The sequence below is a fragment of the Candidatus Zixiibacteriota bacterium genome (assembly GCA_040753875.1).
Taxonomy (GTDB): Bacteria; Zixibacteria; MSB-5A5; order GN15; family FEB-12; genus DATKJY01.
In genome coordinates, this window is the sequence record JBFMDV010000016.1 from 1 (window position 1) to 50375 (window position 50375).

Annotated in this window: 38 protein-coding genes; 11 read left to right on the plus strand and 27 right to left on the minus strand. The window is 56.8% G+C overall.

The features are described 5' to 3' along the window. Positions 1 to 782, minus strand: a 782-nt coding sequence (locus AB1644_05955; protein MEW6050590.1) for a hypothetical protein, incomplete at its 3' end; no start/stop codon positions are given. A gap of 47 nt (positions 783 to 829) precedes the next feature. After that, positions 830 to 3532 (minus strand): DUF6531 domain-containing protein, encoded by a 2703-nt coding sequence (locus AB1644_05960; protein ID MEW6050591.1) that lies wholly within the window; start codon positions 3530 to 3532, stop codon positions 830 to 832. A gap of 554 nt (positions 3533 to 4086) precedes the next feature. Here AB1644_05960 and AB1644_05965 point away from each other — a divergent pair. The 5 genes from AB1644_05965 to arsB all read left to right on the plus strand — a co-directional run bounded on the left by AB1644_05965 (position 4087) and on the right by arsB (position 7749). Then, a complete protein-coding gene (locus AB1644_05965) occupies positions 4087 to 4467 on the plus strand; it encodes a hypothetical protein (protein ID MEW6050592.1) in 381 nt (126 codons plus the stop codon). A gap of 575 nt (positions 4468 to 5042) precedes the next feature. After that, positions 5043 to 5399, plus strand: a complete 357-nt coding sequence (locus AB1644_05970; GenBank protein ID MEW6050593.1) for a metalloregulator ArsR/SmtB family transcription factor — start codon at positions 5043 to 5045, stop codon at positions 5397 to 5399. 2 nt (positions 5400 to 5401) lie between these two features. Continuing rightward, a complete protein-coding gene (locus AB1644_05975; GenBank protein ID MEW6050594.1) occupies positions 5402 to 6217 on the plus strand; it encodes an arsenite methyltransferase in 816 nt (271 codons plus the stop codon). Positions 6218 to 6223: 6 nt separating this feature from the next. Further along, a complete protein-coding gene (locus tag AB1644_05980) occupies positions 6224 to 6670 on the plus strand; it encodes an arsenate reductase ArsC (protein MEW6050595.1) in 447 nt (148 codons plus the stop codon). Continuing rightward, a complete protein-coding gene (arsB, locus tag AB1644_05985; GenBank protein MEW6050596.1) occupies positions 6667 to 7749 on the plus strand; it encodes an ACR3 family arsenite efflux transporter in 1083 nt (360 codons plus the stop codon). Before AB1644_05980 ends, arsB begins: the two co-directional genes overlap by 4 nt. A 118-nt stretch (positions 7750 to 7867) precedes the next feature. On the opposite strand, the gene AB1644_05990 is transcribed toward arsB, so the two are convergent. The 13 genes from AB1644_05990 to AB1644_06050 form a co-directional block, all read right to left on the minus strand. Further along, the gene (locus tag AB1644_05990; GenBank protein MEW6050597.1) at positions 7868 to 8329 is read right to left on the minus strand and encodes a hypothetical protein; all 462 of its coding nucleotides are present in this window, start codon (positions 8327 to 8329) and stop codon (positions 7868 to 7870) included. Positions 8330 to 8517: 188 nt separating this feature from the next. Then, complete coding sequence (locus tag AB1644_05995; protein MEW6050598.1) at positions 8518 to 8913, minus strand: hypothetical protein; 396 nt, start codon at positions 8911 to 8913, stop codon at positions 8518 to 8520. Between the two features lie 81 nt (positions 8914 to 8994). Further along, entirely contained in the window at positions 8995 to 10719 is a 1725-nt protein-coding gene (locus AB1644_06000) for a GSU2204 family CXXCH-containing (seleno)protein (protein MEW6050599.1), read from the minus strand. Positions 10720 to 10729: 10 nt separating this feature from the next. Beyond that, positions 10730 to 11674, minus strand: a complete 945-nt coding sequence (locus AB1644_06005; protein MEW6050600.1) for a GSU2203 family decaheme c-type cytochrome — start codon at positions 11672 to 11674, stop codon at positions 10730 to 10732. Positions 11675 to 11729: 55 nt separating this feature from the next. Beyond that, complete coding sequence (locus AB1644_06010; protein MEW6050601.1) at positions 11730 to 12284, minus strand: TetR/AcrR family transcriptional regulator; 555 nt, start codon at positions 12282 to 12284, stop codon at positions 11730 to 11732. Positions 12285 to 12576: 292 nt separating this feature from the next. Beyond that, positions 12577 to 15705, minus strand: coding sequence for an efflux RND transporter permease subunit (locus AB1644_06015; GenBank protein ID MEW6050602.1), 3129 nt, complete (start codon positions 15703 to 15705; stop codon positions 12577 to 12579). Next, positions 15702 to 16790 carry an efflux RND transporter periplasmic adaptor subunit gene (locus AB1644_06020; protein MEW6050603.1) on the minus strand — a complete coding sequence of 363 codons (1089 nt, stop codon included), beginning with the start codon at positions 16788 to 16790 and terminating at the stop codon, positions 15702 to 15704. The genes AB1644_06015 and AB1644_06020 overlap by 4 nt, the downstream gene beginning before the upstream one ends. Before the next feature lie 171 nt (positions 16791 to 16961). Next, positions 16962 to 17747 (minus strand): enoyl-CoA hydratase, encoded by a 786-nt coding sequence (locus AB1644_06025; GenBank protein ID MEW6050604.1) that lies wholly within the window; start codon positions 17745 to 17747, stop codon positions 16962 to 16964. Between the two features lie 199 nt (positions 17748 to 17946). After that, positions 17947 to 20214, minus strand: coding sequence for a nitric-oxide reductase large subunit (locus AB1644_06030; GenBank protein MEW6050605.1), 2268 nt, complete (start codon positions 20212 to 20214; stop codon positions 17947 to 17949). Between the two features lie 152 nt (positions 20215 to 20366). Beyond that, positions 20367 to 21029 carry a DUF6448 family protein gene (locus tag AB1644_06035; GenBank protein MEW6050606.1) on the minus strand — a complete coding sequence of 221 codons (663 nt, stop codon included), beginning with the start codon at positions 21027 to 21029 and terminating at the stop codon, positions 20367 to 20369. Positions 21030 to 21103: 74 nt separating this feature from the next. Next, on the minus strand, positions 21104 to 21535 hold the full coding sequence (locus AB1644_06040; GenBank protein ID MEW6050607.1) for a hemerythrin domain-containing protein: 432 nt from the start codon (positions 21533 to 21535) through the stop codon (positions 21104 to 21106). Between the two features lie 9 nt (positions 21536 to 21544). Then, positions 21545 to 21718: a hypothetical protein gene (locus AB1644_06045; protein MEW6050608.1), complete on the minus strand. Its 174-nt coding sequence runs from the start codon at positions 21716 to 21718 to the stop codon at positions 21545 to 21547. A 76-nt stretch (positions 21719 to 21794) separates the two neighbouring features. Continuing rightward, positions 21795 to 22211, minus strand: a complete 417-nt coding sequence (locus AB1644_06050) for an Rrf2 family transcriptional regulator (GenBank protein MEW6050609.1) — start codon at positions 22209 to 22211, stop codon at positions 21795 to 21797. A gap of 338 nt (positions 22212 to 22549) precedes the next feature. Here AB1644_06050 and AB1644_06055 point away from each other — a divergent pair, with 338 nt between their 5' ends. Both AB1644_06055 and AB1644_06060 read left to right on the plus strand, forming a co-directional pair. After that, a complete protein-coding gene (locus AB1644_06055) occupies positions 22550 to 24070 on the plus strand; it encodes a T9SS type A sorting domain-containing protein (GenBank protein ID MEW6050610.1) in 1521 nt (506 codons plus the stop codon). Between the two features lie 141 nt (positions 24071 to 24211). Continuing rightward, positions 24212 to 26674, plus strand: a complete 2463-nt coding sequence (locus AB1644_06060; protein MEW6050611.1) for a T9SS type A sorting domain-containing protein — start codon at positions 24212 to 24214, stop codon at positions 26672 to 26674. A 43-nt stretch (positions 26675 to 26717) separates the two neighbouring features. Here AB1644_06060 and AB1644_06065 read toward each other — a convergent pair whose 3' ends face one another. From AB1644_06065 to AB1644_06075, 3 genes are read right to left on the minus strand one after another with little or no spacing between them, the layout of a single operon-like run. Continuing rightward, positions 26718 to 27188, minus strand: coding sequence for an N-acetyltransferase (locus AB1644_06065; protein MEW6050612.1), 471 nt, complete (start codon positions 27186 to 27188; stop codon positions 26718 to 26720). After that, positions 27185 to 28069, minus strand: a complete 885-nt coding sequence (locus tag AB1644_06070; protein ID MEW6050613.1) for a RimK family alpha-L-glutamate ligase — start codon at positions 28067 to 28069, stop codon at positions 27185 to 27187. Before AB1644_06070 ends, AB1644_06065 begins: the two co-directional genes overlap by 4 nt. Next, on the minus strand, positions 28057 to 28719 hold the full coding sequence (locus AB1644_06075; GenBank protein MEW6050614.1) for a RimK-like ATPgrasp N-terminal domain-containing protein: 663 nt from the start codon (positions 28717 to 28719) through the stop codon (positions 28057 to 28059). Before AB1644_06075 ends, AB1644_06070 begins: the two co-directional genes overlap by 13 nt. 160 nt (positions 28720 to 28879) lie before the next feature. Between AB1644_06075 and AB1644_06080 the strand changes: the two genes are divergently transcribed. After that, positions 28880 to 29191, plus strand: a complete 312-nt coding sequence (locus tag AB1644_06080; protein ID MEW6050615.1) for a hypothetical protein — start codon at positions 28880 to 28882, stop codon at positions 29189 to 29191. 132 nt (positions 29192 to 29323) lie between these two features. Here the strand turns inward: AB1644_06080 and AB1644_06085 are convergent, their stop codons facing one another. From AB1644_06085 to AB1644_06120, 8 genes are all read right to left on the minus strand, one after another. Beyond that, positions 29324 to 31081 carry an ABC transporter ATP-binding protein gene (locus tag AB1644_06085; GenBank protein ID MEW6050616.1) on the minus strand — a complete coding sequence of 586 codons (1758 nt, stop codon included), beginning with the start codon at positions 31079 to 31081 and terminating at the stop codon, positions 29324 to 29326. Further along, entirely contained in the window at positions 31035 to 32498 is a 1464-nt protein-coding gene (locus AB1644_06090; protein ID MEW6050617.1) for a radical SAM protein, read from the minus strand. The genes AB1644_06085 and AB1644_06090 overlap by 47 nt, the downstream gene beginning before the upstream one ends. A gap of 52 nt (positions 32499 to 32550) precedes the next feature. After that, positions 32551 to 33663, minus strand: coding sequence for a radical SAM protein (locus AB1644_06095; GenBank protein ID MEW6050618.1), 1113 nt, complete (start codon positions 33661 to 33663; stop codon positions 32551 to 32553). Next, positions 33660 to 35024 (minus strand): radical SAM protein, encoded by a 1365-nt coding sequence (locus AB1644_06100; protein MEW6050619.1) that lies wholly within the window; start codon positions 35022 to 35024, stop codon positions 33660 to 33662. Before AB1644_06100 ends, AB1644_06095 begins: the two co-directional genes overlap by 4 nt. A gap of 796 nt (positions 35025 to 35820) precedes the next feature. Further along, positions 35821 to 40770, minus strand: coding sequence for a PAS domain S-box protein (locus AB1644_06105; protein ID MEW6050620.1), 4950 nt, complete (start codon positions 40768 to 40770; stop codon positions 35821 to 35823). 172 nt (positions 40771 to 40942) lie between these two features. Then, positions 40943 to 41653 (minus strand): nucleotidyltransferase family protein, encoded by a 711-nt coding sequence (locus tag AB1644_06110; protein ID MEW6050621.1) that lies wholly within the window; start codon positions 41651 to 41653, stop codon positions 40943 to 40945. Position 41654: 1 nt separating this feature from the next. Further along, positions 41655 to 42659: an NAD-dependent epimerase/dehydratase family protein gene (locus AB1644_06115; GenBank protein MEW6050622.1), complete on the minus strand. Its 1005-nt coding sequence runs from the start codon at positions 42657 to 42659 to the stop codon at positions 41655 to 41657. A 17-nt stretch (positions 42660 to 42676) separates the two neighbouring features. Beyond that, on the minus strand, positions 42677 to 44860 hold the full coding sequence (locus AB1644_06120; protein ID MEW6050623.1) for a tetratricopeptide repeat protein: 2184 nt from the start codon (positions 44858 to 44860) through the stop codon (positions 42677 to 42679). Positions 44861 to 45039: 179 nt separating this feature from the next. Here AB1644_06120 and lptB point away from each other — a divergent pair, with 179 nt between their 5' ends. The 3 genes from lptB (at position 45040) to raiA (ending at position 47951) form a co-directional block, all read left to right on the plus strand. Further along, positions 45040 to 45765 carry an LPS export ABC transporter ATP-binding protein gene (gene lptB / locus AB1644_06125; protein MEW6050624.1) on the plus strand — a complete coding sequence of 242 codons (726 nt, stop codon included), beginning with the start codon at positions 45040 to 45042 and terminating at the stop codon, positions 45763 to 45765. A gap of 157 nt (positions 45766 to 45922) precedes the next feature. Then, positions 45923 to 47335 (plus strand): RNA polymerase factor sigma-54, encoded by a 1413-nt coding sequence (gene rpoN, locus AB1644_06130; protein ID MEW6050625.1) that lies wholly within the window; start codon positions 45923 to 45925, stop codon positions 47333 to 47335. A gap of 256 nt (positions 47336 to 47591) precedes the next feature. Then, positions 47592 to 47951, plus strand: coding sequence for a ribosome-associated translation inhibitor RaiA (gene raiA / locus AB1644_06135; GenBank protein ID MEW6050626.1), 360 nt, complete (start codon positions 47592 to 47594; stop codon positions 47949 to 47951). A gap of 74 nt (positions 47952 to 48025) precedes the next feature. On the opposite strand, the gene AB1644_06140 is transcribed toward raiA, so the two are convergent. Next, complete coding sequence (locus AB1644_06140) at positions 48026 to 49900, minus strand: hypothetical protein (protein MEW6050627.1); 1875 nt, start codon at positions 49898 to 49900, stop codon at positions 48026 to 48028. Positions 49901 to 50375 lie beyond the last annotated feature (475 nt).

The window sequence follows — 50375 nt, forward strand, 5'->3', positions numbered from 1 at the left end:
CCACCTGGACCAACCGCGTCGATCCCAATCGTATCCGGGTCCGGATCAATCCCCGGCGCCAGACCTTTGACCAATTTGGCCAGCAATCTGCCGTTCCAGTACACGTAGTCGCACTGCCACTGGCCGGTCAGGCTGAACTCGCTCATTACCTGCCCGAAGCTATTTGAAAAATACCTCGTGCCGGTCGTCCCGTATGCCTTCTTGATTCGTCTGCGGTCACCATCGTACTGGAAGCTCGTCACCAAGTCACCGTCGTCAACACTCATAAGCTGCCCTGCATCGTCGTATGTGAAAGTGTAGGAACTAGGCCCACCCGACTCGGCCACAGCATTGCCGATGGAGTCATAGGCATAGTAGGTGCTGTCGGGACCGAGGACGGAGACGAGACGGTTCCGGTCATAGCTGAATCGCGTTGTGTCGCTCCCAAGTGAATCGACGGCAGTGATGCTGTCAACATTGCCGTTCCGCCCATAGAAGAACCCCAGCGCTGTGTCCGGGTAGTCGCGGCACCTGGCTGTGAGCAGTTGATCTATTTCAGAGTAGGTGAACCGACGCGTGCTGTTGGTGTCCAGGCAGTTGGTAATTTGCGAGACGTTGCCGGCCAGATCGTTGGAGTAGCGCCACTTCATCACATTGGTCGGCGACGTGCCGATGGAATCAACGAGGTAGCGGTTGTCATAGCGGTTCGTGACAGTAATGCCATTTCCGAGCGTCCATGATTCCGGGCCTCCGAAGGGGGCATAGGTGACGTTGTCGACCAGAGTCGTCCACTGGTCGTACATGAAACAGCGTACCTGGATCACATTGCCAGCGGAGTTGCGGTCATAGGTTACCTGAACCCCGGACGGATATGTAATCCTGTTGACCTCACTGTCCTTGTCATAAGCGTAGGTGGTAGTGTACTTAGTCGTGTCCGAAGCGAACCACCGCAACTCTGATAGAGTCGACCGCGCGCGTCATACCGGTACTTGGTGCTGCAGGCTGGTGCCACCTCCTTGTACAGCCGTCCCTTGCCGAAGCTGAACTCAGTCCCATCATACGTGTAGTGAATGTCTTGCGAATCCGGGTAGAGCACTGCCGTGAGCCGATTGAGTGCGTCATAGGTATATGTGATGGAGTCCCCAGAGGCATTCGTTTTCCAGGTCAGATTGTTAGCGGCGTCGTAGCCGTAGCGAGTGACACCGGCAACAGCCGAACTGTCGAACACGAGTCGGGACTTGTCATCGTACCGGAACACATACTGATACCCATCAGGATCGATCGTCTTTACGATGTTGTCCCTGGCGTCATATAAGTACTGGGTCTTTATGCTATCGTTCGACCGAGGCTGCACCACGGTAACTACCCGTTGCAACGAGTCGTAGCGGTACTTGGTTTGGTGACCGAGCTGATTGGTCATAGTGTCGAGTGTCCCTCCCGCAGAATATGCAAATTTCGTTGTGTCACCGCTTGGCCCTGCAGCCCAAATAAGTTCGTGCTTGTCGTCGAAGAGGAAAGACTGAGACTTGCGCAGGACATCACCGCTAGTATAGACCCGCTCGCTCGAGGGATTGCCCGCAAGGTCGTAGGCGTATTGTATGTATGCCCCCAATTCATCGGAGACCTCGTCAATTTGGCCGCTGTTGTCCCGATGAAGCGTCAACGCGATTCCGACTGGCGTGGTGACCGAGATGAGCTGGCCGTCCACGTTGTAGCTGTACACAAAGATCGCACTATCTGCCGTTCCTGCCAGCGACGTCAGCTTCACGAGTCTCCCGCGCTTGTCAAAGGAGAAACGCGTCGTGTCTCCTGACGACGATTTCACCCAGGTTCGGCGGCCGAGCTGATCGCGTTGGCCGTATTCCATCGTATCACCATTCGCGAGAACCTCGTAGCGGAGGTCTCCGTTGTTGTAGTAAACAAACCCGATAGTATCTGTAACGTCGTGCCTCGGTCCATCAACTCTCACGAGTTGCCCACTGGAATTGTAGGCAAAGGCCGTGGTGTCGCGATACCTCGCAGTACCAGTAAGGAAGCCACTCTCGATGGTGCTCAGCAGGTTGCCAACTGTATCGTAGACGTAGAAGGTAGTGTCATCAACTGATGGGGAGATAAGGCTACGAACGTACTTCCTTATCGGCAGGTTGAAGACTTCATCGTACACCCACCGAGTCTGCTGGGCCAGTGAGGTATTGGAGCCACGAATGTAGGTGGTCAGATTACCGCGCACGTCATAGGCGAAAGAGTCCGCCACCCCGTCGGGATACACGACTTTGACCTTCTCCCCGGCGGGGCCGAACAGGTACTCCTTCCCGCATTCCGTGCAGTTCGGGTTGATCACGCGCTTCAGATAGCGACGGCTCAGGTCAACCGCCCACTGGGCAGTGAACGCGGTTGTGTCAGTGTCGGCGTTTGCGACCGTTCGGGCCTGAAAAGAGTCTGGGCATGTCCTGCAGTAAGATTGGTAGAAGAGTACTGTCGAATCACGCCCCCCCTTGCGGAAAAACTCTGCGGCACGACCGAGTGAATCATAAGCGAAGTAGCCATTTATACTGTCTGAGGTAGCAAATTCTACGATATTCAGCGAATCGTAGCCTTGTGTACCGTATGTGAATGACCGTTGTGCGCCCGCCTCGTATGTCACCGTTTGAAGGTCACCTCTGCCATTAAAGCTGTACTTCGTGAGGGTGTCGCCAAGTGTGTCGCGAATGCTGCTCAGTCTGCCTCCATTGTAGTCGAGAAGCAACCTGTGGCCACTAGCGTCCTGTACTGTCGTCAGGTGCTGGCCTGTATACGCCAACGAAGTAGCATTCGTGTTTCGATCATCCACTGAGATGAGTTTGTGCGTTGAGTCGAATACGTACCGAGTATCGTCACGAGTGACCAGCGCATAACTACCGTCTGCTTGGTCGTATTCAAGCCGATTGTGCATTCCCCAAGGCGCGTGGTACTCGATGCCGAACGGTGTATTCACCTTTCGATAAGTGCTTAGCCTGCCGTTGGCTTCAGTGACCGAGACATTGCCGGACGCAGTGTCGACTGTGAGCGTGTACTGAAAGCTGTGCCGCCACTTTCGACCCAGCCAACCAGTTGTTGTATCAAATGAGTTGTAGTAGCGTGTAAATCGAATCGATTGGCCTCTGTCAGAAGAGAGCTGAACATCTGTCTGCGCTTCGAACATATTGCCTGTGAGCGCATCGATGGGATCACCAATTTGCGACTCGCAGGGAATGCGACCCAACTCCTCTGGTTTGGGTGTGAACTCCACTGCCTCGGGTACAGCGACACCTACTGTGATAGCTTGTGTAGTACAAGCACAAATAACCTCACCTAATCCGTTTCTCTCGTATGAGACGGCCCAGAAATCCACTGACCCACCTTCAACCGAAATCGTGGTAGTGAATCGGTTCTCACAAGCAAGGCAGATTGGGGCCAACCCGTGGGCGGTACATCCACCGCGAGGTGATGGGTATCCCTCAGCGTAGACAGATGTGTAGATGTTCATGCTGTTATCCATTCCCTTGGCTTTGACACCTACGCAAAAGGTGACCATGTTGCCGTTGACGGCAATCGGAGTTACGTCGAGGGATACGCACTCTGGTAAGCAGCCTTGTGAACAACCACCTCCGCCACAGGTCAGGTCCGTTGCTCCGACGAACTGGCCAATAAACAGCAGAAGGATGAAGGCAGATAAGACTCACGAAATGAACCGGCTGCCTGAACATGTCTTGCTGTCCCGAAAGCTGTGATTGACTCCCCTACTCTTGACACTCCGCGTTTGAGAGAATGACATCTCTCCCTCCTTAAGAAAGTTAAACCCACAACTAAACGCTTTGCGGATGTCTGCCAGACTGATGATTTTCCCACCAATCCCGTGAGTGGCTCCCACTCCACCCGCACCCCAAACTGAACAAGAGCTCCGATGCTGTCAAACACTTTTTTATGAAAAGACGACTTTTCACGCCACGAACACGCGAAACTGAGAAATTCTGTCCGAAATAGGGGCGGCGGAGGGGGCGCATTTCTATATTGCATCGGGGGCGGGGGAATCGTATACTTAGATGTCAATCGGCGTTTCTACCTGGGATTTCAACCGACGAGCACAATGTGAAGAGCTACTACGAAATCGATAGCGCACACAACCTGATTCTCAAGGGGCATCGGGGAAAGCTGGCAGTCGACGATGAGATTGAGGTGGTCAACGCCATCCTGGCGGATCCCAAATACAAAAAGGGGATGGGTGCGTTCTGCGACCTGACTGAAGCCTCGGTTAACTGGAGTCTTGAAGAACTGGATCGGTTTCGGGTGTTCGTGGCGCGGATCAAGAGTGTGTGCGGCAAGAGCAGGTGGGGGATCCATATTTCGCCCGGCAAGGACAATACCACCGCCCGCATGTTCGCGGCGCTTCATGACGCGTTCGAGGATACGATTACAGTCAAGTTGTTCGAGGATCGGGAGGAGGCGCTGAAGTGGGTGAAGGGGAAATAGGGGGGTGTCGGTTCTCGACTTCGCTCGAACCGACGCTGTGGGGCGACGGCTGGATTCCGGTTCTCGGCTCCGCTCGAACCGACGGGAGGAAAGCATTACGCCAGTTCGCTTCTCAGAATGACGGAATAATAGAATGGCGGAACCGGAAGCGGTTCCGCCCTACTTGCTGCGCTCGAACCGACGCTCGGGGCGGTGGCTGGATTTCGGTTCTCGACTTCGCTCGAACCGACGCCTGGGGGGCGACATTCTGGATTCCGGCTCTCGACGGCCGGAATGACAAAAGTGGATATCGGGCTACACCGTCTGTTTGGCGACTGACGGCATGAACTGAGGGTGAAGGAGAACGGAAACGGCACACGGGGACGTGTGCCGTTTACTATGTGGGCGGGATGTCGGGTTTCTCGCTGTTTTCTTCCCTGTTGGTCGAGTGTTGTACCTATGTTCCCGGTGGCGTGCATGACGATTTGAGCGTTTTCGCCCGCTCGAAACACCGACCTACCACTGATGACTTAATAAAAAATCTGTTGACGGGGGGAACTTTTATCGTATATTTACGATATACGATAGTAAGAACCATGGCGTACAGCAAAAAAGACAATTTTCAGAAGAAACAGGCGCGGCTGGCGGAACTGGCCAAGGCGCTGGGGCATCCGGCCAGAATCGCCATCCTGAAGACGCTGGCGGAGCGGAACGCCTGCGTCTGCGGCGAGATCGTGAAGGGACTGCCGCTGGCGCAGTCGACGGTCTCACAGCATCTGAAAGCGCTCAAGGAGGCGGGGCTGATCAAAGGGGAAATTGAGGGGCCGACATCCTGCTATTGCATCGACGGCAAGACGGCACGAGAGCTTGAGGCTCTTTTGGAAGAGTTGCTGCACGCGTTACGAAATGTCAACGGCGATCCCACCTGTCGCCCGGCGAGAAAGAGAGAATAGACATGGCTGATTCGGACAACATCAAGAAACTCGTGAAAGAAAAATACGGACAGATAGCATCGCAGAGCCGGGAGCAGAATGTATCCTCGTGCTGCGGTACTGGCGGGTGTTGCTCCGACTTGACCTACACCGTTATCGGCGAGGATTACAGCAAGCTCGAAGGGTACGCCTCGGAAGCGGACCTGGGACTTGGGTGCGGGATACCGACCGAGTACGCGGGAATCAAGGCGGGAGACACGGTGCTCGACCTGGGTTCCGGGGCGGGGAACGATGTGTTTGTGGCTCGTCGGCTAGTGGGTGAGGCGGGGCGGGTGATCGGCCTGGACATGACCGAGGAGATGATAGCGAAGGCGCGGGCGAACAACGAGAAGCTGGGATACAAGAATGTCGAGTTTGTGCTGGGGGATATCGAGAAGATGCCGGTGCCGTCGGGCAGTGTCGATGTGGTCATCAGCAACTGCGTGTTGAACTTGGTGCCGGATAAGGGAGCAGCGTTTGCGGAAATATTCCGGGTGCTCAAGCCGGGCGGACATTTCAGTATTTCGGATGTCGTCACACGCGGCGAGCTGCCGCTCAAGATCAAAGCAGCGGCGGAGATGTATGTGGGGTGTGTCGCGGGTGCGCCCGACCGGAATGTCTATTTGGATATCATTCGGGGATGCGGGTTTGACGATGCCCGGGTTGTCAAGGAACGGAATATCGATATTGCCGATGAGATCCTGAAGCAATATCTCAACAACGAAGAGTTGCAGGCGTTCAAACGCAGCAGCACGGCAGTGTTGAGCGTGACGGTGATCGGCACCAAGCCGGGCAAGTGACGGGTAATGACGAAGATTCTGTTTCTGTGTACCGGCAATTCGTGCCGCAGCCAGATGGCCGAGGGGTGGGCACGCTTCCTTAAGAGCGATAGAATTGAAGCATACTCCGCCGGAACCGAGCCGCACGGTTTGGATCCGCGGGCGGTGAAGGTGATGGCTGAGGCGGGAGTGGATATATCGAAACAGCTTTCAAAACATGTCGATGAATTGGCGCATGTGCGATTAGATTGGGTCGTAACGGTGTGTGATCGGGCGCGGGACCGCTGTCCTCTGTTTCGGGGTTCGGCGAAAGTTGTGCATTTTGGATTCGATGATCCACCGGCGCTGGCGAAGGGCGCGCATTCGGAACAGGAAGCGCTCACGCATTATCGCCGAGTGCGGGATGAGATCCGAGCCTTTGTCGAGTCGCTTCCTGAAACACTCGAACTGACAAGTAAGGAACACCACACATGACAACAACGCAGGTTGCCACGGATCAACGTGTCAAGTCCGGTGACCGCAAACACCTCGGATTTCTGGATCGTTACCTCACACTGTGGATATTCAGCGCCATGGGACTCGGGGTCGCTGTCGGCTACCTGTCCCCCGGGGTTTCGAGTTTCTGGAATCAATTCAATGTTGGTACGACCAATGTCCCTATCGCCATCGGCCTGATCCTCATGATGTATCCACCGCTGGCGAAAGTGCGGTACGAGGAACTCGGCGATGTTTTCAGAGATTGGAAGGTGCTGGGGATATCACTCGTGCAAAACTGGGTGATTGGTCCGGTGTTGATGTTTGGGTTGGCCATCCTGTTTCTCAGCGGCTATCCGGAGTATATGGTCGGATTGATCATGATCGGTCTGGCGCGCTGCATCGCCATGGTGATCGTCTGGAATGATTTGGCCGGCGGCGACAAAGAGTACGCCGCCGGTCTCGTGGCGTTCAACAGTATATTTCAGGTCTTCTTCTACAGCCTGTATGCGTACGTGTTTATCACCCTGTTGCCGCCCCTTCTTGGGTTGCAGGGGAGCGTGGTGGATGTTCACATGTCGCAAATCGCCGAAAGCGTGTTCATTTATCTGGGCATACCGTTTCTTGCCGGGATGATCAGCCGGTGGGGACTCCTAAGAATTAAAGGGGTGGATTGGTACGACAACGTTTTTCTAAAGCGAATTGGTCCGGTCACGCTGGTATCGCTTTTGTTCACGATCATCGTGATGTTCAGTCTTAAGGGGGATACGATCGTCAGGATACCGTTTGATGTTTTTCGCATAGCGCTGCCGCTCTTGATTTATTTCGTGGTGATGTTTGTAGTCAGTTTTTGGATGGGCAGGCGCGTGCGGGCCGGTTATGCTCGTTCGGCGACTCTGTCCTTTACGGCAGCATCGAACAATTTCGAACTGGCTATTGCGGTGGCAGTGGCGGTGTTCGGAATAAATTCCGGTGCTGCCTTCGCGGCCGTGATAGGTCCGCTCGTGGAGGTGCCGGTACTGATCAGCCTGGTGAATCTGGCGTGCTGGTTCGAGCGGCAATGGTTCGTTACAGTATAACGACGTGCGGACAACTGGTCTTTGCCAAGCAGGAATCTGTGATGCAAAAAAAACGCATCGGGGTCCTGGCTCTCTACTCAGAACCCCTGATGCGAGTCACTCCGTTGTGAGGAGTGGGTTACCTGAAATAGAATCTCATCCCTATGCCAGCCTCGAAATCCATTTCCGTCTCTGGTACCACATCCAACACCGGAGCAACTTCGATGAAGGCGTCAAGAGGCGCCCTCACGAAGAGATAGTTTAGCCCCACTGGAACCCGCAGTCCTACACGTGCATCGGACGCATCCTTCACCCGTCCGCCGACGCCGTAGTACAGCGGTAATTTCCCTCTTGTCACGTTGAAGACGCCGTAGTCGTGAAACAGGTAGTCAACGTGAGTGTTGAAATCGCGGTCGTTGTCCTGCGACCAGGCGAGTGCGAAATCTACAGCGGTGCTGTAGCCGGTCCAGACTTTTCCATTGATGGCGGTCGGTTCCCCCATCACCGCTCCCATACCGAACCCCTTGTCGCGCGGCTGCGCGAAACTGAGCACCGGAATCGCCAGCAATGCGACGCCAACCAAGATGATTAATCTGCTCATACGCGTTTCCTCCTTTACGGTAGTTGATACGGAAACATCAGCAGACACTGCTTGTGGTATTTTTTGATACCGACACGGCTTGGCAAAGGTTCCAGATCTTTCATGCGACCTTCACGTATTGCGGAACAATGCGACAGAGCCACGGCCGTAATGGTCGTGGCTCTGAGGAACCAAGAGAATAGAGGAAATCAGAAGTCGAACCGGATTCCGGTTCGCACAAAGAAATACGAGCCGGACTCGTTGCCGTAGACATACCCGGTGTCGTCGTTCAGGTCGGCGTAGTCGCCATCGGCGGTCACAGTTACGCTCGGCGCCACTCGAAGCTGCGCACCCAAGGACAACTTGACCAGCTGATAATCGAGATCGGAATACGTGTGCATCTCGGGAAACGTGAAGTCCTGGTGGGTCAGGTCCGGCTGACCGCTTTCGTTCAGGAGTCGGCTGGAAACGTCGGGCATAAGGACCTGGTCGAGTGCGCCAGTTGCCGTGCTGATCGAGAGGCTTCCGGTGAAGCGAACTCGCTCGCTGGGAATAAACGTTCCTGTCAAATACGCGGTGTGCGTCTGTGATTCATAGTCAGACATGGCATACTCGGAGCCGTAGTGTTTTTGACGGATCGTCAGATTCGGAGCGACACCCACGGTGTCGCTAAACAGATGTGCCCCTCAGCCGTCGAACAGCGCCACCGTCACCGGCTCCTTGGCTCGATCATACAGATAATTGTACCCGCCCGCAAAGGCCCATTCTGAATTCGGCGACAGTGTCACATTCAAGTTCGGTTGGAACGACACGTGGTTTACATCGAGCGAGTCCAGTTCGCTGTTCTTATCGTAGATTCCCTTGAGCATCAATGCCACCGTCGAATTGGCCGATGGTATCCACGACACGGTCAGGTTTGCCTCGTGATAATCGGTGGGCAGAGTGGAGACATTCTGGTACTTGAGGTCCTCGCGTTGGAAGTAGAACACGAAACCGAAACCCGGGACCAGCGGGCGCAGGACATCGCGTCCTCTCTCCTCGAACAGGCCGTTGAGATTTGCGAACGGGTCGGAGGTCTTTTCAAAACGATATGTGAGGGCCATATTCACCCGGTCGGCAGAACGATACCGGAATTTCGTTTGTCCGGTGAACCTGCCGGTAGTATAGGACATTCCCGCACCCGGGTAATTGGACCGCACTCTTCGATCGTATCCGCCCAGGAGAGACATGGTGAGACGGGGATTCAGCTTACGAATCACTTCGAGGGACCCCTTCAGGTCTGAACGGTCCAGCGATGACCACCTGGTGTAATCGAAACTGACCTGGGGGCCGGGTCGACCAGCGCGAAAAGTGGGCAGGTCAATGAACGGATCATCACTCCTCTGGCGCACGGCTGAAGCCCGCGCGATCATGCGAGTGTGTGCCGCCAGGGGGACCGAATAGGTTGCCGAGCCGGTAAGGGCATCGGTTGACAAATCTACTCTCTTGTTAGTAACATGCGTGAAACCGGCTGTTCCCGCGAGGTGTCCCTTGCCGATCTCTCTTTTCACCCGAACTTTGTGCGACAGTTTTTCCGTCTGTGGAGCTGCTCCATAGGCTGCGACCGTATCCGCAAACACAAGCCGCGAATCGAATTCCGGACCCGAGGTTCCGTTGACGGGGTTGATAGCAGGGTCATAACTGGCGTACGGGTTCGGCACTCTGGAATTGAAATGTCGGTACCCGAACTGGTAGCCAATTGTGTACTTGCCAAAGTCGCCCTGTACGCCGGTTTCGAATTGATGGGTCCGGCGGTCAACATCGACGCCTTGTGATGTAATGTGGCAGCTGAAGCAATGGCTGCTTGATGTCGACTGTTCCGTCCCGCGCTCGAGAATAGATCGGTGAGTGGCCATCAATCGTAGATTTTTCGATCGTGAGAGCAGCATGCTGATACGTCCCAGCAGTTCCTGTCGGTTGGTGTTGTAATCAGCATTGGGATCAAGTATCTCGTGTGTGACAATCTTGCCTCCCGGGCGAGTGGAGAGCCATTCGCGAACTTCCATATTCGACAGGTTATCCTGGCCCATCTGCTTGGTCAATGATCGATACTGAAATAAGCCGGTAAAGCGATCCGAAGTGGAAGTTTCCAGTCGACCAAAGATGTTCTGGTCATCGAAGTAATTGGCGTCCAGTCGAAAGATCGTTCCCTCCCGAACCGAGTATTGACTGAACCCGAACTCCGGTAGTAACTCGGAATTGCCGAGGTTGTATTCACCGACCTTTTTGGCGTAATCGCTGAAATCGGTGTAATGCGAGCCGAGCCAGAGCGAGTATTGATCGCGGCTGGATACGTCGTTGGCCGCCTGAAGCGCCGGGACCGCCATCGACCCCGTCAGGATGATCAGCAGAACAATGAATTTTCGTCGCATTGCGTCACTCCTATCGAGTCAAGGCGTTGCCGCCGGTTGAGATTGCTTGTGAAGGAAGGTCCGAACCATGTATCATCGGGTGACACTGCGTGCACTTTGTCAGCATCACTCGTTTGAAGCCATCAGTTGTCGAAATCCCGTCCCGGTCTCGAGCCATCGGATCCGTGAACGGACCATCAACTCCTTCTGCAGTGGCGTGGAAGTGCATCGAGTGACAGCCGAGGCACAGCGCAGGCTCAGTCTGCTTGAGCAGGTTGTCGGCTACCGCCCCGTGCGGCGTGTGGCAAATCTGACAATCTTCGTTGACCGGCGCGTGCTCGTACACGAACGGACCTTCCTTGTCGGCATGACAGGTCAGGCAGAGTTCGCGACCGGTCGACTCCTGAGTCAGAGTGCCGTCGCCACCATGAATGCCGTGGCAGTCTTCGCAGGCCAGTTTTCCTTCGGCGATTGGATGATGTGAAGGCATGGTAGCCGCTGCGCGGACGCCGCTGTGGCAGTCGTAACAGAGTTCCGGTGTCTCCTTTCGGAGCGACCGCTTGGTCGCCTGATGGACGATGTGGCAACTGGCACACGAGACATCAGCCGTGCTATGGTGTGAGACTGACCAATCATCAAACTGCGGGCCGTTGTGGCAACTCAGACAAAGCTCGCGCGAACCGAATTGGTCGATCCGCGCGGGATTGATGATCTGATTCGGGTCGCCCGAGGTGATATGTGCCGAACCTTGGCCGTGACAAGCCTCACAAGGGTTTTCTTTCCAGGCGGCGGACTCCGCCAGGAATAGTCCATGCGGCATGTTGTGAAAAGATTCACTAACTTCGGCGTGACATTCGGCGCAGACGCCAGCCGCGCTCGGTGCGGATGTCATCACCGGAAACACCAGAGCCAGGATCGCAAGCGCTCCGATCAGAGACGAATGCGGTTTCCGAACTCGTGTTATCGCAAATTCCATGGTACCTCCAGAGTATATGGGCATCTTTTGCATATGTTTTCGGGGGATGGCCGAGTCACGGTTTCAGGCCCTGGGCGTAGATTGGGACATTATTGGCGACTACGTCGGACGGGGTATACACCTTCCCCTGCATCCCCTTCCAGAGCGTGTTCGCCATGGCGCAGTCGAACACCATACCGACGAAGCACCGAGCGGTAATCTCGTTGTTTTTCTTCACGATGAGGTCACGACTGTACAAACGGTCGAGTTGCTCTCGGAGAAATCGCGCGTACGCTCCCCTGATTGCATCGTACACTTGCCGTGCATGCGGATGTCCCGCGAGCGCCGAGAAGAGCAGCAGGCGGTAAATATCCTGATTCTCCGTGAAAAAGTTTACGATGTGAAGGGCCAACTGTCTGAGGAGATTTTCGACATTGTCCTCGGACTCGAGTCGTTCGAACAATTCATTATAGGCCAGGCGTTCGCCTACGGCATCCAGCACGGCTTCACAAAGGGCCACTTTGGATTCGAAATGACGATAGATTGCAGGCTCCGTGATCTTGCATCGTCGAGCGACCTGCTTGATAGTGACCTTGTCGAAGCCGTCACGACTGAACAACATCGTGGCCACCTTCAAAATCCTATTTCGAGTCTGCCAACCTGTACGCATCATCTCCTGCCTTATTGGTTAGTAATAACTAACTATATCGGTAGTTGTCAATACTTAATTGAGACAAATTCGCCTATGTATGGTCCCAGCCGCAAAAGGACACGGTGGTCCTGATTCGTGGTAACTCGTTGTCTATAAACAGATTGTGATAGGCTTTCGGCCATCTAAGACATCCTTAGCAATGGAACTGCCACAAAAAAGGCCCGCTGGTGCGGGCCCGAAATGGTGTTTGCGAATAGATGCGGCGGGGGTGTCACACACCGTGAGCGCCGGCAATTTCCGGGTCGGAAGCGGGCGCCTTCACGGTTTCGGTTCGGACCGGCTCGCGTTCGACCACGACTTCCTCTTTGGTGAATCGCGCCAGCAACGTGTAGACGACCGGCACCAGCACCAGTGTCAGGAAGGTCGAAAAGAGCATGCCGCCGACCACGGCGATTCCGAGCGGGCGGCGAGCCTCAGCGCCGGCGCCGAGCCCGATCGCGATCGGCAGCACACCGAAGATAGTCGCAAACGATGTCATGAGAATCGGGCGAAGGCGGATAGCGGCGGCGCTGACGACAGCATCGTACAGTTCTTTGCCACTCCGGCGAAGCTGATTGGCGTACTCGACAATCAGGATCGAGTTCTTGGTGACCAGCCCGATCAGCATGATGAGGCCGATCTGCGAATAAATGTTGATGCTCTGTCTGAACACGAACAGCGACACCAGTGCGCCGACTACGGCCAGAGGAACGGACAACAAAATGCTGAGCGGGTGGATGAAGCTCTCGAACTGGCCAGCCAGCACCAGGAATATGAACACGATCGCAAACAAGAAGAGAAAGTAGAGCGCCGAACTGGAGTCCCGAAATTCACGCGATTGTCCGGACAGCGCAGTCTTGATACCGGGGGGTAAATCGGCGGCAGCGATTTTGTCCAGGTCATCGAGCGACTGTCCCAGACTGAAGCCTGGGGCAATGTTAGCAGATATGATGGCGGAACGGACACGGTTGAAGTGGTTCAGTTCTTTCGGTGCGACCGTCTCGCGCATGTTAACTACAGTGGCAAGCTGCACCAGGCCAGCCTTGCCGCGTACATAGAGTTCATCAATAGTGTTCGGAGTGGCACGGTCAGTCGATTTCATTTGCGTCATAACATCGTACTGCTTCGCGCCCCGTTTGAAATTCCCGACCACGCGCCCGCCCAGGTATGTCTCCAAGGCGGTCCCGATATCGGTGACCGAAACGCCCAGACCGGCGGCCCGAGGGCGATCGATGGTGAGGTCCAATTGTGGTTTGTTGAGGCGAAGGTCGGAGTCGAGATTGACCAGATACCCAAGCTGAGAAGCCTTGGCCATCATGGCGCCGACTGCGCCCTGCAACTCTTCATAGGTATCCGCCTGCAGCACGTACTGGACGGGGGATTCAAAGCCCTGACCGAGCGACGGCGGATTGATGAGGAACGCGAGCACGCCGGGGATCCCCAGGAGACGCGGGAACATCTCCTGGACGATTTCCTGCTGTGAGCGGTTTCGTTCGCCTCGAGGCTTAAGGAGCAGGAAGACAAATCCGTTGGTCACTCGTCCCGGTCCGCCGAAGCCAAGGCCGGTAGCAGTGAACAGCCCCTCCCGCTCGGGGAGAGGCAGGAGTATCGATTCCACCTGTCGCATATAGCGATCAGTGTACTCAAGTGTGGCGCCCTCCGGAGCGAGGACGATGCCAAAGGCGGTGCCGCGGTCTTCAGTCGGCACCAACTCGCTAGGGATCAGGCGAAGCATGACCATGCTTAGTGCGACCAAAACGACCACACCGGACAATGACAGGGCGCGATGATGCAGCACGAAATCGAGTGTCCGCCGGTAGACGCGGTCCAGCCACACGAAGAACGCATCGAATGAGCGCGAGGCCCAGTTAGTACTTTCGCCGTGAAGCGGTTTCAGCAGTCGCGAGCAGAGCATGGGGGTCAGCGTGAGCGCCACGAAGCCGGAGATAAGCACGGCGACCGCCACAGTGAGACCAAACTCATTGAACAGGCGCCCGACATTCCCCTGCAGAAACGCCAGCGGAACGAACACGGCCACCAACGAAATGGTGGTGGCCAGTACGGCGAAGCCGATCTCTTTGGAGCCATCGAGCGCCGCCTGGCGTCGGGATTTCCCCATCTCCATGTGGCGATAGACATTTTCGAGCACGACAATGGCATCGTCAACGACCAGACCAATCGCCAGCACCAGCGCCAGAAGCGTGAGAATGTTGATGGTGAATCCGAAGAAGTAAGCGAACGCAAAGGCGCCGATAATGGAAGTCGGAATGGCGAACGTGGGAATGGTAGTAGCGCGGAAACTCTTGAGGAAAAGCAGAATTACGAGCACGACCAGAATGATGGCCAGCGCCAGTGTTTCGGCGACCTCGTTAATCGATTCCTTGATGAAGCTGGCCGAGTTGTAGGCGACATCGAGACGCATGCCGTCGGGCAGAAGTTTGGAGAGGTTGGGCAGATCCGCGATGACGACATCGGCGACATCCAGCGTGCTCGCCTTGGACTGTTTAATGATGCCCAGTCCTATTGCGGGCTCACCGTTGTAGCGTACCGCGGTGCGCTCATCGGCAGCGCCGAGCGTTACATCCGCGACGTCGCCAAGCTTCACATAGTCATCGCCGGTCTGCTTGACAAAGACCGCCGCGAACTCCTCGGGCGTGCTCAGATCACCACGGGTGCGAACGGAGAATTCGCGTCCCTCGCCCTCGACCCGACCCGCCGGAATCTCGGCGTTGGCGCGGAGGATGGCTGACTCGACATCAGTTGTCGTCAGACCGTGCGCCGCCATACGCATGGCATCGAGCCAGACTCGCATCGCATATCGGCGTTCGCCGCCGAGAAACACCGAGCCGACGCCCGGCAGACGCTGAATACGGTCTTTGAGCACGCGGTCGGCAACATCGGTAAGCTCAAGATTCGAATGGCGCGGGCTGGAGAGCGCCAGCCAGACGATCGGCTGCGCGTTGACATCCACTTTCTCGATGATCGGATCATCAGCTTCGCGTGGAAGGGAACCGCGCACGCGCGACACCCGGTCGCGGACATCGTTGGCCGCTTCGTTGACATCGCGGCCGAGTTCAAATTCAATTGTGATGCTCGAACCCTGCTCCTGGCTCGAGGACGTGAGCGTCTTCACACCCTCAATAGTTGAGAGTTGTTCTTCGAGCACATCGGTGATCTCCGTCTCGACCACGTTGGGGCTGGCCCCCCGGTAGAATGTGGTGATGGAGACGATGGGCGGATCGATATCCGGGTATTCCCTCACAGGCAGCCGCGAATACGCCACCAGCCCGAGCAGGACGATGACCAGGGTGAGAACGAGCGCCAGTACGGGACGATTGATAGACAGTTCACTTAACTTCATCGACTGCCCCCTGCCAGATCGCTCATTGGCGCTGAGGTTACGGCCGGCATGGGCATGACCTTGGCGCCCTCGAATAGTTTCTGATGTCCGGCCCGCACGACCGTCATGCCCGGCTCCAGACCGCTCAGGACCTCGACCGTCTCCGGCTGGCGGCTGCCCAGCGTTATCGCGGTGCGCGTGACGGTGCTGTCAGGCTTAATGACGAAAACGAGATTCTGATTCCCTTCGGCAAAAACCGCCTCATCCGGGATTAGAACGGCGTTGTCCCGCTTACTTAGCACCGCAGCGACATTGGCCGACATGCCGGGTCTGAATTTGAGCTCAGGATTCCGAACATGCGCAATAATGCGGGCGCTTCGCGTAGCCTCATCGACGACCGGTTCGATTACCTCGATAGTGCCGTTCAGTTCGAAATCGGGATAAGCGGTTGTGGAGACCGTTACCGAAGCGCCGCGCTTCAGTTCCGGATAATACCGCTCGGGCGCGGTGAAGGTCACTTTCAGTTCATCGAGTCGCGCCAGGTCCGTGATGGCCGTACCGGCCCGGACAAACGCACCGGGGCTCACTCGACGCGCACCGATAACGCCGTTGAACGGCGCCGTGATGCGGGTCTTCTGCAATCGAGCTTGGATCATGGCCAGTTCGGCTTCGGCGACTTTGAAGGCGGCGGCAGCATTGTCAAACTCCTGCGCCGCGACCGCGCCGCTATCTGCAAGCGACTTGATCCGGTCATACGTCACTTTCTTCTGGTCACGAACAGCTTCGGCCCGGCTCAATTCCGCCTGCAGTTGGGAGTCATCCAGTTGTGCGATCAGTTCCCCCTTCTGGATGGGAGCCCCTTCACGGAACGGCAGATCGCGCACCAGGGCATCGATTTCCGAAACGACCGTGATGGCGTCGTGGGCTTCGATCGTGCCCACCGCTTCAAAGCGGTCAGTAACGGTACCGGCTTCAACTTTGACGGCCTCGACCGGCATCGGGGGAGGCGTAAAACCGCCGGCCGCCTGATTGTTGGAACAACCGTCGACAATGAATCCGGCTCCGAGCGACAACAACAGCCCTGACAGTGCAAATCTCTTTGTCACGATATACCTCTTATTTTGCAAGCCACAATCGGTGCCGGACGATCTGTCCTTACGGCATTAACCCTGCCCGGGCCGCTGCACCGCTCCAGTATAAACGTACGAATTCGGAGATGGGTTCACAGAAAGTGGAGCGCTACGCTCTCTAATGTGATGGAAAGTGACGGCCGCTGGTCACTGAAAGGCCGAAAAATCCGGCTTACGGCGTTCCAGAAAGGCGCTGAACGCCTCTTTGGCTTCGGGCGAGACGAGGCGTTTCAAAAGATCGGAAATCTCGTGAGCCATAACACGCTGCAAGAGTTCGTGATTGACAGCTTTGAGCTGAGCTTTTGCCAGTCGAACCGAGGCCTGTGGCTGCCGGGTCAGGCGGTGCGCCTTCTCTAAGGCAAGTTCCAGGACCTGCGAATCCTCGCATACATCATTGATCAGCCCAATCTCACGGGCTTTCTCCGCTGTAAACATCTCGCCCAACAGAAGCAATTCCGCAGCCTGCTGGTGCCCGGCCAACAGCGGCAGGAGCATGCTTGAGCCGGCTTCCGGACAAAGCCCCAGATTGACGAACGGCATCAAGAATTTCGCATGTGCGCCGGCGTACACAAGATCGCAATGGAAAAGCATCGTCGTGCCAATGCCGACAGCCAGCCCTTCTACTGCCGCTACTACCGGCATTTTGGCGTCGCGGATAGCGCGCATGAATCGGAAGACCGGGCTGGTGCTATCGCGTGGCGGGGTTTCGAGAAAATCTTTCAGATCATTGCCGCTGGTGAAGGAGTCGCCGGCGCCGTGAATGAGCAGGACGCGGACATTTCGGTCCTGTTCAGCTTGCTCGATAGCATCGGCCAAAGCCGAGTACATGGCGATGGTGAGGGCGTTTTTCTTTTCGGGCCGATTCATCACGATGCGCAGGATGCCGTCCTGCTGTTCGGTGACGATGTGCTTTGACAAGCCGGGCGAGTTCATAGGTAACGGCTCCTCTCTTTCAGGTAGTCTGCGGCCATACGTTTCTCGGCAGAACTGTTTCGGCAATCTACATAACGGCGGCAAATCGGAACAGAGATTAACGATTAGAAAGACGGCAATCGCTACTCTCACCAAAAGAAAATCCCGGGTGCTGCCCGGGATTCTCGATTTACTGGCATCATGATTTGATCCCAAAGCGTCACGAAACGCGCTGGAATTTGTCGGTCTCAGGCTCAGTCCGTTTCGGCCCGCCTTTCACAAGTGAGTGGCCGGTTGCCAGACCGAACACAAACAGGCTCAGGGTGACCGCGCCGACGGCGAAGATCGTGTCACCGATAATGCGAAGCCACTTAAACGTCTGAAGGGTCGGCGAATACAGGAACTCGGCGCTTCGCGCGTACCAATACCCATGTTCGACCGAGGCCCAGGTCTGCATGAACCCGACCGGCAGCAAGCTGATGACTACCATGGCGAACAATCCGATATTGATAGCCCAGAAAGAGAACTTGATAATGTCGTCCTTCCAATCCTGGCGTACCCAAAGGACGCGAAGACAGAACAACATCAGGCCGAGCCCCAGCATGCCGTACACGCCGAAGAGTGCCGAATGGCCGTGCACGGGGGTCGTGTTCAGGCCCTGCATATAATAGAGGGCGATGGGCGGATTGATCATAAATCCGAACAGCCCGGCACCCACCATGTTCCAAAACGCCACCGCCACGAAGAAGTAGATAGGCCATTTGTATTTCTGCACCCAGGGGGTGGAACGAGCGATACGGATATTGTCCCAGGCCTCGAAACCGATGATGGTCAGCGGAACAACTTCGAGAGCGCTGAAAACTGCGCCCAACGCCAGCACTCCGGTCGGCGTGCCTGCGAAATAAAGGTGGTGGAGCGTGCCAATGATTCCGCCCGCCAAAAAGATGGCCGTCGAGAACAGGACCGAGCTGTTGGCGGTCGAAATGCGAATGAGCTGAAGGCGTGCGAACAGAAACGCTATCACCACCGTGGCGAACACCTCGAAGAATCCCTCGACCCAAAGATGCACCACCCACCAACGCCAGTATTCGGCAATTGTGAGATGGGTGCTCTTGCCCCACATTAGACCGGCGGCATAGAAAGCGCCGATAGCGACCGCCGAAATCAGGAACATCGTGAGGAGCGTTTTCTGCTCTCCCCCCTGTTTGATAGCGGCGACAACGCAACGACCTACCAGAAAGAGCCAAAGGCCGAGTCCGATGAGCAGTCCAATCTGCCAAACCCGTCCGAGGTCTACGTATTCATACCCCTGGTGACCGAAATAGAACCAACTGCTGCCGCCAAGCATGTGATTGACACTCATCCATTCCCCCACCATCGAACCGAGCACGACTACGAGTAATGCTCCGAACAGCACGTTCACGCCCAAGCGCTGCCCTTTGGGTTCGACGCCACTGACTGCCGGCCCGATATACAAGCCGGCGGCCAGCCAAGCTGTGGCTATCCAGAAAATTCCGAGTTGCGTGTGCCAGGTACGGCTGATGACATACGGTATCATTTGGGCAAGCGGTACGCCGAAGAAACCGTCTCCCTCGACACCGTAGTGTGCAGATATGACGCCCATGACAATCTGCACGATGAACAGGCCGGAGACGACCCAGAAATATTTCACGACCGCTTTCTGCGATGGTGTCGGCTGGAAATTGAGGAGTGGATCAGCCGCGGGCAGTTTTTCTGCGACCGGTTCGTGTGGTCGCGAAGCGTGATACCACACGAGCAGTCCGATACCGGCCAGAAGCATGATGATGCTGAAACCGGTCCAGATGATGGCGTCGCTGGTGGGACGATTCCCCACCAGTTCTTCGTGAGGCCAGTTGCTGGTGTACGATATTTCCTGATTGGGTCGATTGGTCGAGGCAGCCCAGGAGGTCCAGAAGAAGAATGAGGCGAGCGCCCGGAGCTTATCGGGCTCCGTTAGCGTCCCGGCCGGTATCGCATACTGAGCGCGCCCTTTGGAAAACAGTTCGCTGTAGTAGGCGACGTTATCTTCGAAAGCAGCACGCCGAACCGGCTCGACCGTGATGCTGTTGGTAGCCGCGTCATAGGTGTTGGTTCGCATCAATTCAGTGAGCCGGGTTTGCAGAACCGCTTTCTGTTCAAGCGTGAGTTCATCGTACGAACCATCAAACTCGGCGTTCGACCAGGAATTGAGGATAAACATGGCCTCGCGATGGAGCCAGTCTGCGGTCCAGTCCGGCGCGACATAGCTGCCATGTCCCCAAATGGAACCGAGTTCCATGCCACCCATCGCCTGCCAGACATTCTGTCCGGCCGTGATCTGGCCCGATGGAATCACGATGATACCATCGGTTGATTTAACCAGTTCCGGAATCGGCGGCTTTTCCTGATAGATGCGAATGCCCATATAGCCGAGGACGGCGAATGAAATAATCACCACCGCCCAGAAGCCCAACCATAACCGTCTCATAAGTCCGTCTCCTCAACAGTGATGGCATTGCTGCCACCGTGTACTAACTTCTGATACTACGCGATTTCCAGAGAGAATCGTGAACACATTCACAATACGGGTCGGCCTGAGGGGGCCTTTCGCTGACCCTCGGGCCTAAACTCTCCTGTTGCTCAATGCTGATGTGGTTCTGGTTCCTCATGCCCTTCAGAATCATGCCCAGCCGCATCTTGAGGCGCATGGTCCGAACCGACACCAGTCGCCGCAAGATGCAGACCCTCCACATAGTGCAGGAATTCGACATAGGCGTGGACGAATTCCCGACCGGCAGTCACGTCGTGCTCATGATGAGGACGCAGCTGGGCCAGACGGGCAAACTTCTCTCCAAGCCCATGCCGGACATCTTCAAGCAACAATCGAGAGCCTGGTTCAAGCTCACCTGATTCTGCCGCCATATCGGCCGCCGGAATTGCCGAACCCAGGTCGCGCCCGGCCGGTTTGAGACCGGTGTACGGTGCTCCCTCGCCCGCGCGATGTACCCGCACAAGTGTTTCGAAAAGATACAGGTCAGCCAGATCGCGAGCTTCCGGGCCCAACTCTCGTACAGCGAGGGTTTTCGCGAACGCCTCGCGGATCATGGTCTCGTCTTCCGGTTGCACCCACACGAGGATGCTGTCCACGTTTTTGCTTTCCAGTGCCGTACGTGCCGCTGCAACAACAGGACCGTCAAGTCCGTCGCAGTGTGCGCTTACCTGACGGGCTGACCCCAGTGTGAAAGCAACCACTGCCAGAGACAGCGAGAACACTCCCTGAAGAACCCAATTGCATAGATTCATAATACTAACTCCCGGACATTATTGAGACCTCGAGCCCGCCACACCCATTGCGACAGGCTTCCGGTTTTCAGTTGTCAATGTTTGTGATGGCAGCAGCCGGAGTCAGACGGTAGGTGCGGGAGCAATTGCGCCTTTGACACATCATATCGTTCAGCCAGCTTTTCGGCAATCTTCAAGAATCGTTCATGTGTGCCGGTCCCCATCTCTTCCTTTTCGACCTGGTCGAACTGACGCAGGACCTCCCGGGTGTCATCTTCATTCATGACCCGGTCGTCCATCGGGAACAGAATCCGATCCTCCTTTAGAATGTGCTGGCGAAGCAACTGGACGTACCCCTCGGCGTGTGAGGCGAATGCCTCAAGCGCCATCCTGTTGCCATCGGCGGCCGCCTCGACATGGCTGCTCATTCCGCGGACGTGCATGCGTCCCATCTCGTGCTCATGCAGCATCACCGCGATTGGCCCGCCCTCCTGCGGAATCCCCTTGTTCACCAGTGCTGGAAACAGTCTTGCCTCTTACTTGCCGTGATGGCATCCATCGGCGAACCCCTTGATGAACGCAATCGCATCTTCGGCCGGCTTCTTTTCCAGCCGTCCAACAGTCTTGGCCTCTTCTACCATTTTATCGAGGCAGTCGAGGACGATCTCGATAACCGGGTGCTCGCTTGAGAGAATCTCAGTCGGTTTCATATAGGTCTCCTTTTGAGTTTGTACATCTATTATCTCGAATCGCATGTGTGTATCCGTTTAATCGTCAAAAAAAATCTCACGACGGCAGCGTTACTTTCTTGTCCGCCAAGTCTTCGATGGTAGTCTCGTTGAGAAACTCCAGATAACTGCGGCGAATGACAGCCCATCGATGATGCACCGCGCAGGGGGAGTCATCGCGGCATCGTTTCCTCCCCAGAAAGCAGTCGCCCCATCGGCTGACCCGGTCGATCGGCTCCACGACATCGTAAAGAGAGATCTTTTTGGGAGAGCGGGCGAGCCGAAAACCGCCGCCGAAACCTTTCTGCGATTCCACGAGCCCCTGCCCGGCCAGCATTTTGAGCAGCTTGCCCAGGTAGTTTTGGGGAGCGCCGATTTCTCGCGCGATATGGGCAGCGCCTGCGTACTCACCAGGTGCGAGACGGGCCATCAGGGCGAGTGCTAGAGCAGCGTTTATACCGGTCTTTGAAATCATGGCTTTATCCTAATCACATGTCAATATGCTATTATATGTCGGTCTGTCAAGGTCAAACTTGAGTTTTTTTTGGCTACAAGCATTGTGTCGACTTGTGAGGGATTGTATCGAAGACCTTCAATCTCCGCTATTGATTCACGAAAAACTAACGTATGCGGCGCAACCTCTTGGGTGACATCGTGTTGACTGGGGAGACGCTCCTCGACGTGCCATTCCTTTTCCCTCACAGCCTTCAATTTCTTCTTGGATAATCGGGGTCGGGTCAGTATACTTGGACTGGAATATTTGTTAACTACCTACCATCCCGCTTCGCCATGAGGAGGCAGAAATTGCGCTCAGTGAAGGAATCCCTGGTTGTAGTTGCGGCGGTCTGCGCGATAGCAGCACCGCTAAGTGTGCGTGGAGCGCAGCTGCGGTTGGAATCCAGATCGGCGGTCATGCCGGCGGTGATGGATTCCGTGTCTATCTATGTGGACAGCCTTGAAGCCCAGATCGGCGGGTACAGACTTCTCGTATCGCTCACCGAGTCCGCATATTCAATAGTCAATGTCAGGCCGGGAGAACTGCCCATCCAGTGCGGCTGGGAGTACTTCACCTGGCATACATTGCCACATCACCCGCTCGAAATGTCGTCACATACCGGACTCCTTGAGATCACGGCGCAGGCATCGGCAACAAGCGGCTATATCCCGGCCTGCTATTCGGGGCCATCCCCGATGGAGCTGGCTCGCATCACGCTCTTGATGGGGAGTGACGGGCCGTACCACCGGATGTTTTGTCAGACCGAGCCGCTCAGGTTCTTCTGGCGGGATTGTGATGATAACGTCCTTTTGAGTGTAGATGGGGACACGGCCCTGGTCGCGTTCGAACTTAAGGAACAAAGCGCCCAATTTCCTTCAAATGACACTGTCTCCTACCCCTTCCCCGGCTACGGCGTGCCAGGCAGCGGCTGTGCTTCGTACCCGGGTCGTGCGTATGTGCCTTCTCTGACGGCAGTGAATGGCACGTTCGATTTTGTCTGCCCCGAAACCTGGTCGCTTGGTGACATAAACTTGAACGGCTTTTCGCACGAGTCGGCCGATGCCGTCGTGTTCACCAATTATTTCATGCACGGCCTTGCTGCGTTCCAGATCAACATAGCCGGACAGATTGCGCAGAGTGACGTCAACCAGGACGGTCTGACGCTGACACTTGCCGACCTTCAGTATCTTTTCCGGGTGATCATTGGCGATGCGCCACCGGTGCCGGGCCCAAGCTTGAAACCGGCACCACCAAGCGAATACTCGGCCACACTTGAGGTGGCCGAAGTTTCCGGCCTTACCAACCTTACAATACGAAGCGATGCCGTGATCGGCGCGTTGTATGTCAAGTTGCTTGGGATTGACGGCGTATCGCCCACCCAACCGAATGCCGAGGCGGGCTGGATCGGCGACACTGTGACATTCCTCTTGATCAACTCTGATGGCTCTTCGGTTCTAATACCGGGGACACATCTTCTGGGCGAATTAGGTGGCACGGCTACACGGATCGTTAGCGCCGATGCCGTTGATGCCGCCGGACGTGTGATGATAGTGCATACTGATAATGAACATCTCCCCCGTTTATTCAGCCTGGCACAGAATTACCCGAACCCGTTCAACCCGACCACTACGATCAGTTTTGATTTGCCGGTCACATCTGCATGGAGGCTGACAATCTACAACGTGACTGGGCAGGAAGTGGCGGTGTATTCGGGAGAATCCGTGGCCGGGCGCCAGGAAGTAGTGGTTGATGGGGTCCGCTTGGCATCGGGGGTGTACATGTACCGGCTTGAAGCTAACGGTAGGTCCGAAACGCGAAAAATGATACTCTTGAAATAATGACAGGTGAAGTTGAAATGCGTGCGAAATTTTTAGCAGTATTCGCGGTCGTGGCCGCTTTCTGCGTGATGACCGCGGGTCAAGTCCTCGGGCAGCTCGATAACGATCGATGATGTAGTCGGCAAGTACGGGGGTGGTGTAGTGGACACGGTTCGGACGGGCACTCCGATCACATTCAAACTGCGCTACACCAACGGGGCTGGGGCGAATCTCAATATCTCAAATGGATACGAGATCTACTCTCCCGATGGCGCTACGTGGTCTGGACCAGTAGTGGGTGACACACTGACGGGTGCAATTCCGCGCTCCAATTGGGACCTCGGGTTCGCCATGAACGTGTTTCCCGGAACTGGTGGCTATGACACGGTTGGCATTATCGGTGCCAAGCTTTCAGCAATTGGACTTCCTACAGGGTTTAATGGCGTGCCGTATGGCCTCAGAATCGGCAGCTTCGACGACGCCGAGAGTGGTCTGCATGTTTGTGTCGACTCCGCCTGGTTCCGTCCGGGCGGGACTTGGAAATGGGTAGGCACGGGGGGGCTGAATGTGTACCCGACGTGGGGTGGGCCATACTGTTACACGGTTTACACAGCACCGCCGATTCCTGTTCAGATCACGAATTGCGTGACGTCCTTATTAGGCAGTCACTGTTCGACATTTACATATGATTTCGACGCTATAGACGCCGAAGGGGACCCGATTACGTTTCAACTGGTTTCAGGTCCGGGGACAATAAACGCCAACACCGGCGTTTGGACGTGGACAAATGCGACCTTGGCAGATGTCGGTGCGTCGAGAACGATCGTCGTTGAAGCGTGTGACCCGTTCGGCTGTGGCCAGCCCTGCACGATCAACATCAATGTGACGAACGAGGCGCCCGTGCTGCTATCGCCGGTATGTGGCACGAGTACGTTGATTTCGCTTGGTCAAACGGAGACTATTGATGTAAATGCGACCGATGCCTGTAATGACCCGTTGACGTACTCAATTGCGAGTGTAACACCTTCGTTTAGCGGCACAATTTCGATAAATCCTACTTCAGGTATTATAACGGCCACTCCGCAGATTCTGGATGCAGTGTACACCGTAGCGGTTGCCGTTACCGACGGCAATCTGTCCGACACTTGTCAATTGGAGATCGAAGCGGTCAGCGGCTGCCCGTTTGGGCTTCAGATTTCCAAGGAGCACAATGTGCCGCAGGGAGGGTACTGGTCAGTCCCAGTCACTCTAACGAAAGGTGATGCGACTGAAGGTCTCGGCGGCTTTGATATCTTGATCGCCTATGATAACTCTGTCCTGTCATTCCAGAATGCCAGTCTCGGTGCCGCGTTTGGTCCGAGCGGCTGCAGGTGGGAGTATTTCACGTACCGATTCGGCGCCGACGGCAACTGCGGCGGTGGCTGTCCGAGCGGTTTGGTTCATGTGTTTGGCATAGCCGAGAGCAACAACGGCGCCAATCACCCGCTCTGCACGCTTCCGGCCACTCTGCCGGCTACGTTATTCAATCTCAATTTCCTGGTGAGCAATGATCGGACACTGGAATGTCAATCGGTGCCGATCCGGTTCTATTGGCTCACCTGCACCGACAACGTGCTGTCGAATGCGGCAGGCGATGAAGCGTACATGAGCTGCACCGTGGCTGAGGCCGAGAGCCCCCTCATAAATATTGCGAATTCAAGCGTCGGGTTTCCCACCTACCTTGGCGCGCAGGATGCCTGTTTCACTGGCGGTGGTCCCGGCAAGCCGACCCCGATCACCGCAATCGACTTCATCAATGGTGGAATCGATATCGTCTGCGCCGACTCGATCGATATCCGCGGTGATATCAACCTGAACGGCCTGGCGTACGAGATCGCCGACGCGGTCAATCTCACCAATTACTTCGTCAAGGGTTTGGGCGCGTTCACGATCAACGTGAATGGTCAGATCGCCGCCTCCGATGTCAACGCCGACGGCATCAGCTTGTCGGTGGCAGATCTGGTGTACCTGGTCCGCGTGATTGTCGGCGATGCCAACCCATACCCGAAGATCAATCCGGTGGCGGTGAACTATGCGGTCAACAACGGGGTGATCTCGGTCGATGGCGAGATGGGCGGGGCGTTTGTGGTGCTCGAGGGGAATGTCGCCATCTCGGACAATGACCTGCTGTCGCACGGCATGACTATGAAGTCCGAATTTGACGGTGTCAACACGCGCGTGATCATCTACCCGCCGTTCGAGGGTGTGAGCAGAACGGCCGGTTTCACTGGGGATTTTCTCAATGTCCGTGATGCCAACATTGTTTCACTTGAACTGGCGACAATCGACGGCGCCCCGGTGACACTGAAGAGTGCGGAATTGCCGACCCGATTTGAACTGCATCAGAACTACCCGAACCCCTTCAACCCGAGCACGACTATCAGTTTCAGTCTGCCGGTGGCCTCGGCGTGGACACTGAAAATCTACAATGTCGCCGGGCAGGAAGTCACGAGTTTCACAGGTGACGACGCAGCCGGAGAAAAGACCGTGACAGTCGAAGCCAGTGGTTGGGCTTCGGGAGTTTATTTCTTTACGTTGGATGTTGGGAGCTTTTCCGAAACCCGGAAGATGCTGCTGATAAAATAGAAGTGAGAATTCAGGGCAGGAGTGTAGTGCTCCTGCCTTTCGTTTATTTGAAGGGCGCGAGACTTTTCCTCATCGCCAGCCCGTTAGCGCCATCGGCGTAATAGCCCGGCAAATCCCCAGTGATTTGGTAACCGAACCGCTTGTACAATCCGATCGCCGCCTTGTTGTCGGCACGGACTTCGAGCGAAATGGTCCTGCAGCCACGCTTGATGGCAGCTTGCTCGCAGGCGGTCAGCAAGAATGCCCCAAGCCCCTTGCCACGAATACGCCCATCAATGGCGATTGAAAAGAGCCTTCCGACTCTGGACCCCTTTCGCCAGAGCATGAATGCAGAACCCACCAGTCTCCCCTCAAGATCAAGCGCGAGCGGTGTGCAGTTCGCTTTGGTCAGAAGATAACGGAGTTGCGCGCGGGTGAAGCGGTCCTCACCGAAACAGTCGGCCTCAAGTTGTTCGATTCGGGGAAGGTCAGCCAGTGTGGCCGGTCGGATAGTTGGCTCGGAACCGGGGGTCATCCCCACTCGCCGACCAGATAGCGGATAAGCCGGTCGTACACCTGCGGCGTGCCGTGGTCTTCCTCGCCGGCATTGATGGTCGGGTTGTCGTTCACCTCGATCACCACAAAGTCGTCCTCGACCTGCTTGATATCGACACCATAGAGCCCGTTGCCAATCGCCGCGGCGGCCTGCACCGCTACTTCCATCAAGCGCGGGTTCACTTTGGCGGTATCGAATGTCCTCACTCGTCCCCAGATGACTCGTCCGCCTTCGGTGTAAGTGAGCACTTTCCAGCGCCGTTTGGGAATCAGGTACTGGCAGACATAGAGCACTTCGCCGCCGAGCACGCCGACCCGCCAGTCGAATTCGGAACTGACAAACCGCTGTACCACGATGCGGTCGGCCCGTCTGAGGAAGCGTTTCCCCACGCGGACAAAATCCTCCGGCGTGGCGACCCGGTCCACATACATAGAGAAGCTTGAGTTGGGCGCTTTGAGCACCAGCGGCGTGCCGAGGGTATCGAGCAGGCGCGAGCCGTTCTGGAGAGTCAGGTCGCTTTCGGCCAGGAACAATGTCTCCGGCATCGGCACGCGCGCCGCTTGCAGGTGGCGATACATGTTGATCTTGTCGCAGCATACCACGATTGAGTTGGGATCATCAATCACTCTCAGCCCATTGCTTTCGGCGAGCCGCGCCGCCACATAGGATGAGTTCAGCGGGTCGGTCAACGCCCGAATAAACAGGGCATCGTACGAGGGAATCTTGTACATGTCCGCCCGAAAGAGGACGTCCAGTCGATGTCCCATCTTCTGGGCCGCCTGGCCGAGCCGCAGCACCGCGCCCATCTCTTCGGAGCGGGTCATGGTGTACCGCTCGATGAATACGCCTATGTTCGCCATGTGACTGCTTTTCTGATGTAGGCAAGCTCGCGCTCGGACAAACGGGAGAACGGCAGTGGCTGAATGCCGCTGAGCAAGATCTCGCTCTCGTGCGTGATAATAACGCGCACACGCGACACCGGGATACGATAAAGATTCCAGACTGCCGAGGCGAGTGCCCGAAATCGCGGCACCGGGCTGAACCCCAGGATCGCGCGGAAATAACTGAGTTTGGCGCGGTGAGGAAATTCCTGGCAGCAGACGGCATAGGTGAAATTGCGCGTCAGCGACTTGGCGATCCGCTCCTGTGCGGTCGCTTTGTAGACAAGGCTGTGGCGCGACATGAACGGATTGACAGTATCCACCAGCACCGGAGGTTCGAAGTAACCGTTGGAAATATAGAAATTCGGGACCGGCAGCCCGGCCGCTTTGGCTTTCTCCAAAAAGAGCGGCATCACGTAGGCATCCATAATCTCTTGACAGGTGGGATGGACGGTGTGGCCGGTCGTTTCGAGGTCCTGTGAGCCGTAATAACCCAGTTTCATGTACCGGTAGTCGCCGGCCATGTTGACAATGCAGTCCTCGCCGTTGAGATAGCCGACGGGAATCCCTCGAAGGTCCGGTGGGGTGACCTGCGGCGGGGCGATCACTCGCTCGATGACCGGTCTCATAACTCCTCCCCCGGGTTGACGAAAGGGCGGCGTACCCCATCCCTTTCCGCCGGCAGGTCGCTTCGAGCTACCTGCCCCTCTTGCAACGGATATGGGGAGCGACTACTTGGAGGGTGAGTATCGCCCGAACTTCCTGGCATCTCGGTATTATGGAAATTAGATGGCATGGGTACTTTCACCGGAATCTGGCGACCGGCCCAATGACGCAGCACGGAAGGCCGGACACGGAGACAAGTCGGGGTATGTGGTGGAACGTGCGGAGGTGCGCCGAATGGCGGAGACACTGCTCCCTCGGCGAACCAGTTTCATGGGCGCCTCGGCGGGCGCCGAATCGGACGAACTTGATTGTGTCATCGTAGTGCCGAAATACACTCTCGGTCTTTTTAACTCCTCGCTTCTCACGCTACCAAATGATCGGGCGGAAACAACGACCACCACCGAGTACTTGTACGCAGAAGTCGCGACAATGTAACCGGCGGCCAGTCTGGGCTCAAGAAAAAAATCTCGTCTCGCCGAAACTTTTCTGGTGGGGGGCGGCCCGAAGGACTATCCAGACCGCACTGAGCGTGAGACCAAACCGGCAGACACTCCCTGCTGGGCTCGGTCAAAGGAGCATTTGCTTCCGCGCCAGTTCCCGGTACAGCAGGCAGCGACCGGTGAGCTCATCATGCGTCCCCTGGTCGACGATCCGGCCATCGTCAAGGGCGATGATGCGATCGACGTGCTGAATCGTTGCAAGCCGGTGGGCGATGATGATGGCGGTCTTGTCCGCCAGCACGTGCGAAAGCGACTCCTGGATCAACTGCTCGGAATTGGAGTCGAGGGCCGAGGTGGCCTCGTCAAGGATGAGCACGGTCGGATTCTTGAGAATGGCCCGCGCCAGACAGAGCCGCTGCCGTTCCCCTCCGGAGACGGTTACCCCGCGCTCGCCAACTTCAGTCCGATACCCCTGCGGGAGCTCCATGATGAACTCGTGGATATTGGCGGCTTTGGCAGCGGCGATGACATCGGCCTCGATGGCTTCGGGAAAGCCATAGGCAATATTGTCATAGATGCTCATCCGGAACAGGAACGGGTCCTGTTCCACCAGCGCAATATGCCTGCGGAGCGAGACAAAGGAGAGATTGCGTACATCTATGCCGTCGAGGCAGACGCTTCCGTGCTGCGGGTCAAAAAAGCGCATGAGCAGGTTGATGATGGTCGTCTTTCCCGAACCGGAGGGACCCACCAAAGCTATTTTCTCCCGCGGTCGCACGACCAACGACAGACCATCCAGCCCGAATCCCTGGTCGCCGTAAGAAAACGCGACCGAATCGAAGCGGATCTCCCCGCGCGGCTTCTCCAGATGAACCGGCGTTGGCGATTCAACGATATCGGCTGGGATATCGAGGTACTCAAATACCCGATCGGCCGAAGCCATCGCCGACTGCACCTGGATATGTGTCTCGGCCAGCCCCCGGACGGGCGCGTAGAGATAGGTGAGCAGAATGTAGAACGCGATCAGCTCTCCCAGTTTCATGCCGCCGGTCGCCACCAGATAGACTCCCCATGCCAAAACCACAATGGGTCCGACCATATTGATGAACTGTACGAGATTCACACCGAGCGACGTCGTCTTGCTCACGTTGACGATCAAAGGGTTTATCCGGTTCTGGATAGCTTCCACGCGACTCTCTTCATGGCGTTCCCGGCCAAATGCCTTAATGGTCTTTACGCCCAGCATCGCCTCCTGCAGCCGAGCCGATAGTTCCGCAATTGTCTGTTGCATGGTCGTCACGAGGCGGTTCAGGCGCAGACCGAACCGATGGGTGGCGTATATGGTGAGTGGAACGGGTACGACCGCGACCAGTGTGAGGAACCAGTTCGTATGCAGCAAATAGGCCATAATGCCGACCAGCATCAGCAGGTTGGTCAGAAACATGAGAAGCGTGACGGTGAGCAGGTCCTGAAGACGGCCGACATCGGACAACAGACGCGACATGATCTCGCCGGTCTGATGCCGGCTGTGGAACTGAAGCGACAGCCGCTGCACGTGGCCGAACAGTTCCAGCCGAATATCCCTGATGATCGCCACCCCGATATACGCCCCCAGATAATCCCGCAACCACGCGAACAGAACATCGAGGAGATAAATACCGAACAGGAATGAGCCGAACAAAAATACGGGTGTGTAGTCAACCGCCTCCCCTGCGGATGCCACCAGGCCGGGGATCAGCGAGTCGATCATGTATTGTATCGCGCCGGGCAGAGCCAGGCTGAGCCCGGTCAACACGACCATGATCACGAACATGAGCGCTTCGTAGCGCCAGTACGGCCTAAGATACGACCAGAGTCTTCTTAGCTTCCGCGTATCGAGGATCATCCTGCCACTCCGGGCTGTATTTGAGGGCGGCAAAGGCGAAGGCACGGGGCGCCAGACACTCCTGCATCCGCCGTTTTCGCAACGCGGCCATCCGCTCCCACAGGTCCACATTGGCGCCGTCCAGATCGCTCGAAGGAACTGATGCCTGCGACGCTGCCGTCTGGTCACTATCAGCACGCCACCACTCTGAACTCAGAAAACGGCTGCCGAAGGTTGTTTCAAAAAAGGTGCGGTTGCGATCTATCTCGCAGCCGGGGAAGTCCAGAAAACCGTAGTACGCCCACATGAGATACGAACGGTCAATGGCCAGCCGCTCATCAATGAACGCAAAGGTCTCTTCCAGCGTGGCACGGGTCTCGCCCGGGTGATTGAAGATCATGTTGGCGCGATGCAGAATGCCATGTTGGTTCAGAAGGTCGCTGACATGCCGGAATCGTTCGAGATACTTTTCCGGCCGCTTTGTCTTATGCATAAGGCCGAGCATTTGGGGGGAGGCGCTCTCGAGGCCGAACTGAATCTCCAGCCTGGGTAACCGGGCGAGGAGTTCTATATCGTCATCATCCAGATACTCCGCGCGCGTCTCAAATACGATCCAGAACGGCGGCGCGTACTCAGCCAAAAGACGCAGAAACTCCTTCCGCCAGCCGGGTCGCATACCGAAACAGGCATCGGCAAACGCAATCGCATGCGGTTTGTGTCGCTCCGCCCCGACGACGATCTCGCGCATCGCGTGCTCCGGCGAATAGGCCCGCCAGCCCCCTTCCTTGAGGGATTCCATGCAGAACGAACACCGGAACGGACAGCCTCGAGACAGAAATAGATACAGATTGGAAAGCCCAGTTGAAAAATGCCTGTTCACAAAATGATCGATCGTGTCCCAGTCGTGTCCCACCAGTTCGTCAGGCGCCAGCGATCTTCCCGCAACAACCGAAGTGTGATCGGGACACCCGGTTAACGAATACCGTTCGGCGAGTTCCCCAAGAGCGATCTCCCCCTCGCCGACCACCACGTAGTCTATCAGGTTATCCGGCGTCAGGAAGTCCTTCGGTCGTGCGGAGGGATGGTAGCCTCCCACAACGATCAATCTGTCCGGATATAGTTCGCGAAAGATCCGCGCACAGGCCATCGTGGCCGTGAACGAAAGACTGGTCCAACAGGATATCGCCAGAATATCGAAGGGGTGGCGCTCGAAATATTCGCGCACATGTCGTTCGTAGCGCCGGATCTGAGCCGGGGAGCAGGGTCGGCCGACGCTGACCTCGAAATCCTCATAGGTGACCTCAAACCGCTCGGCCAGATACGACGCCAGAAGCAGCAACGGGGTTTTGATCTCGATGGGAGGCCCTTCCGACGGCGTATAGAAAGTCGACGGATGCAGCAGCAGAATCGATGGAGTTGCGGCCATAGTGCCGGTCACGCTCTCTTTTCGTATGGTTGCGGGGTGCCGCTGGTCACATCACCGGCATCCATCACACGGCCGCTTTACCCTTTATCTCATTCGGGAAATAGCGCTCCAGCATCTCCGTAACGAGATTCGGCTCCGGCGCGGATATTCCTGCAGCCTGCTCCATCCGGTAGATGCAGTACGGATTGTCGGCGCGGCAGCCGGTGGCCGACACCGAAGTCGTGGCGCAACCACCTCGGCACAGCGGCAGGTAGCGGCAATCGTGGCATGCCCCCGATGCGGTCTCGCGCGTGAACTTGCGGTTATAAGCGAAGCCGTTCGGGTTGTTCCATATCTCCGTGAAGGACTTTTTGCGGATATTCCCTTCCACGAACTCCTCCGGCATGGACAGGCAGCCTTTGACATCACCATTGGACTCGATACCGGCAATTCGCACACCGGCGTAACATCCGGCATACGGCGTGTCGTCAAGTAAGGCGTTCCCCTTGCACCCGTAGTAACCGATATTCTCGCCTACGTCGACGGTGATATCCGTAGCCTTCTTGAGCTCAAGACATTTATCGATCAGTTTGGGATAATTATCGAGAGACAACACCAGGTCTTTGTGGCTTTTCATCCGGCCGGTCGAAGTACACATCTGAATGCGCCACACCTTGCAGCCGAGATCCACCAGTATGGCATGCAGCGGGTCCAGTTCCTCCAGGTTGATATTGGACACCTGGGTCAGAGCGCAGAAACGCACGCCGGCCTCGCGCATATACCTCATGGCGTCGGTGGCACGGGCAAAGCTGTCGTCACGCTGGCGAATGTAATTATGCACCGGCTCGGTGCCGTCGAGACTCACCCCGACATGATTGAACTGAAGCGCCGCCAGATTGCGGGCGATCTCCGGTGTGAGGGCGTAACCGTTGGTCACCATGTACAGGCGCGCCCCCTTGTCCTTCACTCGTGCCGCCAGCTGCCGCCAATCGTCACGCATGAGCGGCTCACCTCCGGACAGCGTGATCGACTCACACCCCAGCCCGGTCAATTCGTCGATGAGATTCAGTGCCTCCTGCGTGGACAGCTCGTCGGGGCGCCGCTTGCCGGCCGATGTGCCGCAATGGATACAGCGCATGTTGCAGGCGAAGGTGATCTCCCAAACCACGGTGTGTGGGAAGAAATGAAAATCGCTCATACGGACTCCTTGGTTGCTGGGGTCGGGGTCCCCTGTCGTGCCATCTGCTGCTGCCGCGAACGCGCGATCACTTCCAGCATCGGGGCAAGGTTGAATTTCCAACTATCGCAATATTCCTCCGCAGGCAATGCCCGGTCTGACCTGCGTGCGGGACATCCTCCCATGCACACTGGCAGAATAGAACAATCTCGACAGGATTTCTCTTCAAACGGATCAAAACTAAACAATCGCAGGAACTCCGCGTGCCGGTAGTCGATATCGCGCGCGATGTTCCCCATCGACTTCGATTTGTCTCCCGCGTAATTGAAACAGCGATACATGTCGCCGTCCGGGTCGATCAGAAACGAATTGGTCAACTGTGCGAAACAGAAATTCATGATCGGTCCAGGGAGCTTCTCGATCCGGAATCCCTGGTTCAACAGCTCGTGCGACAATGTCAACTCGGTCTGCGAGTAGCTCCGTGTCTCGAAGCAGTGCTCCGAGATATTGGCGCAGGCGGCGGTCGCCGGCTCAATCATACCGAAATAGACGCCCACCCTGTCCCTCAAACCGGCGGCGGTGAGTTCATCGGTCATCCCCCGGATCATCTCCGGCGTGAAACTCTGATCGATATTCACACGCACGGAAATTGTCATCTTCTCGACCGCGTACTGGAGGTTGCGGATAATAGTCTCAAAGCTCACCTTGCCGTTTTTGAGGGGGCGTTTTCGGTCGTGAATTTCCGAGGGACCGTCCAGTGTCACCTGCACCTGAGACACGCGAAGTGACACGAGACGATCCACCGTCTCCGGCGACAACAGGTAGCCGTTGGAGATCATCGAAGCTGCGTATGCGAACTTGTGCTCGCGGGCAAGGTCGAACACCGATTGGGTGATGTCATCGATGATATCAAGGGCCAGAAGCGGCTCGCCGCCGTACCATGAGATCTGGAGGTCCTTGAGTTTGGGCGCCTGCCGTTCGATGAAGCCGATCAGCGATTCCACCACGCGGGACGACATCCGACCGGATTTGTTGCCTTCGAAACAGTACTGGCAGGCCATGTTGCAGGCCATGGTCGGCGCGATGACGAGTCCGAGCGACGAAGTCTCCTGCCGGGCCCGCCGATATCGGAATTTCAGCCAGGCAAACTGATCGTCAACGTCATCATACACGAATCGGCCATGGCGAAGCTGCTCGAGCAGCTCCGACTCCTGAGCTGTGAACGATGCGGCCCCATTGGCGGCCAGCTTGTCGACCAGAAGCTGATAGGTGGCGTAGTTTTCTGCCGTCATCATGGCCACGGCGCCCGTGTAGGCGTTGAAAGCCAGGTAATAGTCTTCCCGGTATGGAAAGAAATGATTGTAGGGCGAAAGCCGCGTCATCACACACCTCTATACCATGCGTTTTGAACGGGGAGGGACTGCTCCCCCCCCGCCTTCGGTCTTGATCAGGCCGGCTCGCCCGGAACACCGTACAGCGGCTTGATCCTGCAGAACGTCGTGCAGAACGCCGTGCAAGGGGGTTTCGCTGCCAGTTCGGGGTCGATCAAGTAGATCATGTTACCTCCTTTAACGGTTTACCGTTTCGCAGCGCCGATCAGATCGGCACGCCATAAAGCGGAAACGCTACTCCCTTGCAGAACCTGGTGCAAACCTCCAACTGGGCCTTGACCGGGTCGATCAAATAAATCACAGCAGTCACCTCCTTACGCGTTTAGGGGTTGTGTGTAGTGGGACATTACCTGTACCATGTGCTGGTACTTCACCGTCACGTCTGCTCACATTCACAAAAAGGGTATGCCGGGCCGGCGGGCTGAGCGTCAGGTTCAAGAGGATGACTGAAGGATACCCACAATCGTCACTTGTGCCAGCATCCGCCTGGCCCCGTTTGCCCGGACTATCGAGCGTGCCTGTGCTGCTTTCAGGCTGAGAACTGCCCGATCATGATTCTCTCTTGCTCAAAAGGTAACGTTCGTGGACAATGGTGTCAAGGACAAAGTCGTCCGGTATATGCGATGTCGCACACGCGCCGCACGGAAACGACTACCGATTAGTATTCATTCAATGCAATGCGCCGTGCGTGCATCCGTCCGTGGGGCGCGTCAACTGACGTGTGAGTAATGAGTTGGATCGTGCGATCCGGTGTGACGACAGACCCGATCTCCGTCGCACGACGGCGCTACGAAACGGGGGACGGCGAAGAGAGCAGACTGCGGATGGTTCGTTCAATTTCGTGGGCCAGAAGCGGTGTTCGTACAACAGCGCTGCACGGCAGAAGCAATGTGGTGCCATCAAACAACATCTGCGGATTCTCGGCTGCCACAACGACAGGAATATCGGGCCGCAGACGATGGAGATCGTCAAGAATGGTCTCGGCGTTATCAACAATCATCCGGTAGTGGACCAGCAGCAGTTGGAAAGACCGAGCCCTGTCCCGCAAGCGCTCCGCAGCCTCAGAGGTATCGACGCACACCGTGACCCGGCAACCGGCCCGCTCGAGTGTCCAGGATGCCGCTTCCGCTTCCGATGCCTCACCATCGATCAGAAGCACGCTGACGGAACCGGATCCGTCTTTTTCGGACCATGCCGCCGCACGGGGACTGCACGCCGGGAGATAGATATGGAATTCGCTCCCCTTGCCCGGTTCGCTCTCCGCACAAATGTGCCCGCCATGCTGTGTGATGATGCCGTGACTCACGGCCAATCCCAGACCCGACGCTTCGCCGCCTGCTTTGGTCGTGAAGAACGGGTCGAATATCCGTTTGAGCGTTTGACGGTCCATGCCTCGGCCGGTATCCCGGACGCTCAGATGCAGGTGCGGACCCGGCAGACTCCGGTGACACGACTGGCAGCGGCCTTTGTCGGCGGATGGTCCGGAGAGTGCGAGTGTGAAACTTCCGTCCGCCTCCATGGCATCGGCTGAGTTGAAGGCGAGATTGAGGAGCACTTGCTGTAACTGCCCGGCATCGGCCAGCACCGATGGAGCCAGCTCGCCATGCTCGAAGGTCACAACCACGCGAGTAGGAAGGACCGAACGCAGCCTTGCGAGTGTTTCCACGATAATGTTCTCCAGTTGGACAACCTGCCGCTCTCCGACCTGCTGTCGGCTGAACGCCAATATCTGCGCCACCAGGTCGCGCGCCCGGTAGCTCGCCTTGAGCACTTCGTGGAGACGTTCGGCCGGTGCGCTACCTGCCACGAGGTCCTCGAGGGTCATTTCGGTATACCCGATGACCGGCACGAGCATGTTGTTGAAATCATGGGCGATCCCCGCCGCCAGTGTGCCGATCGTCTCGAGTCGCTGCGCTCGCCGCAACTGCTCTTCCAGGGCCGACTTCTCCCGGTCGATCCGCTTCCTCTCGGTGATATCCGCTACGATCACCTGTGCCACCGGCCTGCCATTGAGCGAATTCCGCGCCGCACGACTTTCGATTTCAACCACCGTGCCATCGAACCGCAGCAGCCGGTGCTCGTGAGGCGGCAGTTCGGCCTCGCCGTCGACAGCGGCGCGAATATGTTCGGACACTTCAGCGCGACAATCCGGGTGCACCAGATCGGCGAACCGGCGGCCGACCAGACCGGTCGCATCCGGCGCGCCCAGCATGCACGCCAGCGCCCTGTTGGCAAACAGAATTCCGCCGTCGACAATGACGGCTACACCAAGGGGCGAAAGCTCCACCAGGCTTCGGTATCGTTCTTCAGAGGCTGCCAGCGCCTGCTGCGCCTGACGCTGCTCCGTGATATCGATGAACACGCAATGCGTCTGGAGTAATTGACCGAGGTCATTGTACCCGACCTTGCCGTTGAACGATACCAGCCGGGTATTGCCATGCTTGCACACCATCTCGAATTCGACCCCGACTACGACGCCCGCTGACTTGAACTGATCGAAGGTATGGCGAAACTTCTCCGCGCACGCCGGGGTGAGAAAATCGCCAAACCAGCGTCCCAGGACATCCTCTCTGGAGTATCCCAGTGTGGTGAGCCAGGTTTCGTTAACTTCCAGGATGTGGCCCGACTCATCGAGCGATTGATACGCTATCGGCGCCCGCTGGAACAACTGGCGAAACTTGGCTTCGCTCTGCACCAGGGCCTCCGTGGTTCTGAGCCGCTCTTCCTCGGCGCCGATTGCAGCGGCAAGGATCCCCAGAATAGTCGTGTCGGCGTTGGTCAGATCCGCGCTCTGCGTATACACGACGCACAGCGAACCTACCACCTGTTCGCCACACCGAACCGGATAACCTGAATAGGTCTTGAGACCATATTTGGCCACGTTGGGATCGCTTTGCTGATAGACTGTGGCCGACAGGTCGCGAATGAGAAGTGGCTCCGTCGACCCGGATCGGATAACATCATAGCAGATGTGGCCGTCCGGCTGGTCCACCGGATTATAATCCGGGGGCGTGTGCCATTGGCCGACCGAGTAGAGCATATTGCCGACCAGACGGTTGTACAAGGCGCAATCGGCGTGCAGAAGCTCTCCGCACAGCGCCGTAATGGCACTGATATTGGCCGAAGGGCTTGATTCGAGATGCAGCAGGGTCTCGTTGATACGCAGGAGACGTTCTTCCGCGCGGTGTCGCTCGGTGACATCGTGAAAACTCCAAACTCGGCCAACGCTCACACCCGCGATCGACTGCGGTTTCGATGAGCGTTCGAATACACGACCATCTTTGAAGCGGAGTACGTCAAAGCTCTCCGTAGTCGGAGAATCGTACAGTTCGCGAACCTTGGCCAGGAACTGTTCCGGCTCGGAAAGCTGACTGAGGACGAAATCCAGCAGTTGATGATCATCGCGTGTAGCCAATAGCGTGTCCGATATCCGCCACATCTTCTGGAAACGCTGGTTGCAGATAACCACCCGGCCACTGCGGTCAACCACCAAAATACCGGTGGCGGTCGATTCCAGGGTGGCCTGAAGGAGCGACAGGGATGATTCCAGATCCGCCCGGATTTTTCGCATATCGGTGATATCGATGCCGGTCGCAACATAGCCGATACATTCGCCGCTCGCTTCTATTCGTGGCGCCGCCCTGAGGAGCAGCCGACGGTACTCCCCGTCGTAACGGCGCAAACGAACCTCTGCCTCCACCGAGAGCGGACGACCCGGATCGGCCGAGAGTCTGGTCTTGAGCAGTTCTCGGTCTTCTTCGTGAATCCCTTCGAGCCATTGCCGGCCCAACTCTTGTTCGGAACGTCGGCCACGGAACTCCAGCCATGTAGTGTTGAAGAACACCGCCTCACCCGCGCTGTCGGTCACCCAGATCAGAGCCGGGGCCGAATCGGCCATCGTGCGGAACCTCGACTCACTTTCACGAACGGCCTCATCCTGGCTCCGTTCGGCGGTCACGTCGCGCCCCATGCAGATTATCTGAGGGGGCATCCCTGCTGTGTCGGGCAAGGACGACAGGTTCCAGCTCACCAATCGCAGTGCACCATCACCTGTCCACAGTCGATGTTCTAGACTGCCAACCGGTTTGCCGCGCAGAGCATGCGTGAATGCCGTGCGGACATCATCCTGGCACGTTTCCGGTACGAAGGCTGTGACGAATTCAGTCCCAATGGCCTCACTCCGCAGACGCCCAGTCAGTCGCTCGGCTGCCTGGTTCCATTCGACCACGCGAAGCTCACTGTCCAGTCCCATAATGATGCTTCCGGCTGTGCTGATTACCAGCCGATACCGCTCCAGACTCAACCGTAACGCCCGCTCCGCCCGTCGCAGTTCGGTCACGTCGGCGCCGATCGCCCACGAATACCAGCCCGGGATAGGGACCCAGGCAGAGACATTTGACCACAAGATAGTCCGAACCGATCCGTCCTTGCACGTGATATGCACTTCCCGGTCGCGGTAGTTGCCGCGGTCTTTCTTCCACAGCTCCCGTACCTCTTGCCGATAAGCCGGGTCGGGGAACAACCGCTCTTGCGGGGCGGGGTCGGCAGTCATTTCGGCGCTCGTATAACCGGTGACTCGTTCGCACTCCTTGTTCCAGACCAGCACTCGTTGTTCAGCGGACATAGCCGCCATCATGACCGGCATATATTCAAGCACCGCCCGCAGACAGCGTTCGCTTTCCTCGATCTGGCGCTCTGCCTGGCGGCGATAGGAGATATCCTGTGCGGCGATGATTCCGGTGAGGCGGCCCCGGTACTGCAGGGCCCGAAGCCGAACTTCCACCTCGATGACAGACCCGTCCTTGCGCAGACACCGGTATTCGTGAGGGGTGCCGTCAGGATTCTGATAGCGGGACATCGCAATCTCACGATCTTCCGGCGCCACGAAATCGGCAAAATGTCTCCCCCGGGCCTCGTCCAGCGTGTATCCGAACATCCGGCATGCCTGCTCGTTGGCTTCCACCACGCGGCCATCTTCGACCAGCACGATCGCTTCAAATGCGGCCGAAGCCAGCGCCTGACATCGCTCCCGGCTGTCGAGCAATTCCTGGCGACGTTTGAGCCGCTCGGTCACGTCGCGCGAAATACCAACCGAGCCGGTGAGTCGACCCTGCGCATCCAGCAACGGCGATATGGTCAACTCGATCGGGACAAGCCGACCGTTTCGATCGCTGACAGTGAACTCCTTCTGGAATGTTCCCCCGTGCGCGAGAGTCTCACGAATCTCTGTCTGAAGCCCTTCATCCTGCCCGGCAAACAGCAGATCGGACACGTATCGGCCGACCGCCTCTTCAGATGTCCAGCCATACATTTCCTCAGCACCCTCGTTCCAAAACGTCACGACGCCGATCTTGTCGACTGCGATGACCGCCTGCGGTATCGCCGATAGCAACGCAGATTGCCGCGAGGCGGCGCGATCGCTTCCGCTATTCCTGGTTAATGAGGTGGCCGATGGTCGGTTGGCAGGATTGGCGGGCAGAATCAGGCTGCCCAAAGTTGCTGCCGCAACGGCAAGCAAGGCCAACAGCATCGCTACCACCGCCTGGATATCATTGTGAGTGACAAAGCTATACAATGCGGCTGCTTGTAAGAGACTGGCGACCAGAAGACCGGCAATCGGGAGCCACCGAAGCGACCGCCAGCCAAAAGCGTGACTTCTTCGGATCAGGATGTAACCGGACGCGGCGGTTAACGCCATGGCCAGCAGATAAACGGCGACCTGGAGGATCGGACTCACGGCCCGGAGTTCCACTTTCGTCAGCTATGTATTGTCGTTTCCGAACTACCGCAATCGTAATTCAGTCAAGCGTATCCTATCCCCGTTCTCGGGGACACGGGGAGCCCGCTCTTTTGTAGGATTATCGGCTGAGAAGTCTATATCTTGACTGTGAGGGACTGGCTAACGCCTATCAGATTGAACCTTTGGAAAAGGCACGGATGGTGTCCACATCTCTCAGAGCCCGTTCGTAGTCGGCAGGTCGACCGATATCCAGCCAGTACCCGCTGAAGGGGAATGTCATGACCGGCAGACCTCGCGCAATCAGATCGATCATAAGCTCGTCGAAACCGTACGGTCGATCTTTTGGGATATATCTGAGTATCTCCCGTGAGAACACGTAGATGCCCATCGAGACCGCGAACTGGAGAGATGGTTTCTCCTGGAAACCGGTCAGGCGACCGGACGGGTCGGTCTGGAGCACGCCGAAGTCGACCTTTTCGGACCGAACGTGGCTGGCTATCGTTGCCAATGGTCGCCTGGCCGCGTGGAATTGGAACAATTCAGCGATGTCCAGGTCGGTCAAAATGTCGCCATTGGCAACGATGAACTGCTCCGGTAAATCGGCTATTCGCGTGAGAGGACCGGCCGTGGACAGCGGCGTATCTTCGATCGCATACCGGATCTCCAGCCCCAGGGAACTCCCGTCACCAAGGACCGCTATGACCAAATGCGCAAGGTGATTGACCGCAACATGCACGCGGGTCACGCCGGCCTTCTTCAGGTGGCGCAGCAGGATCTCAATAACCGGTGTGTCGCCGATCGGCACCAGCGGCTTGGGGATATCGCTCGTGTACGGCTGCAGCCGCGTCCCTTTTCCGCCTGCCAGTATGATCGCTTCCATATCAATCGTTCCGATACAACCGGTTGTCCGGATCCTTGATCATGCCCGTGCGTATGGCGGCCGCTATCTCACGAATGCCGTCGACTACGCGCTGCTTGGGCACAAAACCGAGGGCCTTCTTGATCTTGTCAAAACTCACGCGATAGTCGCGCGGATCTTCGTCGCAACGCACGCTGACGATGCGGCTGCGGGCGTCGTTGCCAAGCTCATCGGCGATCAGCCGCGCGAGCGTGATCTTCTGGTAGTTTTCGCCGGTGTCCCCCACGTTGAACGCCTGATGCGCCACGAGTTTGTCATCCGCTTCCAACGCCGTAAGACAGGCGCACGCCAGGTCGGACGTATGACAATACGGCCGCCAAAACTGTTCGCCGTACACTTCGAGCCTATGCCCCAGTGCCAGGGTGCAGGTGAATTCGTTGACGGTCAGATCGAACCGAGGTCGCGGCGACAGGCCATAGGCGGTGGCGAATCGCAGGCACACCGGCACGAACCGGTCGCGCTTCTGCGCCATAAGATACCGCTCGAATGCCACTTTCAACTCCGCGTAGAGCGAGATCGGTTTCAAGGGTGAGCGCTCATCGACATATTGCGAAGGGTCGGCCATTCGGCCGTAATTGGAGCAGGTCGACGCAAATACAAACCGTCGTACCCCCGCCGCCACCGCTCTTTCGCACAATCTCCTGCCGGCGTCGTCGTTGATAGCGCGCGCCAATTCCGGTTCCCTTCTGCAGGCCGGGTCCCCGACGATAGCGGCCAGGTGCACCACCGCCTCGATATCTTTGAGCGCGCCATCGAGGTCGGCGGGACTGCGTATATCACCGACGATCAACTCGAATCGTTCGTTCGTCGCGTGCGCCAGGAGCGAGGTCCCGCCATAGCGCAGACAATCCAGCACGCGCACGCGGTAGCCGCTTCGCAACAGCAGCGCCACGAGCACCGAGCCGATATACCCGGCGCCGCCGGTGACCAGAACGCAATCAAATCGACTCGCCGATATTGAACTCAGTTTGAACTCCGATGCGCCTACAGTTTGGTCAGTGTCTCGCGCGCGCTTTCCAGGGACGTTCCGTACAGCCCCATGGCGATCGCCTTTTCAAGCTGCTTGCGCGCACCGGCATTCTTCTCGTGGTACATGGCCATGCCGAGGAAGTACTGCGGCAGCGGCTCATCCGGATAGTTGCCGATCGCTTTCAACGCTTCCCCACGGGCCAAGTCGTAGCGTCCGCTTTTGATATACACGTCACACAGGTTCATCTGCGTCCGGAGCGAGCTGCGGTCGTAGAATACGGCTTGCCGGGCCATGTTGCCGGCGCGCTTTGTGTCCACTTTCTCTTCTGCCAGGATACGCGAGAACCGGAGATTGGTCTCCACATCACCGTCATCCCTGGCCAGGATCTCGTCGAACAACTTGAAGGCATCCTCTCTCCTGCCGACTCCGTACAGCGCGGCCGCCTGGATCGCCGATGCTTTGATAATATCCGGGCTCTTGGCGACCGCCTTGTCAGCCCACTCGAGCGCTGCCTGATAGTTACCGTGATCCAATTCATATTCGGCGGTTCGCGCCTCGGCATCCGGGTTGTCGGGATTGAGCCGGTTCATAAGGTCAATCACACCCCGCGCTTGCGTGGTCGCGTCAAGTCTGGTCAGGGCATCCTCCATGCGGTCGAAAGCTGCGAGATTCCCTTTCACGTACGGAATGCTCTCCGCAAACAGCTTCACTCCCGCATCGACCTGCTTCACCCCGACCAGGCACCAGGCCCTGGTCACGGCCAGCTCAGGGAAAGTTCGCGCAAAGAACGGGTACTCATCGAATCGCTTCAGGGCTACATCGAACTGTTTCTGATCTGTGTACATCTTGGCGAATTGCTCGAACGCCGGTCGGTTCTCTGGGGCAACCGCCAGCGCCTGTTTGAAGTCCGCCTCGGCATCGGCGTACAGATGTACCAGCCGGTCGGCGCAGGCGACGCCAAGAGCTGTCAGCCAGGAGGGGTCATTGCCGCGGAACTGCAGGATTGAGTCCCGAAGCGCCTTGTACTCATCCGCCATCCCTGATGCGTACTGCGACTGTGCGAGGCCGACCTTGAACTCCCGCTTATTGCCGCGCCAACCGCTGACGCGCCGCATCTTGTCAATAGCCAGGAGGCGGTCCGGAAGCTGGGCAAACCAGACTGATGTATAGTACATCATGAAGTCCTTGAACTCCTCGCACGGCTGAATCTTGGCGAGATACACGGTGATATCATCGAGGTTCTGCGTCGTCGAATAGGAGTCCCCGATCAGTTGCCGGGTGCGCGCATCGTACAGAAGAGGCGTCAGGTGGAACGGCATGAGCCGGATATACTCGGCGCTGGCCAGGTCCGCATGACGGTTGTCGCCGGCCGCCCAATTCTGATAAATGCTCATGCCCGTGGTCAAAACCCGGCTCGAGTCGATTGGTTTCAGACTGTCGATCAGCCTGGCCGTCTCGCTCAGATAGCCAACGCGCAGATCACGCCGGAAATGATCCATCATCCGGTCGAACGCCTCAGGCGCACCACCTATCGAGCGTCGACTTACCGCCATTGCCGAGTCGGGCCAGCCTCGTTGCTCAAGATAATCTGCTGCCGCCGTAAGAAAGAGCGGGTCAGTTTCAGTAGAGACCAGAGCGGTAGCCGCGAGCGCCTCGGCTGCCTGGAACCGGTTCTCCAGCAAGTACTGACGGGCCTGTAGAAGGTCCGCAGTCGGCTTGGTGAGCCCGACCTTGCCGGCGTTCTGGATCGCCGTATCCGCGGTCTGATAGAGACCGGCACTAAGAGCTATTCGCGCCAGCACGAATTGCGCCTCCACGTTGTTTGGCGACAACAGCGCGTACCGTCGAGCGACATGCGATGCTTCCAGATGGTCCCCCAGCACTTCGTACACCCGCGCTGCACCTGCGAACGCCGGCGCGAAATCGGGCCGGCGCTCGGCTATTATGAGGTAGCTGTGCAGGGCATCGTACACCGCCAGGCGCCGCTCAAGGTTCAGGGCGTGACCAAACGCTCCCATCACCGAAGTCGAATCTGTCCGCGTAACGAGCGCAAATGTGGAATCGGCCCGGGTGAACTGGAGCTTACCAAGTTGCTCAAGGCCAAGTTGATACAGGCGCTCCGCTTCTTCGGCAGGTTTCTTGGCACATCCGGCCACCAGCAACAGTCCGGAAAGTATGGCAGCGATAAAGAATCTCATGTCAGAATCCTCTCAGTTGATGAAGCTCACATTCTCCAACCGGCGCTATCGATATCTTAGGCGACCAAATCCAGCGAGCAGCACAACTCCGGTCGACAGAACGCCCGAATATAGCAAATCCTGTGCTGAACGTGTAAAATGATTTTGGAAACGCGCTCAACAGATTCTATATTAACCATATGGCGATTCTTGAATCTCACGGCTTATACAAATACTACCGCAAGCGGCCGGTCGTCAACGATGTTTCCGTGCGAGTAGAGCCGGGCGAGGTGGTGGGTCTGCTGGGGCCTAACGGTGCCGGCAAAACAACCACCTTCTATATGATTATCGGCTTCATCAGGCCCGATGGCGGCACGGTGTTTCTGGGAGAGCGAGACATCAGCCGGATGCCGATGTACCGTCGTGCGAAACACGGTATCGGATACCTGGCTCAGGAAGCCTCGGTGTTTCGCAAGTTGAGTGTCGAAGACAACATCAGGGCCATTCTTCAGTTTCGGGGTTTGTCGCGCAAGGAACGAAAACAGCGTCTCGAGTCGCTCTTAAACGAACTGGATATCAACCACCTTAGGAAAAACAAGGCGTACACTCTTTCCGGCGGGGAACGACGCCGTGTCGAGATCACCCGTGCCCTGGTCAACGAACCGAAGTTTATCCTGCTCGACGAACCGTTCGCCGGTATCGACCCGATTGCGGTCGAGGATATCCAGAAGATCATCAACCGGCTCGTGGAACGGGGCTTGGGCGTGCTGATTACCGACCACAACGTGCGAGAGACGCTTTCGATATGTCATCGTGCGTATATCATGTGCGACGGCAAAATTCTCAAAGCCGGGACCTCGGAATTTCTGGCCAACGACCCGGAAGCCCGGAAGATCTACCTGGGCGAGAAGTTTCGCCTCAATTGAATGCGGAGCAAATAACAGCGCCTTCGCCAGGCGTGTAGAATAAATGAACGAACTGATAAGCGCCGGTAAATCCGGCAGTCGGTCAACCGATAACTAATAAAAACAGGACAACAACACCACGCGAATGCAGACTGCTTGATTGGCAACGGGTTAGACTATGAAACTGGAACTGAGACCGGGCGTACGACTTATTCAGACACTGGCGCCGCAGCTTATTCAGTCCCTGAAAATGCTGCAGATGCCGGTCCTGCAACTGGAACAGACCCTTCGTCAGGAGCTCTCCACCAATCCGCTTCTTGAAGAGGTGGAGGAACTCGAGGCCGAACCGGAAACCGCGCTGGAGGCACCCGAGTCCGAAATAGCAGCTCCAGAGACCGAGGAACCCGCCAACGAAAAAATCGACTGGGACAATTACCTGTTCGAAGACGACGAAGGGTACCGGGTCAAAGAGCAGCGGGAAGAGGATGAAGAGCATTTCGAGGGGGGAAACAGCCAGCCGGATAGTCTCTATACCCATCTGACCGAGCAGTTGTCGTTTCTCAAGCTCTCTCAGGAAGAGCACCTGATTGGTGAGTACATCATCGGTAATATCAGCCCCGAGGGGTATTTGACGATCAGCGTGCCGGAGATGGCGGTCGAATTGACTGTCGAGCCCTCGCGGATCGAGAATGTCCTCAAACTGATCCAGCGGTTCGACCCGATAGGCGTGGGGGCGCGCGATTTGCGGGAGTCACTGTTGATCCAATTGCGCGACCGCGGCATGGACTCCTCGCTGGCCTATCGCATTGTCGACGAACACCTGAAAGACCTCGAAAAGAAATCGATCCTCCAGATCGCCAAGATGATGGGAGTGCCGTTCGAAAAAGCGCAGAAGGCGATGGAGGTCATCAAGAGCCTCTCCCCCACACCGGCGTACGGACGCTTCGAACCCTCCGCCCAGCCGGTGGTGCCGGACCTGATAATCGATCGACTCGGCGACGAGTACGTCGTATATCACAACGACCGCAACGTGCCGCGCCTCCGTGTGAATGCCGGCTACAAAGAGCTGATCAAACGCGGAAACACGACCGCCAAGGACACCAAGGACTATATCAGGCAGAAACTCGAGCAGGCAAGGTGGCTTCTGAACGCCATCAACCAGCGCCGCTCGACCATGATCCGCGTGATGGAGGCGATTGTCGATGAGCAGCGGGAATTCTTCGACAAAGGCCCGGCCTTCCTGAGACCACTCATCATGGAGGACATCGCGCGCAAAGTGGATATGAACGTGGCCACTATCAGCCGCGTCTCCAACGGCAAATATGTGCAGACGCCGCTCGGCGTGTATGAGATCAAATACTTCTTCAACTCCGGTATCGCCAGCGATGGCGGCGAGGACATCTCCAAACGCGCCGTCAAGCAGCGGATCGAAGAGATCATCAAGGCCGAGGATGCCGAAAACCCACTCTCTGACCAGGATATTTTCAAGCAGTTGAATCAGGAAGGAACCCGGCTCGCCCGCCGCACCGTCACCAAGTACCGCGAAGAGTTGAAAATTAAGCCGGCCCGTTTCCGCAAGCGCGTGGTGTAGACATGACGCCAAATTCGACCGTTTCGCTGCGACCGGCGACAACACCCCTCGCGACTCTTCTCTAACAGTATGGGGGACAGGGAGTTATATCGCACGTCCGACCTGCCTCAAATTTATATGGCATGATTGGGAATCCGTGCGTTCTATTTAGTTGTAAGAAGAAAGGCGGGGCCGAGCTGGTCGGGTACGGGCTGGGCTCGCGCAAGTTAATCGAAGCACATATGTCTATATCACGCGTGAAAGGAGAGATTGACCCATGCAGACAAAAATAACGGCACGGCATTTTGATCTCACTCCTGAGATTCGGGCGAAAGCCGAAGAGGAGATGGACGGACTCACGCGATATTTTGAAAACATCATTGCCGCCGAATTCATTCTCGATGTCGAGCGGCATCGCCGCATGGCGGAACTCAAGGTGAAAGTGTACAAGGAGACGATCACCGGCACCGGCGAAAGTCCGGACATGTACAACTCCATGTCGATTGCGGTTGATAAGGTGAAAGAGGGACTGAAGCGGTACAAGGGACGTCTCAAAGAGCGGAAACCGGAGGAGATCGCCGAGAAGGCGGCCGCCCTCACCCGCCCGCACACCAATCCGGATGAGGTGGATGTGTAACCACCCCCGCCTCAGATGTCAACATTCCAGCGCCCGACGGCCATTCACCGCCGGGCGTTGTATTTCGGGTCGCATCAGTGAGCCCGTTGTGCGGCTAACGCCATCGAATCCAGAGCCGGAAGTTCGCACGGCGTCAACGCCTGGATGAAGCGGCGGTGAATCTCCGCCTTCCAAACGTTCCCGAAATGCAGTTCAGTAAGATATAGGTCCCGGTGTGCACCTACCGCGAGAGAATCATACTCCAGAATCTGATTCAACAGACGGTAGGCGGCTCCCCCTTGCCCTAGTGCCACCTGACAGATCGCTTTACGATATAACAAGTCTACGTATGGTTTTCGGTCGCCACAGGCGATGATCGCACTATTGAATGCGTCAATTGCGCCACCGTAGTCACCCGCCGAAACACGAACTTCGCCTTCGAACAACTGCTCCACAAATCCAACCGGGTAGGTCGCTTCGGGACGTCCCACAACCGGGCGAACATGCTTGAAGGACACATCGAGAACCGCCGCCACAGTATCGGGATACAGATGTGAACTATAGAACATCGGCCGGTACGATTCAAGGAATTGTGGATACTGCAACAAGGCTTTCTCGGCGGGAGCGGATGGCTTCATCCCGGTAGAGAATACGATATAGTCCGGTGCACGCGACAGGACATATTCGGCGTTGAACTTCCGTTCCCGCCAGGTAGATGCAAGTCCCGGGACCGCATTCTCGGGATGGTGGGCCACGGTCGAATCAGCAAGCCCCAGCATATCGATAATGACATGGTCGATGGCCGAAAACCCAAAGGCGCCGATAGTCGATGCCGCAACGGAGAACCGGGTCGAATCACACCGCGCCATGCTGGCATATAGTTGTTTCATATTATAGGTCAGTGCCCGTTCGTTTTCACAGGATGCCTGCACCTCCTTCCACGGCAGGACATATCCGATTGTGCAGAACAGCAAGGTGAGGCTGAGCATCACTGCGTTTCTAATCGCGGGTCGCATTTTATGCAGTAGTATCCGCAACGATATTACCGTCAGTACAGCCAAGGGTGCGAGCAGCGGCAGGAAAAACCGATGAATCTTGAGTGTATCACCGCCAATCAACACAACGTAAGCCGAGTAACCGACCGTCAGCAGCCATATTGACCGCACGTCATTCGAAAGCCGTCGCCACAACACGATTGGAATCAACAACCCGATTCCAAAGAATGCGTAATGGCGGGAAAACTGCACGGCGTCGTCGAACCCATTGGTAAGCTGTACCAGATCAAAAGCCACCTTTGCGTAAAACGGATTCGGAAACATCGAATGGTAGTACGCCACGTGGAAGATCAGTCCGGGAATTGAAAGCACGAACACTACAGCGGCACATCGAAGCATGAAGCGCGGTAAACGTCGGTCGATCACAAGCTCTATCAATGTCAGCAGCGCGATCACGAATGGCGCTTCCGGCCGTGTCCATACGAGAGCCGCCAGCACCGCGATTATCAGATATTGTCGCTGGAGGAAAAGCAGGAGCGAGAGATCGAACAGGAATGCGAATAGTGCCGTCTCCAGCCCTGCCGAAGACCAATAAGCAAGTGCCAGATTCGTCCCGACCAGACATACTGCCAAAAACGCTGACTGAGCATTATCGCGACCAGAAAGGCGCCGCCCGATCCAATATGTCAGGACAATCAGTGCAGCTCCAAAGACGAAGCCGGTTATCCGAGAGGCAAGAATGTAATCGACACCCACATTGTGCCACGCCAACAGATAGGCAAGCCAGGCGAGACTGGTGAACCCCTCGATTCGTTCCCCCACATTGTACACGAAGCCATGGCCGGAGAGGGCATTAGCAACGTATCGGTAATAGATATATGCGTCATCCTGAATAAAGGCCAGCCGCCACGACGTGACCGCGAATGCGGAGAGCGGCAACAGCACCACGACACCCCGCTTCCACGCCGCTTTCATCAGACAACCAACCTCTTTCTATTTGAACCTGTCAGTTTGGGGTCGAGAATTTTATGGATTTTTCAACTGATTTTTGCCAAAACGGCTACTCAAATAGTCCCATTTAGCTCGGGATACTGTTCAACCAGTCGGTGGACAATGGCGCTGTCCAGCCCGCGGCTCAGGCCCTCGCTAAGCGCCAACTGCGCCAGTGATATATCATGGCTCTGAAGGCGTTCCTCTGCGAGTTTGACGATATAACCGACCGGCACAGCCGGGTGCAGAACCAGCTTCTGAAAGTACTCTCGAAACAGCGAATTTCGAGCCGTAGTCTTGTAAAGTTTGGTAAGACCGTCGATAGGTTCTAATGCACTAGAACCTATCTCAAAATTGCTTTAGCAGGATGAGGGTACAGGCGAGTTGTACAAAGCCCAGGAAATTAGCGGTGTAGTATTCCCAACGCACGAGGATACGTCGCTGCCACTGGAGCCACGAA

Excerpts from the sequence above, each read along its gene's own strand:
- AB1644_06025 (MEW6050604.1), bottom strand. The coding sequence starts at position 17,747 with ATGAACTCGCCCGGCTTGTCAAAGCACATCGTCACCGAACAGCAGGAC.
- AB1644_06120 (MEW6050623.1), bottom strand. The coding sequence starts at position 44,860 with ATGAGATTCTTTATCGCTGCCATACTTTCCGGACTGTTGCTGGTGGCC.
- AB1644_06085 (MEW6050616.1), bottom strand. The coding sequence starts at position 31,081 with ATGATCCTCGATACGCGGAAGCTAAGAAGACTCTGGTCGTATCTTAGG.
- AB1644_05970 (MEW6050593.1), top strand. The coding sequence starts at position 5,043 with ATGGCGTACAGCAAAAAAGACAATTTTCAGAAGAAACAGGCGCGGCTG.
- AB1644_05960 (MEW6050591.1), bottom strand. The coding sequence starts at position 3,532 with ATGGTCACCTTTTGCGTAGGTGTCAAAGCCAAGGGAATGGATAACAGC.
- AB1644_06045 (MEW6050608.1), bottom strand. The coding sequence starts at position 21,718 with ATGAAACCGACTGAGATTCTCTCAAGCGAGCACCCGGTTATCGAGATC.
- raiA (MEW6050626.1), top strand. The coding sequence starts at position 47,592 with ATGCAGACAAAAATAACGGCACGGCATTTTGATCTCACTCCTGAGATT.
- AB1644_06080 (MEW6050615.1), top strand. The coding sequence starts at position 28,880 with ATGGCATGGGTACTTTCACCGGAATCTGGCGACCGGCCCAATGACGCA.
- AB1644_06095 (MEW6050618.1), bottom strand. The coding sequence starts at position 33,663 with ATGAGCGATTTTCATTTCTTCCCACACACCGTGGTTTGGGAGATCACC.
- AB1644_05975 (MEW6050594.1), top strand. The coding sequence starts at position 5,402 with ATGGCTGATTCGGACAACATCAAGAAACTCGTGAAAGAAAAATACGGA.
- AB1644_06100 (MEW6050619.1), bottom strand. The coding sequence starts at position 35,024 with ATGACGCGGCTTTCGCCCTACAATCATTTCTTTCCATACCGGGAAGAC.
- AB1644_06065 (MEW6050612.1), bottom strand. The coding sequence starts at position 27,188 with ATGACCCCCGGTTCCGAGCCAACTATCCGACCGGCCACACTGGCTGAC.
- AB1644_05990 (MEW6050597.1), bottom strand. The coding sequence starts at position 8,329 with ATGAGCAGATTAATCATCTTGGTTGGCGTCGCATTGCTGGCGATTCCG.
- AB1644_06015 (MEW6050602.1), bottom strand. The coding sequence starts at position 15,705 with ATGAAGTTAAGTGAACTGTCTATCAATCGTCCCGTACTGGCGCTCGTT.
- AB1644_06000 (MEW6050599.1), bottom strand. The coding sequence starts at position 10,719 with ATGCGACGAAAATTCATTGTTCTGCTGATCATCCTGACGGGGTCGATG.
- AB1644_06075 (MEW6050614.1), bottom strand. The coding sequence starts at position 28,719 with ATGAGACCGGTCATCGAGCGAGTGATCGCCCCGCCGCAGGTCACCCCA.
- lptB (MEW6050624.1), top strand. The coding sequence starts at position 45,040 with ATGGCGATTCTTGAATCTCACGGCTTATACAAATACTACCGCAAGCGG.
- AB1644_05995 (MEW6050598.1), bottom strand. The coding sequence starts at position 8,913 with ATGTCTGACTATGAATCACAGACGCACACCGCGTATTTGACAGGAACG.
- AB1644_06050 (MEW6050609.1), bottom strand. The coding sequence starts at position 22,211 with ATGATTTCAAAGACCGGTATAAACGCTGCTCTAGCACTCGCCCTGATG.
- AB1644_06070 (MEW6050613.1), bottom strand. The coding sequence starts at position 28,069 with ATGGCGAACATAGGCGTATTCATCGAGCGGTACACCATGACCCGCTCC.
- arsB (MEW6050596.1), top strand. The coding sequence starts at position 6,667 with ATGACAACAACGCAGGTTGCCACGGATCAACGTGTCAAGTCCGGTGAC.
- AB1644_06005 (MEW6050600.1), bottom strand. The coding sequence starts at position 11,674 with ATGGAATTTGCGATAACACGAGTTCGGAAACCGCATTCGTCTCTGATC.
- AB1644_06030 (MEW6050605.1), bottom strand. The coding sequence starts at position 20,214 with ATGAGACGGTTATGGTTGGGCTTCTGGGCGGTGGTGATTATTTCATTC.
- AB1644_05980 (MEW6050595.1), top strand. The coding sequence starts at position 6,224 with ATGACGAAGATTCTGTTTCTGTGTACCGGCAATTCGTGCCGCAGCCAG.
- AB1644_06140 (MEW6050627.1), bottom strand. The coding sequence starts at position 49,900 with ATGAAAGCGGCGTGGAAGCGGGGTGTCGTGGTGCTGTTGCCGCTCTCC.
- rpoN (MEW6050625.1), top strand. The coding sequence starts at position 45,923 with ATGAAACTGGAACTGAGACCGGGCGTACGACTTATTCAGACACTGGCG.
- AB1644_06035 (MEW6050606.1), bottom strand. The coding sequence starts at position 21,029 with ATGAATCTATGCAATTGGGTTCTTCAGGGAGTGTTCTCGCTGTCTCTG.
- AB1644_06110 (MEW6050621.1), bottom strand. The coding sequence starts at position 41,653 with ATGGAAGCGATCATACTGGCAGGCGGAAAAGGGACGCGGCTGCAGCCG.